Source organism: Pseudoblastomonas aquimaris (assembly GCF_035481675.1).
Classification (GTDB): Bacteria; Pseudomonadota; Alphaproteobacteria; order Sphingomonadales; family Sphingomonadaceae; genus Alteriqipengyuania_B.
Map to the genome: position 1 here is coordinate 1,904,066 of NZ_JAYJJW010000001.1, position 55,345 is coordinate 1,959,410.

Genomic DNA, 55,345 nt, shown 5'->3' on the forward strand with positions numbered 1-55,345 from the left:
GCACGTGCAGTCGTCCGGCAAGGACACCGTCACCGGCGCCAACGTGCTGGTCGCGCTGTTTTCCGAACGCGATAGCTACGCCGTCTATTTCCTTCAGCAGCAGGACATGAGCCGGCTGGATGCCGTCAGCTTCATCAGCCACGGCATCGGCAAGGGCGGCAAGCAGCTGGAAAGCCGCACGCCCGAAGGCGCCGACGAGGACGCGATGGACGAGGCGGATGCCAAAGCCGGCAAGAAGGAAACCGCGCTCGACCAGTTCACCGTCAACCTCAACAAGAAGGCGGAAGACGGCAAGGTCGACCCGCTGATCGGCCGCGGGCCGGAAGTGGACCGCACGGTCCAGATCCTCTGCCGCCGCAGCAAGAACAACCCGCTCTACGTCGGCGATCCCGGCGTCGGGAAAACCGCCATTGCCGAAGGTCTTGCCCGCAAGATCGTGGAAGGCGACGTGCCCGAAGTGCTGCAGGACGCGGTGATCTATTCGCTCGACATGGGCGCGCTGCTCGCCGGCACGCGGTATCGCGGCGATTTCGAGGAGCGGCTGAAGCAGGTCGTGAACGAGCTCGAGAGCATGCCCGAAGCGGTGCTGTTCATCGACGAGATCCACACGGTGATCGGGGCCGGCGCGACCAGCGGCGGGGCGATGGACGCCTCCAACCTGCTCAAGCCCGCGCTGTCGAGCGGCAGCATCCGCTGCATCGGTTCGACCACCTACAAGGAATTCCGCAACCACTTCGAAAAGGATCGCGCCCTGCTGCGCCGGTTCCAGAAGATCGACGTCAACGAACCGACGATCGAGGATACGGTGGAAATCCTGAAGGGCCTGCGCAGCGCGTTCGAAGACCACCACAAGGTCAAGTACACGCCCGACGCGATCAAGACCGCGGTGGAGCTGTCGGCCCGCTACATCAACGACCGCAAGCTGCCCGACAAGGCGATCGACGTGATCGACGAAGTGGGCGCGATGCAGATGCTGGTGCCGCCCAGCCGCCGCAAGAAGAAGATCACCGCACGCGAGATCGAGGCCGTGATCGCGACGATGGCGCGCATCCCGCCGAAATCGGTCAGCACCGACGACAAGAAGGCGCTCGAAGGGCTGGAAAAGGACCTCAAGCGGCTCGTCTTCGGGCAGGACAAGGCGATCGAGGTGCTGTCCAGCGCGATGAAACTGTCGCGCGCGGGCCTGCGAGATCCGGACAAGCCGATCGGCAGCTTCCTGTTCAGCGGCCCGACCGGCGTCGGCAAGACCGAAGTCGCCCGTTCGCTCGCCAGCATCATGGGGATCGAGCTCAAGCGCTTCGATATGTCGGAATATATGGAGCGCCACAGCGTTTCCCGCCTGATCGGCGCGCCTCCGGGCTATGTCGGTTACGACCAGGGCGGCCTGCTGACCGATGCCATCGACCAGAACCCGCACTGCGTCCTGCTGCTCGACGAGATCGAGAAGGCGCATCCGGATCTGTTCAACATCCTGCTGCAGGTGATGGATAACGGCCGCCTGACCGACCACCACGGCAAGACGGTGGACTTCCGCAACGTCGTGCTGATCATGACGACCAACGCCGGTGCGGCGATGATGGAAACGCGCGGGATCGGCTTCGGTGACGTGTCGAAGGCCGATGCGGGCGAGGAAGCGGTGAAGAAGCTCTTCACGCCGGAATTCCGCAACCGCCTGGATGCCATCGTGCCTTTCGCCTATCTGGGCACCGAGACGATCAGCCGGGTCGTCGACAAGTTCATCCTCCAGCTGGAGCTCCAGCTGGCCGAACAGAATGTCGAGATCACTTTCGATGCCGATGCGCGCGGCTGGCTGGCGAAGCGCGGCTTCGACAAGCTGTTCGGCGCCCGGCCGATGGCCCGCCTGATCCAGGAAAAGGTCAAGCAGCCGCTGGCGGAAGAACTGCTGTTCGGCAAGTTGTCCGACGGCGGCGAGGTCGCGGTGAGCGTGAAGGACGACAAACTCGCCTTCGAACTGACCCCGTCTGCTCCCAAGCCCAAGCGCAAGCCGGCGGCGAAGAAGAAGGCGGCAGCGAAGAAGACGCCCGCCGCCGATGCGACCGGCGAGGATATTGGCGGCGAAGACGGCGGCAGTGACACGCAGGACTGACGCTGCGCCGGCGCAGAGCGACGCTCGTCGAGCGCGGTTTGCGCCGGATCGGCAGCAGCATTAAGGTCTCCCCCGAATTCGTTTTCGGGGGAGATTTTTCTTGCGCCACGTCCTTTTGCCGGCCCTCCTGGCCGCCGCCGCCTTGCCGGCCACGATCCTGCCTGCCGCAGCGCAGGATGCGCCCGCCGAATTGCAGGCACCCCCGCTGGCGGAGCGGACCTCGGCCAGCGGTTTCGCGCTCACCGCAGCGCAGGCCGCAACCGAGCTGCCGCATCTCGACCTGACGCTGAAAGTCGACCCGGCAACCCGCACCATCGACGGGACTGCCGATTACACGGTCAAGGCGACCGCGCCGTTGCAGCGCGCCGAATTCGACCTCGACCCCCGTTTCGCCATCACCTCGGTCACGGTGAACGGCCGCCCGGCGCGCTGGACCAACGATGGCGGGTTCCTGTCCATCGACCTCGGCCGCACCCTGCGCGCCGGCCAGACCGCGAAAGTCGCCATCGCCTGGAACGGCGCGCCGCATGTCGCGCGCCGCGCACCGTGGGACGGCGGCTTCGTTTGGAGCGAAACCCCCGAAGGCGCTCCGTGGATCGCCACGGCGGTGCAGATGAACGGCTGCGACCTCTTCTGGCCGTGCATCGACCACCCGATCAAGGAAATAGGCCGGCTCGACAGCACCATCGTGGTGCCCGAAGGCCTGACCGCGGCGGGCAACGGCAAGCTGGTGGGCAGCTCGACCGAGGACGGCTGGACGAGCTGGAACTGGTCCACCCGCAGCCCGAACACCTATGCCGTCGCGCTCAATATCGGGCCTTACGAACTGGCCAGCACCGAATATGCCAGCCGCTTCGGCAACACGATCCCGCTCAAGTTCTGGCACCTGCCCGGCCACAGCGAGGATGCTGCGGAATTGCTGGAGGAAATGAAGAGCTACCTCGATTTCTTCGAGGAGATGATCGGCCCCTACCCCTTTGCCGACGAGAAGGTGGGCCTGGCCGAAACGCCGCATCTCGGCATGGAGCACCAGACGATCAACGCCTACGGCAACGAGTTCAAGCCGTCTCCGCAGGGGTACGACTGGCTGGCGCAGCACGAATTCAGCCACGAATGGTTCGCCAACCAGCTGACCAACACCGCGCCCAACCATATGTGGCTGCACGAAGGGCTGGGCACCTACATGCAGCCCCTGTTCCTGCAGTGGCGCGATGGCGAGGCAGCCTACCACGCGGCGCTCGTCACCCAGCGGCAGGGCCTGCTCAACCGCTCGCCGGTCGTGCCGGCAGAGCCGATTACCAGCGCACATTACCTCGACGAGGAAGCCGGCTGGGGCCGCGACATCTATGGCAAGGGCAGCCAGATGGCGCATACGCTGCGCCAGCTCATCGGCGACGAGGCGTTCTTCACCACCATCCGCCGCATCGTCTATGGCCGCCCCGACCCGCGCCCGGGCAATTTCGTGCCGCAGTTCGCCGACACGGACGATTTCCAGCGGATCGCGGAAGAGGAAAGCGGACGAGATCTCGACTGGTTCTTCGATGCCTATTTGCGCGAAGCCGCCCTTCCCGTACTCACCGCGACGCGCAACGGCAGCTTGCTGGAATTGGCGTGGGAGCGGGAAAGCGGCGAGCCCTTCCCGATGCCGGTCGAAGTGCGCTTCGACGGCCGGCTGGAAACCGTCCCTATGACGGGCGGCACCGGCAGCATTTCGCTCGGCTCCGACACGATGCATTACGTGCTCGATCCGATGAACAAGGTGCTGCGCTTCAGCCCGGCCATCGACGAATGGCAGACCTGGATGATGGAGCAGCGCGGCATGCGCCGCGGCGGCTGACAGGAACCAACGCTGCCACCGCCCGCTTGTCCGGGAGATGGCAGCACCGTTCTCCTGGATCCGGCCCGAGCCGTGGGGCATCCACGTGGTCCCGGCGGACACGTGGATCGACCCGTCGAAGGCGGTACCGCACGCGCTGGTCACCCACGGCCATGCCGACCACGCGCGCGGCGGGCATGGCGAGACCGTCGCCACGCCCGAAACGCTAGCGATCATGGAATTGCGCTATCGCACCGGGGCACAAGACGATGCGGGGGAAATCCCGCACCGGGCCGTGCCGGTCGAATACGGCGAGACGATCCGGCTGAAAGGCGGGGTCGATGCGACCTACATCCCCGCCGGCCACGTCCTCGGTAGCGCGCAGATCCTGCTCGAGCATGCGGGCGAACGCGTGATCTGCACCGGCGACTACAAGCGCCGCGCCGACCCCACTTGCCCGCCTTTCGAAGTCACCCCGTGCGACATCCTTATCACCGAGGCGACTTTCGGTCTGCCGCTGTTCACCCATCCGCCGGTGGAGCAGGAAATCGGCAAGATCCTGGCGGCGCTGGAGGAAAATACCGATCGCTGCGTGCTCGTGGGCGCCTATGCGCTGGGCAAGGCGCAGCGCGTGATCGCCGAACTGCGCGCCGCGGGCCATGACCGGACCATCTACCTCCACGGCGCGATGGAACGGATGTGCCGCCTTTACGAGGAGCACGGGGTCGCACTCGGCGACCTGAAGCTGGTGAGCGATGCGGACAAGGACGCGATGCGCGGCCACGTGATCGTGTGCCCGCCATCCGCGCTCAACGACCGCTGGAGCCGCCGCCTGCCCGATCCCGTTACCGCCATGGCGAGCGGCTGGATGATGGTCCGCCAGCGGGCGCGCCAGCGCAACGTGGAGCTGCCGCTGGTCATCTCCGACCATGCCGACTGGAACGAACTCACCCGCACGATCCAGGAAGTCGATCCGGTCGAAAGCTGGATCACCCACGGGCGCGAGGAAGCGCTGCTGCGCTGGCACCAGCTGCACCAGCGCCGCGCCCGGGCCCTGGCGCTGGTCGGCTACGAAGATGAAGACGATTGAGGGAGGCGCCTGACCGGTGGAAGAGTTCGCCGCCCTGATCGATCGGCTGGTCTATACCCGCAGCCGTAACGAGAAGTTGCGCCTGATCGCGGAATATTTACGCGCCACGCCCGATCCCGATCGCGGCTGGGCACTGACCGCGCTGACCGACGGGCTGGACTTCCCCGCGGTCAAATCGAGCACCATCCGCAACGTGATGAAGGAGCGGGTCGATCCGGTCCTGTGGACGCTCAGCCGCGATTTCGTGGGCGATACGGCAGAGACGGCGAGCCTGCTGTGGCCCGCGCCGGCGCATGACGGCACGAAGCCACCGTCGGTAGGCGAAACCGTTGATTTGCTTGGCAAGATGACGCGCGCCAACGTGATGGCCGAGCTGCCCAAGCTGCTCGACCGGCTCGATATCTCGGGCCGCTATGCCCTGCTCAAGCTTGCCACGGGGGCAATGCGGATCGGCGTGTCCTCGCGTCTCGGCAAGGTCGCCTTCGCGCAGGCGTTCGACGTATCAGTGGAGGATGTCGAGGAGTACTGGCACGGGCTGCAGCCGCCCTATGCGGAGCTGTTCGCCTGGGCCGCCGATGGCGCGGATCCGCCCGACATCGCCAACCTGCCGACCTTCCGACCCTTCATGCTCGCCCATCCGCTGGAAGAGACGGTCGTCGACCTGGCCGACTATGCCGCGGAGTGGAAATGGGACGGCATTCGCGTGCAACTGGTCCACGCGGGCGGCGAAACGCGGGTCTATTCGCGCAGCGGCGACGATATTTCCGCGACTTTCCCGGAAATGGTCGATGCCCTGGCGATCCCGGCCGTGCTCGACGGGGAATTGCTGGTGCGGGGAGACACGCAAGGCGGTGCGGAAGGCGGCGCGGCTAGCTTCAACGCGCTCCAGCAGCGTCTGGGGCGCAAGACGGTCAGCAAGAAGATGCTGCGCGAAAGCCCCGCCTTCGTGCGCTTGTACGACGCGCTGATCCTGGATGGCGAGGACTTGCGCAAAAAGGGTTGGGAGCAGCGCCGCGCCCGGCTCGAGAGTTTCATGGCGCGCCTGCCCGGCACGCATTTCGATATCTCCCGCATCGTCGAAGCGGAGAATTTCGACGCGCTGGCAAAAATCCGCGAGGGCACGCGCGACGATGCGATCGAAGGGCTGATGCTGAAGCGCCGCGACAGCCCCTACGTCGCCGGGCGCCGCACCGGCCTGTGGTACAAGTGGAAGCGCGACCCGCTGCTGATCGATTGCGTGCTGATGTACGCCCAGCGCGGCAGCGGCAAACGATCGAGCTTCTTTTCCGATTACACGTTCGGCTGCTGGGACGGCGATCCCGATGCGGGCGCGGAGTTGTTGCCGGTGGGCAAGGCCTATTCCGGCTTCACCGACGACGAGCTGAAGAAGCTCGACCGGCATGTAAGGCAGAACACCACCAACCGTTTCGGCCCGGTGCGCGAAACCAACAAGAGCCTGGTGTTCGAAGTCGCCTTCGACAGCGTGCACGAGAGCAAGCGCCACAAGTCCGGCCTCGCCATGCGCTTCCCGCGCATCCATCGCATCCGCTGGGACAAGCCGGTGCACGAAGCTGACCGGATCGAGGCCTTGCGCGCGCTCGTCCGCGACTGAGCGGGCAGCAAAGTCGCCTTGCGCAACTTATCCGGCGGCGTCGATCGCCTTGCGGTGCGCCTTTGCATTCTCGGCATAATGCGCAACGCCGATGCGCATGCCGGCTATGGCCGCATCGTCCAGGTCGCGCATCTTGCGGGCCGGGCGGCCGCCCCACAGTTCGCGCGCGCCCATGACTTTGCCTTCGGTCAGCATCGCGCCAGCGGCCAGCATGGCATCGCTGCCGATCACCGCCTTGTTCATGGCGATGGCGCCCAGCCCCACGAAACCGCGATCCTCGATCCGGCATCCGTGAATCATCGCCATATGGCCGATCAGAACGTCGTCGCCGATCAGCAGCGGCGAACCATCAGGATCGCCCGGACGTTCCGGGTCGCAATGCAGCACGCTGCCGTCCTGCACATTGGTGCGCGCGCCGATCACGATGCGGCTGACATCGGCGCGCAGCACGCAATTGTACCAGACCGAACTGTCCACCCCGATCTCGACATCGCCGATGATCGTGGTGCCGGGCGCGATGAACGCGCTGTCGTGGATGCGCGGGCTCTTGCCGTGAATGGGGATGATGCGGGTGCCGGGCTGGGGTGCTGTCATCCTACCTACCGAGCACATTCCGCCACATGATGAAAGGCAGGATGGAGGCGTGATCGTCCGTCCACGGGCGGCTGGCCGGCTTGGGCAGGCTGACCCACTGCTTCTGCGGATGGGCCTGGAGCATCCTCGCCATCGGTTCGGGCGTGCGGGCCGCGGCGATCCAGAACGACGATGTCGTGCCGTCGCTGCCGGAGCCGCGCCCGTCGCGCAGCAGCGCGCCCCAGCCCTGTTCCTCGGCATGGGCGGCGAAAACCGGCTGCAGGTCGATATAGCGGTTGGAGATGTGGAACAGCACGATCCCGCCGGGCTTCAGCGCGCGTTCGTAGATTTCCAGCGCCTCGGTGGTCAGCAGGTGGAGCGGGATGGCGTCCGAACTAAAGGCGTCGATCACCAGCACGTCGAAGCTGGCCGGCGGCAGGTCTTCCAGCACCAGCCGCGCATCGCCGATGCGGATCGAGGCATCCGGCGTGCAATCGCGCAGGAAAGTGAACGTCCCGTCGCGCGAGTATTCGGCGACCACCGGATCGATCTCGAAGAAGGTCCAGTCCTGCCCCGGCCGCGCGTAGCAGGCGAGTGTCCCGGTGCCGAGCCCGACAACCCCCACCGCCGCATCCCCGCCGACGATCTGCGGCGCCGCCGACAGCACGAGGCCGACGCCCGATGACGGGCCGTAGTAGCTGGTCGGCTTATTACGCCGTTCCGGATCGGTATATTGCAGCCCGTGGATGGTCGTGCCGTGGAGGAGCGATCGCGTGCCCTCCGCCGGATTATCCTTGAGCGTGTAGATGCCGAAATAGCTGCGTTCGCGCAGACCCGCGACGCTGGTCTCGATCGTGTCGAACCCGCCGCGCGCGATCATCAGCCCGGCGAAGACCAGCAGCAGCGCCCAGCGCCGCTCCATCACCAGGATGCCGCAGAGTGCCATGCCCACCGTGCCGAGAAGCACTAGGTTGTCGTGCCCGCGCTGCAGTGCCAGGATCATGCACACGCCGACGATCGCCGCTACCAGGATCACCGCGAGAATGGCCGTGCGGCGGCGGTCCTGAGCAATGCGCAGCCGCCCCATCCAGTCGAAGAAAGGCACGATGGGCAGCAGCGCCGCGGCGGCGAGGAGCAGGATCGGATGCTCCCACACCCAGTCGAAGGCGACCGGTGCGATAAGGGCGGTAAACAGCCCGCCCAGCGCGCCGCCCGCGCTCATCACGAGATAGAACAGCGTCAACCGCTCCGGCGCGGGGCGAAGCCAGTAGAGCCGGCGGTGCAGCGCGATGGCGAGGATGAACATCAGTAGCAGCGTCGCGATCGCGACGGACAGCGTGCCGTGGCCGTTGCTGACCATCGCCAGCGATCCGGCAAGGAGCAGCGTCAGCGGCGCGATCCGCACGCAGGTGTTCGCAAGGCTGCTGCGCTCCGCAAAGGCGAAAGTGAAGCTGAGCAGGTAAAGCCCGAGCGGCAGGACCCACAGCAGCGGCATGGCGACGATGTCGGTCGTCAGGTGCGTGGTGGTCGAAAGCATCAGGCCCGACGGCACGGCGGCAAGCGCGAGCCACAGCAGGATCGTCTTCGCACCCGGCGCTTCGCCCGCCCCTTCTTCCGGAGCCACTGCGCCTTGCGCCGTTGCGGGAGCCGCGTTCCAGCGAGAGCGGGCGACCAGCACCACCAGCACCGCCAGCAGGCCGTAGCCCGCCGCCCACAGCATCGAATGCTGCGCGATGGGGAACCAGGGCTCCAGCAGGATCGGATAGGCAAGGAGACCGGTAAAGCTGCCGATATTCGATGCGGCATACAGCCAGTACGGATCGCCCGCCTCCGCATCGGCAGCATACCAGCGCTGCATCAGCGGCGCCTGTGCGGAGACCACGAAGAACAGCGGGCCGATAGTGGCGAGGAACAAGCCCGGCACCCACACCGGCTCCCAGCCCGGCGCGGGCGGCGGCAGGTCGGCAAGCGCGATCGGCAGGGTCAGCGCCGCGAGGCCGAGAAGCGCGACATGCACCATCGCCTGCTTGCGCAGCGCCAGCCGCGACAGGGCATGGGCATAGGCATATCCGCCCAGCAGCAGGGCCTGGTAAACCAGCATCGCGCTGTTCCAGACGGCCGGCGCCCCGCCCAGCAGGGGCAGCGCCATGCGCGCGACCAGCGGCTGGACGAGGAACAGCAGGAAGCTGCCCGTCAGGATCGTGACCACGAAGAGGAGCCGCGCCCTTCCGGTCATCGCGTTTGGCCCTGCCAAGCGTCGCGCGTGATGGAATAGACGATCGACGGGTTGAGGTGCGGTCCCCAGCGCGGATCCTCGAAATCGAGATCCTCGCGCCGGGTCATGCCCAATCGCCTCATCAGGCCCCAGCTGGCGGTGTTGCCGTCCACGGTCAGGGCGACGATCTCTTCCGCGCCGAAGCGATGGAAGCCGAGGTCGAGCGATGCGATCGCGGCCTCCTTGGCGTAGCCGTGGCCCCACGCATCCTCGCGCAGCCGCCAGCCGACCTCCATCATGCCGAAAACCGCCTCCCCTTCGACATTCGAGCGCTTGAGGCCGCAAAAGCCGAGCATTTCTCCGGACAGGTGGCCGCCGTCGTCCTTGCGCTCGAGCACCCAGAACGTGTGGCCGTGGTCGCGCCGGTAGCCTTCCAGCCGCTCCCGCGCGCCTGCTTTCGTGGCCTCGTCCGCTTCGTCGCCGAGCCAGCGCATGACTGCGGGCGTGTTGGTCAGCTGCCAGAAACGCGGCCAGTCACCCTCGCGCCAGTCACGCAGCACCAGCCGTTCGGTCTCGTGCCGGAAAGCATCGCTCGCCGGTTCAGCCATTGAAAATGCGCGCCGCGACCGGGGCGTGATAGGTCAGGACGCCGCTCGCCCCGGCGCGCTTGAAGCTGAGCAGCTTTTCCATCAGCAGCGCGTCGCGGTCGCCCGCTCCGGCCGCCGCGCCGGCTTCGATCAGCGCATATTCACCGCTCACCTGGTAAGCGAACACCGGCACTTCGAAGCGCTGCTTCACCCGCCAGACGATGTCGAGATAGGCGAGGCCGGGCTTCACCATCACGCTGTCCGCGCCTTCGGCAATGTCGAGCGCGACTTCGTGCATCGCCTCGTCGCCGTTGGCCGGGTCCATCTGGTAGCTTTTCTTGTCGCCTTTCAGCAGCCCGCCGCTGCCAACGGCATCGCGGAACGGCCCGTAGAATGCGCTCGCGTACTTGGCGGCGTAGCTCATGATCTGGACATTGTGGTGCCCCGCCATTTCCAGCGCCACGCGGATGGCGCCAATGCGTCCGTCCATCATGTCGGACGGGGCGACGATGTCCGCCCCCGCTTCCGCCTGCACGATCGCCTGGTCGACGAGGATGGCGACCGTATCGTCGTTTGCGACGTAGCCCGACGGGTCGAGCACTCCGTCCTGCCCGTGGATGGTATAGGGATCGAGCGCGACGTCGGTCAGGATGCCGATATCGCCGCCGCAGGCGTCACGCACGGTCTTGATTGCGCGGCACATCAGGTTGTCGGGGTTGTAGGCCTCCGCCCCGTCCTCGCTGCGCGTCTCCGATGCCGTGTTCGGGAACAGGGCGATGCACGGAATGCCGAGCTCCACCGCCTCTTTCGCGCGCCTGGAAAGCTCGGCCAGCGGCCAGCGCGAGACGCCGGGCAGGCTGGCGACGGGCTGCTCCTCGCCCCCTTCGGTGGCGAACAGCGGCCAGATGAGGTCGGCGCTGGTCATGGTCGTCTCGCGCACCATCGCGCGGCTCCAGCCATGGGCGCGCGTGCGGCGGAGGCGGGTGTTGGGAAAGCTGCGGGTCATCCTGGCGGGTTCCTGCCGCAATCGGCACAGGCGCACAAGCGCGCGTCAGCCGATCTCGCGGGCTTTCTGCACCCGGTCGATTTCGCGCACCGGCACAGCATCGGCGGGCTTGGCGGGTGCGAGGCTTTCGAGCGCGGAGCCCGGCTCGATCCGCATCAGCCCCGTCAGCTTGCTGCGGAACGCCTCGAGCTCGCTGCCGCTCAACTGCGCGCGGGTGACGAAGCGGACGCTGGCCGGGTTGATGGCGCGGCCGCCGCTGTACATTTCGTAATGGAGGTGCGGACCGGTGGAGAGGCCGGTCGAGCCGACATAGCCGATCACCTGCCCGCGCCGGACCCGCTGCCCGCGACTGACGGCCATCCGGCTCATGTGGCAATATCGGGTCGACAGGCCGTTGCCGTGGTCGAGCCGCACCGCATTGCCGCAGCCCCCGGCGCGCCCGGCCGACGTCACGGTGGCATCGGTCACGGCGACGATGGGCGTGCCATAACTCGCCTTGAAGTCCATGCCCGCATGCATGCGGCGATAGCCGAGCACCGGGTGGCGGCGCATGCCGTAATTGGAACTGATCGGGCCCGATACAGGGGCGACGAGACCTTCGCGCTGCTCGCCGACGCCCGAAGCTTCGAAGAAACGGCCCTCGCTGCCCCAGCGCATCAGCCGCGCGCGCGGCTTGCCGTCGGCGCCGAAGAGCCCGGCGAAGAGGAGCTCGCCGGTCTGGGTCTCGCCCGTTTCGGCGCGCTTGTAATCGATTACCATGTCGAACGTGTCGCCCGAACCGATGCGGCCGGCGTCGATCTGGGTCTGCAGCGTACGCAGGTAGGCCTGCACCGCCGGGCCGGGCGCGCCGGCCGCGCGGGCGGAGCGGAAGAGACTGTCGCCGACCGTGCCGCGAATGCGCAGCGGGGTCGAATCGACCCGGATCGGCACCGGTCGCACGCTGAGCTGCCCGTCCTTGCGCGCAAGCACCAGCCGCAGGTCGAACCGCGCGCGGAATTCCAGCGCGTCGAGCGGGCGCGGCTGGCCGGCGCTGGTGCGGCGGCCGAGAGTGATATCGACTTTCGTGCCGGATTCGATCTCGTCGAGGCCGACCGAGCTGCCGACCAGTGCCGCGACCTGCTGCGCTTCCTCCCGCCCCACGCCTGCGCGGCGCAGCATGCGTTCGAAACTGTCGCCTTGCGCCAGCGTCGCCACCACGTCGATCGAGGGGCGTTCCGGCGCGGCTTCGAGCGAGGCGACGGCGGTCGAGGCGCCCATCCGGCGGCCGCTGTCGGCGCCCAGCGCCAGCGGCATGATGACCTGGCTGCGGAATTCGTCGCGCGCTTCGTCAGTCAGATCCATCGGCGGTGCGGCGTAAAGCGGCGCGAAATCGGGCCAGCCTGCCAGCGCCAGCGCGCCTAGGCCGACCATCGTGGCGACGCCGCGCCACCACTTCGCTCCGCCGATATCGCGGGCGAGGTCGGGTGCCAGATCCAAGTCCCGGAGTTTGGCAGACACGCCTTCGCGCCAGTGATCGTAGCGTTCGGCCAGCGACGGGCGGCGGACAAGCACGAGCGCACTGCCCGCAGCAGCAGCGCCGCTGCCGCCGGCGATATCGATTGCCTCGTCCCGCTTTCCCGGCCTGAAGAACACCGTAATCCCGCCCCTTCCGAGATATCGCCTCGATCGATCCGCGACCCCAATTGCACAGATTTGGTGCGTTTAAAGTTAATTCCGCGCTAACAAAAGGCCAGCCGACGCATGGCTGCGGCGAAATGCGCGCCGGTTGCAGCACCCCGCGCATCGCGCCTACAAGCGGGGCGTGGCGCATTTCCCTCCCGACACCATGGCACGCGGCGGACCCTCCACGGTCAAGGCGGTGCTCGGCCCGACCAACACCGGCAAGACGCATCTCGCCATCGAGCGATTGTGCGCCCATTCGAGCGGGGCGATCGGATTTCCCCTCCGGCTGCTGGCGCGCGAGGTCTACGACCGGGTCCGCGCGATCAAGGGCGACAGGGAAGTCGCGCTGATCACGGGCGAGGAGCGGATCGAGCCGCCCGGGGCGCGGTGGTTCCTGTGCACGGCCGAGGCGATGCCGGTCGTCTCCGGCCCCCATGCCCCCGCTTTCATCGCGCTGGACGAGGCGCAAATCGGTGCCGATCGCGAGCGCGGGCATATCTTTACCGATCGCTTCCTGCATGCGCGCGGGCGGGAGGAGACGATGCTGCTCGGGTCCGCCACGCTGGAGCCGATGGTCCGCGCGCTGGTGCCCAAGGCCGAGATTTCGGAGCGGCCGCGTTTTTCCACCCTGTCGCACATCGGCCCGCGCAAGCTGTCCCGCCTGCCGCCGCGCAGCGCCATCGTCGCGTTCTCCGTGGAGCAGGTTTACGCCATGGCCGAGGCGCTGCGGCGGCACCGCGGCGGCGCGGCGGTGGTGATGGGCGCGCTCAGCCCGGAGACCCGCAACCGCCAGGTCGAATTGTTCCAGTCTGGCGAGGTTGACTACATCGTCGCCACCGACGCCATCGGAATGGGGCTGAACCTCGACGTCAACCATGTCGCCTTCGCCTCGCTCGGCAAGTTCGACGGCGTGCGGCAGCGGCGGCTTTCCCCGGCGGAAATGGCGCAGATCGCGGGCCGGGCGGGCCGCCATCACAAGGACGGCACGTTCGGTACGCTGTCGGGCGGCCATGCAAGCGAGTTCACCGAGGACGAGATCTTCGCCATCGAGGAACACCGCTTCGCCCCGCTGACCCACATGTACTGGCGCAACCCGGAACCGCGCTTCGACAGCATCGCCCGGCTTATCGCCGACCTGTCGATGAAGCCGGATCGGCCCGAATTGAAAGCCGCCCCCGAAGCGATCGACCTTGCCGTCCTGCGCAAGCTGGCGGACGATCCGCTTGCCGATGGCGTCAAGGGGGCAGGCGCGGTGCAGCGCTTCTGGGAGACGTGCCAGCTGCCGGATTTCCGCCAGCTGGGCGCCGACCAGCACGCCCGCTTCGTCGCGCGGCTGTGGCAGGATTTGCGCGGTGGCTACATCGGCGCCGACTTCGTGGCGGCACGCATCGCAGACCTCGACCGGCCGCAGGGCGATATCGACACGCTGCAGGGACGCATCGCCGCCATTCGCAGCTGGGCCTATATCTGCCAGCGACCCGACTGGGTTCTGGCCCGCGACGAGATGGCCGCCCGCGCCCGCGCGGTGGAGGCAAGGCTGTCGGATGCGCTGCACGCCCGCTTGACCGAACGCTTCGTCAACCGCAGGACATCGGTGCTGATGAAAGCGATCGGCAAGGACACGGCGCTGCTGAAAGTCGAGCTGGCGCAATCCGGCGACGTGCTGGTCGAAGGCGAGGCGATCGGCCGGCTCGACGGTTTTCGCTTCCGGGTCGATCGCAATGCGCGCGCGGAAGATCGCAAGCTGCTATTGGCGGCTGCCGAAAGACACATGCCGCGCCTGCTGGCGCTGAAAGCGGAGAAACTGGTGAACGAGGAATTGGGCGACCTGGTGCTGGAAGGCGGCGAAGTGCGCCGCGGCGGACAGGCGATCGCCGTGCTGGAACCCGGCAAGTACCGCAGCGCGCCGCGACTGGTGCTGACGAAAGAGCTCGCCCCGCTGGATGAGGCGAAGCGTGCTGAGTTGGCAGAGGCGCTGCAGATGTGGCTCGACACGCAGTTGCAGGCGCTCGCGCCCCTGCGCCTGCTGGAAGAAGCCGCCGAGAGCGCTGAAACCGGGAGCGAGGCGCGCGCGCTGCTGCTCACGTTGATCGACCGCAACGGCACGATCCGGCGCGAGGATGGCGGGCTCGCCCATTTGCCCGCAGACCGTCGCAAGGTCCTGCGCAAGCTGGGCGTGCATATCGGCGCGCTCGACATCTTCGTGCCCGCCTTGCTCAAGCCTGCCGCGCGCGCGATGCTGAGCCTGCTCGGCCTCGATAGCAGGCCGCTCAATCCCGGCATGGAATCCGTCGTCACGCTCGATGGCAAGGCGCCCGCGGGCTACCGGCCCTGCGGCAAGCAGGCGATCCGCATCGATATGGGCGAGCGGATCCTGCGCAGCGCGCACGATGCGCGGACCAAGTCGAAGGCGCGCAAGTTCGCGGTCGATCACGCGCTCGGCATTTCGATCGGCCTGACCGAGGCCAGCCTGGTGCGCCTGCTCTCCCAAGGCGGCTTCAAGGCCCAGCCGCGCACCGACCTCGTCGAAGGCGCTTTCGGGCCGCCTGCCCCGCACCTCTACCAGTGGCGCCCGCTCGGCAAGGATCGCCAGGATGGACCGCGGCAGCAAGCGCACGACAAGCGACCGCCGCGGGGCAAGAAGGGCCAGGGCCGAGGCAAGCCGCGCACGAATGACCGCGGCGCAGAGCGCAAGCCCGATCACGGCCCCGCCCGCAGCAGCGGCGCGTTCGATAGCCTGGCGGACCTGCTGCGTTGAGCGACGGGCGGGCGAGCGGGCTGCGGCTCGACCGGCTGCTCTATTTCCTCCGCCTCGCCCCGTCGCGCACCCGTGCGCACGACTGGGTGTGCGAAGGGCACATCCGCCGCAACGGGGAGCGGGTGAACGATCCCTCGCGGCATGCATGCCCCGGCGACGTCCTCACCCTGCCCCTTCCCGGCAAGGTGATGGTAGTGGAGCTCCTCGCCCTGCCTGCGCGGCGCGGGCCGAAGGACGAGGCTGCTGCATGTTACCGCGTGCTTGACGCTGGCCGCCCGCTTCGCCAATCAGGCGGCGAAGGCCCCGCACGGGGGCCGGATAGGGGACCAGACGCACAATGACCTATGTCGTCACCGACGCCTGCATCAAATGCAAATACACCGATTGCGTGGAAGTCTGCCCGGTGGACTGCTTCTACGAAGGCGAGAACATGCTGGTGATCAATCCCAGCGAATGCATCGACTGCGGCGTGTGCGAACCCGAATGCCCGGCCGAAGCGATCTTGCCCGACACCGAAGACAATCTCGAAAAGTGGCTGGAGCTCAACACGAAGCTCTCCGCCGAGTGGCCGAACATCACCACCAAGAAGGATCCGCCCGAGGATGCCGACGAGCATAAGGGCGAAGAGGGCAAGTTCGAGAAATACTTCACCGAAGAGCCCGGCGAAGGCGACTGAGCCTGCCCTGATCGCGGTCGGCGAAGGCGCGCGGGAACAACCCCGCACGCCATCCGCTTCTGCGGCCATGCAGTTTTCCCGTTTCAAGGCCGCTTTCGATCGTGCCGGTCGCCACGATGCCAGCATCATCGCCGCCGGCATCGCCTATTACGCGTTCCTCGCGCTCGTGCCGATGCTCGCAGCCTGCGTGCTCGCCTATGGCGTTTTCGCCGATCCGGACACGGTGGCGAACCACATCAGGGCGCTGGCGGATAACCTCCCGCAATCCGCAGCCGATCTGATTGCGGGGCAATTGCGTTCGGTCACGCAGAGCAACGATGCCAAGGCCGGACTGGGCCTGCTGGCAGCGCTGGCGCTCGCCCTGTTCGGCACGCGGAACGCCGGCGGCGCCGTGGCGCGGGGCCTGACTATCGCCTTCGAGACCGGCGAACGGCGGGGGTTCCTGAGAAGCCAGCTGGTCGCCATCGGCATCACTATCGCCGGCGTGTCCGGCATCGTGCTGGTGGCCGTGACGATTGCGGCCGTGGTCGCGATCGAGAACGGTATCGGCCAGTATCTCGGCTATGCCGTGCTGCTCGGCGGGGCGATCCTGGGCAGCGGGGCGCTTTATCGCCTGGTGCCGCACGGGGTCACGCCGACGTGGCGCGAAGTGATGCCGGGCGCGGTCTTTTTTGCCATCGGGTGGCTTGTGCTCACCGCGGCGTTCGGCGCCTATGTCGCCAATTTCGGCAATTACAACGCCACGTTCGGCGCGCTGGGCGGCGTAATCGTGCTGCTGACGTGGTTCTACCTGTCCGCCTACCTGCTCCTGATCGGGGCGGAACTGGTCGCTGCGGACCGCGCCGCAGAGTAACCGGATAGCCAGCCGGACCGCAGCTATTTCAGCGACTCGCAATTTTGTTGCGAATCTGTTATATAATAGGCCGACGCCGCTCGGTTTTCCGCCGCGCGGCCGCGTGAGTACGGAAAGGCAGCCCCCACAGTCAGGACAATTCGCTGGTGAAGTCGACAGGGATCTGTCGGCCTCGGCACCGGATTTGACGCTGCAACGGGCGCCGGACACAGAAAGGTACCTTATGGCAGCCAATGCCTTCGATGTCGGCGACTACGTCGTCTATCCCAAGCACGGCGTGGGCCGTGTGATCGAACTTCAGAATGAAGAAATCGCCGGCATGCAGCTGGAACTCTACGTCCTGCGGTTCGAAAAAGAGCGCATGACCCTGCGCGTCCCCACCAACAAGGTCGAAGCGATCGGCATGCGCAAGCTGTCGAGCGACAAGACCCTGAAGGAAGCGATGGACACGCTGAAGGGCAAGCCCAAGGTCAAGCGCACGATGTGGAGCCGCCGCGCCCAGGAATACGAAGCGAAGATCAATTCGGGCGAGATCGTCCTGATCGCCGAAGTCACGCGCGACCTGTTCCGCCCGGAAGACCAGCCGGAGCAGAGCTATTCCGAACGCCAGATCTTCGAAGCGGCCTCCAGCCGCCTCGCCCGCGAACTGGCCGCGATGGAGAAGACCGACGAGCCGACCGCGCTCGCCAAGATCCTGGACGTGCTGAAAGAACACGCGCCGCAGTATTACAACAACGGCGACGAGGAGTAAGTCCTCCGCCAACCGGATCGAAGGGCCGCCCCGCAACGGGCGGCCCTTTTCGTTGGAGCCCGGTCTGCCGATGAAGGTCCGTTCGTGCGCGGCGGTCGGCCGTTGGTCGACGGATCGCTTGCAATGAAAGCCCGACCGCCTTACTGTGTTATGCAGTTAATACAGGAGAGCGGCAATGCGTATGGGAAAATTCTTCGGCAAGATCGTGCCGGTCGTCGCGATGGCCTTCGCGGCAGGCGTGTCGGGCTGCGACAATATCAAGATGAACATAAACGGCAGCGACTTCGACGGGAAGCCGCTGGCGGAAATCGACCTCTCCGGCTCGGCGCCGACCGAAGTTGCGCTGATGGGCCCCGACATCGTCACGATCACGGAGGGTGCTGAATTCGCGATCACCGTTTCGGGCACCGATGCGGCGAAGGACCGGATGCGCTTCAACCTCGATGGCGAGAATATCGCGATCGGTCGGGCCAAGGGCGACTGGAAGGATGGCGACAATGCCACGGTCAAGATCGTGCTGCCGTCGGTCAAGGAACTGGTGCTGGCGGGCTCGGGCACTATCACCAGCGAATCGCTGGACGGCGAGGCCGAGATCAACGTGCTAGGATCGGGCCGAGTCGACGTGGCCAAGGTCGCGGCCTCCAAACTGGAAATCAACATCGCCGGTTCCGGATCGCTGAAGGCGTCCGGCACGGCGGACGAGCTCGAAATGTCGATTATGGGTAGCGGCAACAGCGACCTTTCCGGCCTCGAGGTCGGCAATGCCGACGTGAATGTGATGGGATCGGGCGATGCGCAATTCGCGTCCGACGGCAAGGTCGATGCCAGCATCATGGGTTCGGGCAGCATCACCGTGCGCGGCAGCGCCACGTGCGAAGTCAGCTCGATGGGTTCGGGTACGCTGCGGTGCGAGGCGGGTGAAAGCCGCAGCGCCGCCGAAGCCGCCCCTGCTGCAACCGAAACGCCGGAAACAGGCGAGGCGTCCGACGCTCCCGAAAGCCCGAACGCTCCGGAAGCCCCCGACGCCTGATCCGGATGCCGCCGGCCCTTACGAGGGGTCGGCGGCCGCCCGGCGCAAGCGATCGTTGATCGCCGCGCCGATCCCCTTGTCCGGAATGGGCGCCACTGCCACCGCCGACTTGTCCGAGGCGGCGGCACGATGCAGCAGCGCGTACAGCCGGGCCGCGGCCTCCGCCAGGTCTCCGGAGGCCGACAGGCTCGCATCGCCCGCCACCGGCCCGAAACCGATCAGGAATTCGTCCGCCTTGCCCTGCGCCGCGTCCAGTCGGACGGGTTTCCCCGGCGAGTAGTGGCTGGCGAGCTGCCCGGGCGCTTCCACCTCGGCACTGACGACCGGTGTGGCCGGGCCAAGCAGGTCGGTCAGTGCGCGGAGCGTTATCGGACCTGGCCTAAGCAGCGACCAGCCGGAGTCGCGCAGCGCAACTATCGTCGATTCGAGGCCCGCCGACGTCGCGCCGCCATCGATCACCAGCGGCACCCTCCCCGCAAGCGTCGCCCCGACATGCGCCGCGCTCGTCGGGCTGACCGCACCGCTGCGATTGGCGGACGGCGCCGCGAGTGGCACGCCGCACTCCTCCAGCAGCTGCCGCATTGCCGGATGGGCCGGCATGCGCAGGGCGATCGTCGGCAGCCCGGCCGTGACGGCGGGCGCGATACCGGCATCCTCGCGCAGCGGCAGCACCAGCGTCAGCGGCCCCGGCCAGAATTCCTCAGCCAGCTTCGCAGCCCGCTCGCCCAAAACCGCGATCTTGCGTGCCTGCTCCATCGAGGCGACATGCACGATCAGCGGGTTGAAGCTGGGCCGGCCCTTGGCGCGATAGATGCCGGCAACCGCATCGGCACTGTCGGCCCGGGCGGCGAGGCCGTAAACCGTCTCCGTCGGGACGGCCGCGATTCCCGCGTCGAGCAGGATTTGGGCCGCCCGTGCGATGCCATCCGCGTCGGCGGGCACGGTTTCCGTAACGTCGGCAGCGGCGTGCTTGTCGGCCATGGCTCGCGCGCTATATCGGGACCACGCCGAAGCCAAGGATTTCCGCCGGAAACCGCGACTAAAGGACCGCAAAGATGGATACGTTCACCCCGCCCACCCAGGACCAGCTGCTCGCCATTCGGGTGAATGCGGGGATCGAGGAGCTGGCCGAGGCGGAGCGTTTCGCGGCGGCCGAAAGCGATCTCGTCGAAGCCATCGTCGAAGGTGTGGGCCAGTTTGCCGCCGGGGAATTCGCCCCGCTCAACCGGATCGGCGATACCGAGGGCGCGAAGCTCGAAAACGGCGTGGTCCGCCTGCCCGACGGCTATGCCGAGGCATACCGCTCCTATGTCGAGCAGGGCTGGAATGCGATTTCGGGCCCGGTGGAATATGGAGGGCAGGGCCTGCCCTTCACCCTTTCGTGCAATGTGCTGGAGAACCTCGGCACCGCGAACATGGCCTTCAACCTGCTGCCGATGCTGTCGGTCGGCGCGATCGAGGCGCTTGAAGCGCACGGGGCGGATTCGCAAAAGGCGAAATACCTCCCCGACCTCGTCAGCGGCAAGTGGTCGGGCACCATGAACCTGACCGAGCCGCAGGCCGGGAGCGATGTCGGCGCGCTGCGCACCACCGCCAGGCCGATCGAGGATGGCGAGCATGCCGGCAAGTGGTCGATCCAGGGCCAGAAGATCTACATCACCTGGGGCGATCACGAATTGGCGGAGAATATCATTCACCTCGTGCTCGCCCGCACGCCCGATGCGCCGGAAGGAAGCCGCGGGATCTCGCTGTTCCTCGTGCCCAAGTACCATGTGAAGGACGATGGCTCGCTGGGCGCGCGCAACGACCTGCGGCCGGTCAGCCTGGAGCACAAGCTGGGCATCAACGCCTCGCCGACCTGCGTCATGAGCTACGGCGACAACGGCGAATGCGTGGGCGAGCTGATCGGGGCGGAAAACCGCGGTCTTGCCGCCATGTTCACGATGATGAACAACGCGCGCATCAATGTCGGCGCGCAAGGCGTGGAAATCGCCGAGCGCGCCTTGCAGCAGGCGCAATATTACGCCCGCGACCGCATCCAGAGCGCGCGCGCCGGATCGCCCGACAAGTCGCCGGTGGCCATCATCGAGCATCCCGACGTGCGCCGCATGCTGCTGCGCATGCGCGCCCTTACCGAGGCGATGCGTGCCCTGCTCTACTACACCGCCGGCCAGACCGATCGCGGCGTGCTCGGCAACGCCGATGCAAAGGCGCGCGGCGAATTGCTGGTGCCGTTGCTCAAGGCCTGGGCGACCGATAGCGGCATTGATGTCGCCAGCCTCGGCGTGCAGGTCCATGGCGGGATGGGCTTCGTCGAGGAAACCGGCGCCGCGCAGCATTACCGCGACGCGCGCATCGCGCCGATCTACGAAGGCACGAACGGCATCCAGGCCGCGGATTTCGTCACGCGCAAGCTGGGCTTCGAGAATGGCGGCGTGCTGGAAGCACTGATGGGCGAGATCGTCCGCGATGCCACCGGGGAACCGGCGCTGGAGGCCTTGGCAGAGGATTGCACCGCGATCGGCCGCTGGATGCTGGACGACGCATCGCTTGACGACAGGCTGGCCGGCAGCGTGCCCTTCACGGCCATGGCCGCGGTCGCGGTTGCCGCGTGGCAAATGACGAAGCAGGCCGCGGCCGCGCCGGACCTTGCGCCCGGGATTGCGAAGCGCAAGGCAGTGACCACGCGCTACATCCTCGACCACGTCGTGCCAGAAGCGCGCGGCCTGAAAGCGGCAGCGATGGCCGGCGCGACGCTCCTATACGAACTCGACGCCGACGCGCTGGTGGCCTGACCGCAGGCTGCGGAGCGGGGCACCACGCCCCCGCTTCCGTCAATTGGTCCGGGCGTAGTCCTCGCCGAAACTCGCGCCGGCCGGGTTTGCACCGGTCGCGCGGCTCGGCAGGCGGCCGTAATTCAACCGCTCGATGGCGGGGGCCGGCTCCGCATCCTCCTTGATAACGCGCCAGATGATGCCCGCCGTATCGTCGCTGACGATGAGCGCACCGGTGTTGTCGAATGCGACCCAGGTCGGTCGCCCGCGCGTCGTCCCCTCGCCGGTCAGGAAGCCGCCTAGCACCGTCTGCGGTGTGCCGACCGGGCGACCGCGCTCGTCGAAGTCGACGAACACCACGTCGTAGCCCGACGGCGGCTTGCGGTTCCACGACCCGTGCCGCGCCACGAATGCGCCGCTGCCGAAGGTCTGGCCCATCCGGTGGCCTTCCGGCGTGAAGGCAAGGCCCAGCGCCGCGACGTGCGGACCCATGGCGTATACAGGCTTGCGGGCATATTCCTCAAGGAAGCGCGGCATCGGCCAGTCGACCCGCATGTCGCGCTCGAACCGCCAGTAGACCCACGGCCAGCCGTAATTCGCGCCGAAGGGCACATCGGTGAGGTAATCGGGCACGAGGTCGGAGCCGAGCATGTCGCGCTCGTTCACCGTGGTCCACAAGCGGCCCGACCACGGCGCGAAGGCGAGGCCGTTCGCATTCCGCAAGCCGACCGCCCACGGCGCCTGGCGCTTCTTGTCGAGATCGTAGGACCAGATCATCGCCCGCCCCTCTTCGGCTTCCTGTCCGTTCTCGCCGATGTTGGAGGCCGATCCGACCGCGATGTACAGCAGCGGCTCGTCCGGATCCTTGGCGATGTTGCGCATCCAGTGATTGCCCGCCGCGGGCAGGTCCATCAGCTTGCGAGGCGTGCCGGTGACTTTCGCCGCGCCCAGCGCGTAATCGAATTCGAGCAGCGCATCGTGGTTGGCGATCCACAGCTTGCCGTCTTCCCACGCGATGCCCGAAGGCGACGCCAGATCGTCACGAAGCACTGTGCGCACTTCCGCCACGCCGTCACCGTCCGCGTCGCGCAGCAGCACCAGCTGGTCGGGCGATACACCGCCTGCCCCCGCGCGACTCATCAGCTTGTCGGCGATCCAGCCCATCAAGCCGCCGCCCTCGCCCGCCGGCGCGCGGGTGAGGGTCACCAGCACATCGCCATTGGGCAGGGTGTAGAGCACGCGCGGATGCTCAAGCCCTTCGGCGAAGCGATTGACGGTGTACCCGGTCGGCGCGTCGGGCAATTCTGCCTCCGCCCAGCCCACCGGTTCCGCGATCGCGACGGTCGGGATCATCTGCGAATCGCCTTCGACCAAGGTCGGATCTGTCCCCGAAACCTCGTCCACCGAAAGCTCTGCCGGATCGCCGCGCCAGATCCACACGAACAGCGCGGCGAGGATCAGGGCGATGACGAGCAGGGTGATCAGCAGCTTTTTCTTCATGCCTGGCGGAATAGACCCGGGCGGGACTTGCGGCAATGGGCCACCGCCCTATGTCGCACCCATGTTCGATTTCCAGCCCGATCCCGACCAGCCCAAGGCGGTCCTGTACGACGACTTGCTGAGCGCGGCCGGTGCCCTGGTCGATGGCGAGCGCGACCCGGTCGCCAACATGGCCAACATTGCCGCCCTGTTGTGGCAATTTCTGCCCGACCTGAACTGGGCCGGGTTCTACCGCATGGTGGACGGCGAACTCGTGCTAGGCCCCTTTGTCGGCAAGCCGGCCTGCATCCGCATCGCCGTTGGCAGCGGGGTTTGCGGCACGGCCGTGTCCGAGCGGCGCACGCAACTGGTGGACGACGTGGAAGCATTCCCCGGCCACATCGCCTGCGATGGCGAGACGAAGTCGGAACTGGTGGTCCCGGTTGTGGCAAACGTTGAGGTCATCGCCGTGATTGACCTCGACAGCCCCATTCTCGCGCGGTTCGATGATGAAGATCGGGTAGGCGTAGAAGCGCTGGCGCAGCGCATCGCCCCGGCGATTTCGCACTGACGTCGCTCCGTCACTAGCGTTCCGAATCGGGGCACGCCCGCGCAAACCCTTGGTTGCGTGCGGATCGCGATGGTAAGTTTCGGGTTAATGGATCGGGCTGCGGCGCCGCTGTGGCTCCCCGTCCGCAATGCCTGAGAGGAGCCACGCATGACCAACCCCACGCTCGCCGCCGCGCTTGCCGCTGCCGGCCTTGCCGCTGCAGCGCCCGCCGCCGCGCAGGATTACGACCCGCTGCCGCCGCTCCCCGGTGCCGAGCAGGCCACTTACGAAGGCGAATGGCGGGGCGAGTGGGTCGAGGACGACCGCTACCAGGGCGAATGGACCGGCACCTATGACGGGCCTGCCGCCTATCGGGACGGCCCCTACTACGATTCGGCCGCGCGCGACGCCTGGCTCGATGAATGCCGCAGCCGTGGCCGCGACAGCAATATCGAAGGCGCCATCATCGGCGGCGTGATTGGCGGGATTGCCGGCAACCGGATCGCGGGCGAAGGCAACCGGCGGATCGGCACCGTCGTCGGCGGTGTCGTCGGCGCTGCGGCGGGTGCTGCCATCGATAGCGCGGAAGGCGGCTATGCCGACGAATGCGAGGCCTATCTGGACCGCTACATGGCCGGCGGTCACGGCGGCTACGGCTACCAGTCGGCTTATGGATATGGCCATTCGGGCTATTACGCAGGGTGCGGCTGCCAGGGCTACATGGCGACCCGCATGGTCCCGATCACAACCTATCGCTTCGGCCGGGTCGAATATGGCGAGGACATCATCGAGGAAGAAATCGAAGAGACGGTGATGGTGGAGGACGTGGTCTACGAAACGGTTCGCGAAGAAGTCGCGCCGGAGCCGACCAAGCGCGTCGAAATCAAGACCCAGCCGACCAAGCGGCTCCCTTACCGCAAGTAAGGCGGGGCCACTTACCGAGCGCCAGAAAATCGCGCCGCGCAACTTTTCGTGCGGCGCGGTTTTTCGTATCTCTTTGTAATTAAACGGTTTCGCCCGTCAGGCGCTGGCACACCAGGTCGAGCTGGTCGAGCGTGCGGTAGCGGATCGTCACCGCACCCGATCGCGGATCGGCGTCGGCAGCGATCTTCACCGACAGTCCTAGGAAATCCTCGAGATGCTGCTGCACGGCGAGAATGTCGGCGTTGGCCTCGCTTGCCCCGGCCGCTGCCGCAGACTTGCGCGATTTCGCCGGTCGACCGCCGCGAACGAGCTTTTCCAGCTCGCGGACGTTGAGCGACTTCGCGATGGCCGTCTCGGCCAGTTCGGTCGCGTCGTCATGGCCCACGAGCGCGCGGGCGTGGCCCATCGATAGCCGCCCTTCCGCGACGTGATCGATCACTTCCTGCGGCAGCGACAGCAGGCGCTGGAGGTTCGCGACATGGCTGCGCGACTTGTCGACCAACTTGGCGATATCCGCCTGGGTCATGTCCTCATATTCGGCAAGCCTTTGATAAGCTTGCGCTTCTTCGATTGGATTGAGGTCTTCACGCTGGATATTCTCGATCAGCGCGAGGGCCATCACATCGCGCTCTTCCAAATCGCGTACGATTGCAGGGATCTGGTGCAACCGCGCCTTTTGTGCCGCGCGCCAGCGCCGCTCGCCGGCCACCAGCTGGAAGCGACCGCCACTCAGGGGCCGGACAATGACCGGCTGGATAACGCCGCGCGCCGCGATGGAAGCGGCAAGCTCGGCCAGCGCGTCTTCGTCGAAATAGCGGCGCGGCTGTTCGGGATGCGGCTCGATGGAAGCCACGGCGATGGTCTTGAGGTCGCTTTCGCCTTCACCGCTCGATCTGTCGGCCGACACCACCAGCGGTTCTTCGCGCCGGGCTTCGCCCATCAGGGCGCCGAGGCCCCGGCCGAGCTTGCGACGCTGCGCCGGCTTGGTCTTGTCGGTGTCCTCGCTCATGCGGCTTTCCTTTCCTTCGGCAGGCGCCCGATCAACTCGCGCGCCAGCGCCATGTAGGCGCGGCTTCCCCGGCAGTTATGGTCGTAGATGAGCGCGGGCAACCCGTGGCTCGGCGCTTCCGACAGGCGCACATTGCGCGGAATCACCGTCTCGAACACCAGATTGCCGAGACAATCGCGCACATCGTCGGCGACTTGGTCGGTCAGGCGATTGCGGCGGTCGAACATGGTCAGCGCAACCCCGATAATGCCGAGATTGGGGTTGAGCGACTGCTGCACCTGCTCGACCGTCTGCAACAGCTGGCTCAGCCCCTCGAGCGCAAAAAATTCGCATTGTAGCGGGATCAGGAGGGTGTCAGCGGCGGTCAGCGCATTCAGCGTCAGCGTGCCGAGCGATGGCGGGCAATCGATCAGGCACACATCGTGGCCGCGATGCCCGGCCAGCGCATCCCGCAGGCGATAGGAACGGTCCTGGATACCGACGAGCTCGACTTCCGCCGCACTCAGGTCGACCGTAGCGGGGACGACCTGCATGCCGGGGATCGTGGTGTCGAAAATACATTCGCCGAGCGGCGCCTGATCGACAATCAACTCGTAGCTCGAGGAAGTACGCCGGTCGCTGGAAATCCCGACGCCGGTCGAAGCGTTGCCCTGCGGATCGAGATCTACCAGCAGTGTCTTCCAGCCCGTCGCCGCCATGGCCGTCGCGATATTGATGGCGGTGGTGGTCTTGCCCACCCCGCCTTTCTGGTTGGCGACCGCAATGGTGATCATGGTGCGACTCTTCCCTTCCCGACGAGGATTTTCGCCTCTTCATCCGTCAAAGATTGTTCCACGTGGAACAATTTGCGGCGCTTCGGCTTCAGCGCAGCCCATTCTTGCTCGGCAGAGCGGCCTTTCGGCAAGACCCACTCCGTGCGTGCTGTGGAGAAACGGGCGGATAAATCGAGCAGCTTGGGCAGCGGGGCGAAGGCGCGCGCGGAGATTACCGCAGTTTCGAAGGAATCCACGAGCTCGAGGCGCTTCCCCTCCACCCGGCAATTTTTGAGGCCCAGTCCCGTAATGCAACGCTCCAGCCAGTCGATCCGGCGGCGGCGTGACTCGACGAGGATGACTTCTCGTGCGGGGCAGAGAATGGCCACGACGAGGCCGGGAAGACCCGCGCCGGTGCCCAGATCGAGCCACGGGGATGTTTCACGTGAAACATGAACAACGAGCTGGGCGCTATCGGCGATATGGCGAACCCAAACGCTATCGAGGCTCGCTTGGGCGACTAGGTTCTGTTCCTCGTTCTCCGCCCGCAGCATGGCGGAAAATTGGTCAAGCTTCGCCATGGCGCCGTCGCCACCGATATCCGCCACGTAGGCACGGGCCTGCTCTTCACTGCCAATCATGCGGCGCGGGCCTGCGCCCGGCGTGCGTGAACGAGAAGCGCTGCAAGCGCGGCCGGAGTCACTCCGGGAACGCGACCTGCCGCAGCAAGCGTGGACGGCGCGGCAGCGGATAGCCGCTCGACCATTTCAGACGACAAGCCGGCAACGGACGCATAAGGGAAATTCGGCGCAAGAGGTACGTGTTCATTCGCACGAAGATCGCGAAGTTCGGCCTCCTGGCGGGCCAGATACGGCGCATAGAGCGCGTCTTCCGCCAATTCCTCGCCTACAGCGTCGTCAGGTTGCAAACCTTCAGGCAGAAATGCTGCTAGGTCGCCCAAGCTTATATCCGCATGGCCCAGCCATTCGCGCAACGTCTTGCTACCGCCATCCGCCCGGACATTAAGACCCGATTTGGAGAGCGCGTTGGCGGAGACCGGAGCGTCCAAGGCATTGTTCCACGTGGAACAGCGGGCCTCACGCCCCTCCAGCCACGCGCGCCGTTCGGCGCCAAGACATCCGAATTGCCCGGCCATCCCCGACAGCCTCGTCACCGCATTATTCGCCCGCAGACGCAGGCGGTACTCGGCGCGCGATGTGAGCATCCGGTACGGCTCGCTCACCCCCTGCAGCGTCAGATCGTCGATCATCACCGCCATGTAGCTGTTTGCCCTGTCGAGCGCGGGCGCGTCCTTATCGAGCACCGCGGCCGCCGCATGCATCCCCGCCACCAGGCCTTGCGCTGCCGCTTCCTCGTAACCCGTCGTGCCATTGATCTGACCAGCACAATAGAGGCCCGGCAGGGCTTTGACCTCGAGCGAGCGATCGAGAGCGCGCGGATCGATATGATCGTATTCGACCGCATAGCCCGGCACCACCATCTCCACCGCCTGCAGGCCGTCCATCGCCCGCAGCATGCCGAGCTGCACGTCGACCGGCAGCGAGGTGCTGATCCCGTTGGGATAAACGAGATGGGTGCGAAGCCCCTCGGGTTCGAGGAACACCCGGTGTCCGTCGCGGTCCCCGAAGCGGTGGATCTTGTCCTCGATCGAAGGGCAGTAGCGCGGCCCCTGCCCGGCAATGTCTCCGCCGAACAGGGGCGAACGGTCGAGATTGGCACGAATAATGTCGTGCGCGCGCTCGTTCGTGCGCGTGATGGCGCAAAAGACTTCCGGATTGATCCGTGCCTCGGTCGCGGCGGACATGGTCCACTGCTCGCTGTCGGACGGCTGCACTTCGAGAGCGGCCCAGTCGATCGTTCGCCCGTCGAGGCGTGGCGGCGTGCCGGTTTTCAAGCGCGCCAGCGGCAATTCGGCATCGCGAAGCTGCGCGGCAAGACGATGCGCGGCGCCCTCGCCGATGCGTCCGCCTTCCAGACGCTCTTCCCCGCGGAAGAGCTTGCCGCCGAGGAATGTGCCGGTGCACAGGATCACCGACCGGGATCCCACCCTGGTCCCATCGGCCAAGGTGACGCCGGTCACTCGCCCGCCAGCGAGGATCAACGATGCCGCCTCTCCCTCCACCAGCTCGAGGTTGCCAAGCGACGCGAGTTCCCGTTGGACCGCAGCCCGGAAAAGCTCGCGGTCGGCCTGGACGCGCGGCCCCTGCACGGCCGTGCCCTTGGATCGATTGAGCATGCGGTAATGGATCGCCGCGGCGTCTGCCGCCCTTGCGATGAGGCCGTCGAATGCGTCGACTTCCCGGACCAGGTGCCCCTTGCCGAGCCCGCCTATCGCAGGATTGCAGCTCATCGCGCCGATCTTTCCGAGATCGAAGCTGACGAGGGCAACGCGCGCGCCCATCCTCGCGGCCACAGCAGCCGCCTCACAGCCGGCGTGACCGCCGCCTACGACAAGGACATCGAAAGTTTGCATGGCGACGCAATAGGCGCGTCGGGAAGGGCGGTCAAAGACTTGTGTGTTCCACGTGGAACATCATTTCCCGATGCAAAAGCGCGCGAACAGCGTGTCGAGCATATCCTCGGTCGAGGCGCGCCCAAGCAAGCGATCGAACGCCGCCCGGACAGTCCGCAATTCTTCGCCGAGCAAGATCCAGTCGGCTTGCCCCGCTGCCCGTCCGAGCGCCTCTGCAGCCGCCGCCAGATGCGTCCGCTGCCTCGCGTTGAGGGCGGCCTCCCCCGGCTTCGGCAACGCATCCCGCGCCCGTTCGATCAGGATGGCTTTCAGCTCGCCGATACCCTGCCCCGTGATGGCCGATACGGCATGACCGTCCGCCTTGCCCTCACCCGCCAGATCCGCGCGTGGCGAAATCTCGACGGCACCGGCGGGCCCCCCGCCTTCTTCGCCGAGCCACAGAACGCAGTCGGCGCGCGCCAGTTCGGCGTCCGCGCGATCGATGCCGATGCGCTCGATCGCGTCGTCGGTCTCGCCCCGCAGTCCGGCGGTATCAACGAAAGTGAACGGCACTCCGCCGAGCGCCACCGGGGCCTCGATCACATCGCGGGTCGTCCCGGCGATGTCGGAGACGATCGCTGCTTCCCGCTCGATCAAGGCGTTGAAAAGCGTAGATTTCCCGGCATTGGGCGGACCTGCTAGCGCAACACGGTATCCCTCGCGCAACTTTTCGGCCGCGGGCCGTTCCAGCCACGTGTCCAGTTCGCTGCGAAGTGCGTCCACCCGCCGCCGAAATTCGGCGTCCGGCTCCGGCACATCGTCCTCATCGGAAAAATCGAGCGCGCTTTCCACTTCCGCCGACAGGCGAAGAACCTGCTCGTTCCATGCCGCGATCTGCCGCGAGAACCCTCCCCCGGCGAAATCCATCGCGGCGCGGCGTTGCAGCTCGGTTTCTGCGGCCAACAGGTCGCCCAGCCCTTCCGCCTCGGCCAAGTCGAGCCGGCCATTGGCAAAGGCGCGCCGGGTAAACTCGCCCGGCTCGGCCGGACGCAGGCCCTCCATCGCGGACAGCGCCGACATGACCGCCGCGACCACCGCCCGCCCGCCATGGCAATGGAGTTCCGCCGTATCCTCGCCTGTCGCATTCTCCGGTCCCGGCAGCCACAGCACGAGCGCTTCGTCGAGCGTCGCACCCGCGCCATCGCGCAGGCGAGCGAGAGCGGTGCGGCGCGGTTCGAAAAAACGACCCGTCAGGCTGGCCAAAGCCTCGCCAGCGGCAGGGCCGGAAATCCTGATGGCCGCGATAGCAGCGGGCGGCGCGCCGCTCGACAGGGCGAAGATCGTGTCGGTCACTGACAGGAATTCGAACTTAGTCGTCGGCCTTGTCGGTCTTGCCGCCCGCCGTGCGGGAGCTCGCCTGGACGAAATCCTGGAACAGCTTCAGGCCCATCTGGCCCATCGGCGCCATCTGCCGGGCATAGTCCTGCAGCTGGTCGAGGTTGGAGACGCCCTTCATCGCTTTCGTGAACTGCTCGACATAGACCGCGTTGGCCTTGTCGACATCGGGAAGCCCCATGAACTGGCGCGCTTCCTCCGGTGTGCAGTCGATCTCGATATTGACTTTCATGGGAACCCCCTTTGCAACATGACGCTTAGATGGTGGAAACACGCGCCCCTGCCAAGGGCGGGCAGCGATAATCGATCAGCGGGAAGGACCAGCCGAGATGACCACCAACGTTACCATCAATTCCTTCGATGGCGGCCATACGTTCGAAGCCTACGTCGCCCGGCCGGCCGACACTCCGACTGCGGCCATCGTAGTGATCCAGGAAATCTTCGGCGTGAATGCGGGTATCCGGCGCAAGTGCGACGTGTTGGCCGAGCAAGGCTATCTCGCCGTCGCGCCCGACCTGTTCCACCAGTTCGAACCCGGCATCGAGCTCGACCCCGATATCGAGCCGGAAATGAACAAGGCCTTGGATTACTTCGGCAAATTAGACCAGGATCATGGCGTCCGCGATATCGAGGCGACGATCAAGCATATCCGCGAGAACGAGGGATGCGGCAAGGTCGGCGCGGTCGGCTACTGCCTCGGCGGAAGGCTCGCCTACATGACCGCGGCGCGGACCGACAGCGACGCGACGGTCGGTTACTACGCGGTCGGGGTGGACAACCTGCTGGGCGAGAAAGCCTCCATCGCGAATCCGCTGATGCTGCATATCCCGGAAGAAGACGGCTTCGTCGACAAGGACACGCAAAAGGCGATGCACGAAGGGCTGGACGACCACCCCAAGGTCACGCTTTACGATTATCCCGGCCTCGACCACGGCTTTGCCACCCAGTTCGGGGAGCGGCGTGACGAGGAAGGTGCGCAGCTTGCCGACAGCCGCACCGATGCCTTCTTCAAGGAGCACTTGGGATAAGGCGGGCAGGCGATGCCCTGGCGCTACGCAATCCCGCTGATCCTGCTGGGGTTATGTGCCTTGGGCGTGTGGCTGTGGTGGCCGTCGCTGTTCCTTCTCGGCCCTGCCCTGGCGCTGGCGGTGTGGGACTTTTTCCAGTCCGACCATACACTTAGGCGGAATTACCCGCTCCTGGCTCGCATCCGCTGGATCATGGAAGACCTGCGGCCGTTTGCGCAGGCCTATATCGTAGAGGACGATCTCGACGGGCGGCCTTTCAGTCACCAGGAACGCGCGCTCATCTATGCCCGTGCCAAGGGCGATCTCGACGCCCATCCCATGGGTACCGAGCTCGACGTCTATTCCGACGAATACGAGTGGCTGAGCCATTCGATCGTGCCCAAGGCCGACGTTCCCGATACGTGGCGGCTCGATATTGGGCGGGGGACTTGCGCCCAGCCCTATTCCAGCTCCTTGCTCAATATTTCCGCCATGAGCTACGGCTCGCTGTCCGCCCGCGCGATCGAGGCGCTCAATTTGGGCGCGAAACAGGGTGGTTTCCTGCACAACACGGGCGAAGGCAGCATCAGCCGCTACCACCGCAAGCACGGCGGCGACCTGACCTGGGAAATCGGTAGCGGCTATTTCGGTTGCCGCGCGGACGACGGCAGTTTCGATGCCGCAAAATTCGCCGACAATGCAGCCGATCCTCAGGTCAAGATGATAGAGGTCAAGCTGAGCCAGGGCGCAAAGCCGGGCCACGGCGGCGTTCTCCCCGGCGACAAGGTCACGCAAGAGATTGCCGAGGCACGCGGCGTTCCCGTGGGCCAGACGGTAACCTCCCCGGCGGCACACTCGACCTTTTCAACCCCGATCGAACTGCTGGAATGGCTGGCACGGCTGCGGGAGCTTTCGGGCGGCAAGCCGGTCGGCATCAAGCTGTGCGTGGGCAAGCCGCACGAGGTGATGGCGCTGGCCAAGGCGATGCGGAAGACCGGCCTCACGCCCGATTTCATTACCGTGGACGGGGCCGAAGGCGGCACCGGCGCGGCGCCGCTGGAGCTGTCGAATTCGGTCGGCATGCCGCTGCGCGAAGGGATGATCTGGGTCCGCAACGCCCTCGTCGGGACCGGGCAGCGCGATGCGGTGAAGATCGCGGCTTCGGGCAAGATCCATTCCGGCGCGCAGATGGCCAAGATGTTCGCGCTGGGTGCCGATTGGTGCAATGCCGCGCGGCCTTTCATGTTCTCGCTCGGCTGCGTCCAGTCGATGCAATGCCATACCGGCAACTGCCCGACGGGCGTCGCAACGCAGAAGGCGTGGCGGCAGCAAGGCCTGGTGATCGAGGACAAGGCACCGCGCGTCGCCCGCTTCCAGCGCCAGACCCTGCATTCCCTGCGCGAAATCGTGGTGGCGATGGGGTTACCAGATCCCTGGTCAATCACCCCGGCAGACATGCGCGAGCGATTGAATGGCGCAAAGTCCTCTGCCGTCGACCGGATATACACCTTCGTGGAGCCCGGCCAGCTGTTGGACGATGCCGATTCCACCCCGCTCGCCTATGCATGGAACGCGGCGAGCGCGGAGACTTTCGACTGCCAGCGCGCGGACTGATCAGAGCCGTTCGAGAACGAAAGCGGCCCTGTCCGCCGGGTCCGTTTCGGGCAACGGGATCAGCTTATAGCCATAGTCGCGCCACGCGGCAGCGACCGCACGATCGCTGGCGACGGCTTGCTCCCATGACTGGATCCGCTGTGCATCCTGGCGGTAGATCTCCCGCCACGCGGCGGCATGGAAGACCGGCCCGGCATAGCGATATTCGCGGCACACGCGATCGATCTCGCCCAGCACCGCCAGGCCTTCGACCCGCAGGAAACCCACGATGTCTGGAAAACCGCGGTCGAACAGGACGGGTCCATCGCTATCCGAGAACCGCGCCCAGCTTTCGAGTTGCGCGTCCAGCATCGCATGCGCGAAGCCCACGGGATCGGACGCGCGTAGCTCCATCCCGCCGGGTGCCTGCAGGATGGTCCGCGCGACTTCGGGTCCGATCGCGACTCCGCGGGCCTCAACTGCATCCAGCAAAGTCGACTTGCCCCCGCCCGGCGCGCCGGTGACCACGGCGAAGTTCGGGCGGGACGTGGTCATGGCGGGGAGGAACCGTCGATACGGCGTCCGCCGCCCTCGCTCCATTCGGCCTCGTCCGGCGGCTCCCACAGGCCTTCCATGAAGTCGAACATGTCGCGGGTGACTTCCATCGCGTAAGTCTCGCCGCGCTCCTTGTTGCGGCGATTGACGCGGTACCAGCGCTCATCAGCCGGAACATCGACGAAATGCACCACGGCCGAGAGTCCCGCGTCTTCTGCAAGCGCGCGGAACTTGTCGCGGTGGTCCCTCTTCGTGAAACCCAGATCGAGCACGGCGGGCACCCCGCGGCTCGCCAGTTGCTGCACTTGCGCGAAAATCTGAGCTTCGCAGCGGTTTACCCGCTCCATCGTCCAGGCGAACTGGATCGGCTGCGGGCTGTCGGCCCAGAACAGCGTCATCATCCATTCGTCGATGGAAAAACGGACCCCGCCGATCTCGTCGGCCAGGGTCCGCGCATAGGTCGTCTTGCCCGCGCCGGTGCAGCCGACCACCATGAAGATGTCCGCTGCCACCGCGCGCTTTCCTTACTGGTTCATCGTGGCGAAGAAATCTTCGTTGGTCTTGGAATCCTTCATCTTGTCGAGGAGGAATTCCATCGAATCGATCGTACCCATCTGCATCAGGATGCGGCGCAGGACCCACATCTTGGACAGGTTGTCCTTGTCCACCAGCAGCTCTTCCTTGCGGGTGCCGGACTTGCCGACGTCCAGTGCCGGGAAGATGCGCTTGTCGGCCACCTTGCGGTCGAGCACGATTTCGCTGTTGCCGGTGCCCTTGAACTCTTCGAAGATCACTTCGTCCATTCGGCTGCCGGTATCGATCAGCGCGGTGGCGATGATGGAAAGCGAGCCGCCTTCCTCGATGTTGCGCGCCGCACCGAAGAAGCGCTTCGGGCGCTGCAAGGCGTTGGCATCCACACCGCCGGTCAGCACCTTGCCCGAGCTCGGCACCACGGTGTTGTAGGCGCGGCCGAGGCGGGTGATGGAATCGAGCAGGATGACAACGTCCTTCTTGTGCTCGACCAGGCGCTTGGCTTTCTCGATCACCATTTCGGCAACCTGCACGTGGCGCGTGGCAGGCTCGTCGAAGGTGGAGGAGATCACCTCGCCCTTCACGCTGCGCTGCATGTCGGTGACTTCCTCCGGCCGTTCGTCGACCAGCAGGACCAGCAGGAACACTTCGGGATGGTTGTCGGTGATCGCCTTGGCGATGTTCTGCAGCAGCACCGTCTTACCGGTCCGCGGCGGGGCGACGATCAGCGCGCGCTGGCCCTTGCCCTGCGGGCTGATGATATCGATCACGCGGGCCGACTTGTCCTTCACCGTCGGGTCGAGCGTGTCGAGATTCAACTTCTCTTCCGGGTACAGCGGCGTGAGGTTGTCGAAATTGGTCCGGGTGCGGACCTGGTCGGGATCCTCGTAATTGACCGTTTGCAGCTTGGTCAGCGCGAAATAGCGTTCGCCGTCCTTCGGCCCGCGGATTTCGCCTTCCACCGTATCGCCGGTGCGCAGGCCCCATTTGCGGACCTGGTTGGGGGAGACGTAGATATCGTCCGGCCCGGCGAGGTAGTTCGCCTCGGGGCTGCGCAGGAAGCCGAAACCGTCGTTGAGCACTTCGATCGTGCCCATCCCGATGATTTCCTCGCCGTCGTCCGCAACCTCTTTCAGGATCGCGAACATCAGGTCCTGGCGGCGCATGGTGCTGGCGCCCTCGACGCCCATTTCCTCGGCCATCGCGACCAGCTCTGCGGGCGCTTTCTGCTTGAGTTCTTTAAGATGCATGTGTCGTGTTTTCCGTATTCGAAAGTCGTGAGAGCCGGCGGGCCGTAAGGGCTTGGAGAAAGCAGGCCGGACGTCGCGAATGAAAGCTGCGAGTCCACCGGTCGGGTTCGAGATAGGCCTCGCTGGCTGGCCCGTCAATTCACCGCAGCATCGCGCGGCGGTATTCGCGGCACGACCTGCCGTTTTACCGGCTCAGAAGGGCTTCACGATCACCAGGATGACGATCAGCGCCACCAGCACGGCCGGCACCTCGCCCCACAGGCGCAGCTGGCGTTCGGTGAGCGGCCGCTCGCCCCGCGCCATCGCCTTGGCCCGGCTGACGATCCAGCCGTGATAGGCCGACATGGCCAGGACCAGCAGCAGCTTGGCATGGAACCAGCCCTGGTCGAACGCGCCGATGGTGACCGCCAGCAGCAGGCCGAGGACCCATACGACCACCAGCGACGGCGTCAGGATCACGCGCCGCAGCGTCGCCCCGCGCTCCGCCCACAGCGCTTCCTCGTCGGATCCCGCGGGTGCGGCGTGCATGTAGACGAGCTGGCGCGGCGCTATGAACAGGCCCGCCATCCAGAAGATGACGAAAATGATATGCGCGGCCTTGAGCCAGAAATAGAGGGTGTTCAGCAGGTCCATGACGCGTGCCTATAGGCGCTCTAGGCGCGGTTGCGAACCCGCTCCAGCACGCATTCGACATGGGCGATGGGTGTCGTCCGGTCGATGCCGTGGCCGAGATTGAAGATATGCGGCCGGCCCGCGAATGTCTCAAGGATGGCGTCCACCCCGCGATCGAGCGCGTCTCCGCCGGCAAGCAGCAACAGAGGATCGAGATTGCCCTGCAGCGGCAGGCCGGTGGGCAGGACCCGCACGGCCCATTCGGGATCGACCGTCTCGTCCAGCCCTAAACCGTCCACACCGGTCCCCGCGGCATAATCGGGAAGCTTCGCGCCGGAACCCTTGGGAAAGCCGATGATGGGCGCTTCGGGATGGCGCTTGCGCACGGCGCTGACGATGGCCGCGTTGGGCTCGATCACCCAGCGGTCGAATTCGCGCGGGGCGAGGCTGCCCGCCCAGCTGTCGAACAATTGCACGGCCTCTGCCCCGGCTTCGATCTGGCCGCACAGATATTCCACGGTGACGTCCGCGATCCGGTCGATCAGCGCGGCGAAGCGATCGCGGTCGGCATAGGCCATCCTGCGCGCTGCCATCTGGTCCTTCGACCCCTCGCCGTTCACCATGTAGGTCGCGACCGTCCACGGGGAGCCGGCAAAGCCCAGCATGGTGCACTCCGGCGCGATCATGCTGCGGACCTGCCGCACCGTGTCATAGATGGGCGCCAAGCGCTCCATCGCCGGCGACAGGTCCTCCAGCGCAGCATCGGCAAGCCGGGGCGACAGGTGCGGCCCCTCGCCGGCCAGGAACTGCAGGTCCTGCCCCATGGCGTAGGGCACGATCAGGATGTCGGAAAACAGGATCGCCCCGTCGAAAGCGAAGCGGCGCAGCGGCTGGACGGTCACTTCGGCCGCGGCAGCGGTGTCGTAGACCAGTTCCAGGAACCCGCCCTTCTCTGCCCGCAATTCGCGGTATTCCGGCAGGTAGCGTCCTGCCTGCCGCATGAACCAGACCGGGGGCGTGGACGCGATATTTCCGCGCAATGTGTCGAGGAGAGGACCAGGCATCGAGGTGATCAATCCAATTAAAAATGATTTTATGAAAGGTAGATGGAGTCTGTTGGCCCTGTGGAAAGCGGGGATTGCAGCGCCCTGCCCGATTTCTCCCGCGATGAACAGGGGGCGGAGGCGATGCGACTCTGGCTGACTCGGGAGTCAAACAAAACCTGTCCCCGTTGCCCACAGCCTGTCCAAAAGCCCGCCCACATGGGTGCAACCCTGCTCGCCCGTAAGCGGGAAACGGGCAGCAAATCCGTCCCGAACTTGTCGGCAGGCATGTCCCGTGGTTTATGCCCATGTCTGTGCACAGGGGCTCTGCGCCCCGCTGAAGACCGGGATTTCGCTTGAGCAAGACCCACCTCCACCTCCTGTCCGATTCCACCGGCGAAACGCTGGAAATGATCGCCAAGGCCAGCCTCGCCCAGTTCGAGGATACCGATGTCGTCCGGCATTTCTGGCCGATGGTGCGCAGCCAGGCCCAGCTCGACCGGATCATCGAGGATGTGGCGGCGAAGCCCGGCCTCGTCATCTATACCCTCGTCAATCCCGACGTACGCCGCGCGCTGGACGAGAAGTGCCGGACGCTCGGCCTGCCCGCGGTCGATGCGCTCGACAAGGTGACGGACGCGATTTCCAGCCACCTTGGCCAGGAAGCGAAAGGCCGGCCGGGCCGCCAGCACGCGATGGACGCGGCCTATTTCCGCCGGGTCGAGGCAATCCAGTTCACCATCGCCCATGACGACGGGATCGGCTGGGACAACTGGGAGGAAGCGGACATATTGCTCGCTGGCGTGTCGCGCAGCTCGAAGACGCCGACCAGCATCTATCTCGCCAATCGCGGCTACAAGACCGCGAATATCCCGCTAGTCGTGGAAAGCCCGCCGCCAAACAAGCTTTTCAGCCTGAAGCGCCCGTTGATCGTCGGCCTGACGACGGCGCCGGAACGGCTGGTGCAGATCCGCCGCAACCGCCTGCTGTCGCTGAACGAGCAGGAACAGACCGATTATATCGATGCGCAGCGCGTGCAGGAGGAGGTGCGTTTCGCCCGCCGCCTGTTCGCCGACAACGGCTGGCCAGTGATCGACGTCACGCGCCGTTCGATCGAGGAAACCGCCGCGGCGATCATCCGCCTGATCAGCGAGCGCGATGCGCAGACCGCAGGCGACAGGGTGGGGATTTCGGGATGATCGTGCTTGCCTCCAAGAGCGCGTCGCGCCGCGCGATGCTCGACGCCGCAGGGGTCGATTTCACGCCCGTGCCTGCCGCACTGGACGAGCGCGCGCTGGAAGCGTCGCTGGGCGAAGTTCCCCCGGCCAGCGTGGCGCTCGCCCTGGCAGAGGCCAAGGCGCTGTCGGTCGACGGCGGGATGCGGCCGGTGCTCGGCAGCGATTCTGTGGTGTCGGTGGACGGACGCCGCTTCGACAAGCCGGCCAGCCGGGCGCAGGCTGCGGAGCATTTGCGCTTTTTCTCCGGCAAGACGATGCACCTCCATTCGGGCGCGGCCTTGGCGCTCGGCGGGCACTTGCGCTGGAGCCACGTGGAAGAGGCGCGGCTCGTCGTGCGCCCGCTGAGCGAGGATTTCATCACCCGCTACCTCGCTGCCGAATGGCCGGAGGTCGGCCAGTGCGTCGGCGTATTCAGGATCGAGGCGATGGGCGTGCAGCTGTTCGAACGGATCGAAGGCGACCACTTCACTGTCCTCGGCATGCCGCTGCTGCCGGTCCTCGGCGCGCTGCGGGCGCTGGAAGAGCTGCCGGCATGAGCAAACCCTACGCCGAGGTGATCGGCGATCCGATCGCCCAGTCGAAATCGCCCGCCATCCACAATTTCTGGCTGGGGAAGCTGGATATCGATGCGGACTACCGCGCGCATCGCGTCGCGCCGGCCGATCTTGAGGCATATGTCGCCGCGCGGCATTCCGACCCGGATTGGCGCGGTTGCAACGTCACCATGCCGCACAAGCAGGCGATCCTGCCGCATCTCGACCGGATCGACGATATCGCGCGGCGCATCGGTGCGGTGAACACGGTCTATCGCGAGGGCGAGGCACTGGTCGGCAGCAACACCGATGCGGCGGGCTTCCTCGAGCCCTTGCGGGAAACCCTGGCCGGCCGGCATTATTTCCGCATGGCGCGCATCCTGGGGGCAGGCGGCGCGGCACGGGCCATCGTCGCCGCACTGGCCGATGCGGGGTTCACGCTCGTGGTCGCCGCGCGCGATCCGGCAAAGGCTGACCTGCTGCTCGCCGAGCTTGCCCCGCAGGGCGAGCATCACGCGGCCCCGCTCGCCCATTTCGCCGGGCCGACCGACTTCGCCTTCGATGATCGCGAGGGGTGCTGCGACCTTGTCGTCAATGCAACTCCGCTCGGGATGCGGGGCCAGCCCGCCCTCCCCTTCGACTGGAGCCATGCCCCGCCCGGCAGCATCGCCTACGACATCGTCACCGACCCGGTCGAAACCGTCTTTCTGGCCGGTGCCCGCGCGGCCGGCTTCCAAACCATTGACGGGTTATCGATGCTGGTCGGCCAGGCGGCCGCCGCATTCGAACGCTTCTTCGGCCAGCCCGCCCCGCGCGAATGCGATGCCGAACTGCGCCAGAGGCTGATCGCATGAGCCGTCCTCGTATCGTCGGCCTCACCGGATCGATCGGCATGGGCAAGTCGACCGTTGCCGCCATGTTCGCCGCAGAAGGCGTGCGGGTGTTCGATGCGGATGCCGAAGTGCGGCGGATGCAGGGTCCCGGCAGCGCGCTCCTCCCCGCGATCGAAGCCGCATTCCCCGGCTCGACGGGCGGCGATGGCGTGGACCGCGACGCGCTCGGCGGGCAGGTCTTCGGCGACCCTGAGGCGCTCGTCCGGCTGGAAGCCATCGTCCATCCCGCGGTGGCGGAGGCGCGGGCCGAGTTCCTGCTGGAACACGCCGGCGCGCCGCTGGTGGTGTTCGACATCCCATTATTATTCGAAAAAGGCGGCCATGCGGCGGTCGACACGGTCGTGGTCGTCTCCGCGCCCGACGACGTGCAGCGCGCCCGCGTGCTCGCCCGCCCCGGCATGACGGCGGAGAAGTTCGCCCATATCCTCTCGATCCAGACGCCCGATGCGGAAAAGCGCGCGCGAGCAGACTATGTCGTCGACACCGGCACCAGCCTTGCCGAAACACGGCAGGCGGTGCGCGAATTGGTCGCGAAATTGCGCGCGGGCTGATTCGGCACCTTGCAAGCGGCCCATGCAGCGCCGATATCGGAAGGACCGATGCGAGAAATCATCTTCGATACCGAAACGACCGGCCTCGACCCCAAGACGGGCGACCGCATGGTCGAAATCGGATGTATCGAGATGGTAAACCGGGTTGCGACCGGTAATTCCTACCACGCCTATTTCAATCCCGAGCGGACCATGCCGTCCGAGGCCGAGGCGGTGCACGGGCTCGGCGATGCGTTCCTGGCCGACAAGCCGCTGTTCGCCGCAAAGGCGCGCGAATTGCTCGATTTCATCGGCGATTCCCCGCTTGTCGCGCACAACGCCGGGTTCGATTTCGGCTTCCTCAACAACGAACTGCGCCTCTGCAATACCGAGGAAGTCTCGCTCGACCGGATGGTCGATACGGTGGCGCTGGCGCGCAAGAAGCACCCCGGCGCGAAACTCTCGCTCGATGCGCTGTGCACCCGCTACGGGATCGACCGCAGCCACCGGACGAAGCACGGCGCGCTGCTCGATGCCGAACTGCTGGCGCAGGTCTATGTCGAGCTGACCGGCGGCCGGCAGATCGGGCTGGAGCTTGCTGCGGAAGAGAGCGGCGCTGCCACCCCCGAGCGCCATGTCTACACCCCGCGCGCGGACCGCGAGGTGCGCCCTGCCCGCCCACATTCCGCCAGCGCCGAGGAACTTGCCCGCCACGCGGAGTTTATCGGCCGGATGGACAAGCCCGCCTGGCAAAGCTGACGGCGGACGCAATCACCGGCCCGTCCCCATCGGGCCATCGAAGAAGGAGAACCGACAATGGAAATTCGCGTGTCAGGCCACCAGGTCGAAACCGGCGAAGCGCTGCAGGAACATGCCGAGGAGCGGCTGTCCTCCATTGTCGAGAAGTACTTCAGCAAGGCCATTTCGGCGCAGGTCACGTTTTCCAAGGCGCCCGCCGGTGCTTTCGCCTGCGATATCGTGACCCATGTGATCCAGGGACTGGTGCTGAAAGCCCATGCCGAAGCGCATGATGCGCACCAGGCGCTCGACCAGGCGGCGGCCAAGATCGACAAGCAGGTCCGCCGCTACAAACGCCGCCTGACCGATAATCACGAACGCGCCCAGTTCAGCGCGCGCGAGGAGGAGGCGGCCTACACCGTTTTCGCCGCGCGCGACGACAGCGACGAGGACGAGGTGGAGGAAGTTGCCGACGCCCCCGCCATCGTCGCGGAAACGCGCTGCGACATTCCCGAAGCGAGCGTGTCGGATGCCGTGATGATGCTCGACCTGCGCGATACGGACGCGCTGTTCTTCAAAAATGCTGGCACCGGCTCGCACAATATGGTCTATCGCCGACGCGACGGATCGATCGGCTGGGTCGAACCGTCCTGACGCCGGCGGCTTTGCTGGGAGAGCGAGGCCGGACCCCACCGAAAGGTGCAGCGCTTGCGGGCCCGCTTCGTGGCCCGCCCCTCGCTGCGGAACGATCGAATACGACGAAGTTTACGCGATGCCTGCCAATTTCCTGCTCGACCCCAAGGCGATCCTGACGGCCGCCGACGGGTCGATTGCGACCAAATCCGATATCCTGGGCCTGCTCTCGACATGTTTTGCCGAGGTTTACGAGTTCGATCCCGCTGCCGTGCTTGCAGGGCTGGAAGAGCGGGAGAAGCTTGGCAGCACCGGCTTCGGGCGCGGGATCGCGATGCCGCACGCGCGCTATGCCGGGCTGAAGCGCCCGGTCGCCGCACTGATCCGCCTGCCGGAGCCGATCGACTTTGCCGCCGCCGATGCGATGAAGGTGGAACTGGTCTTCGCCCTGCTTTCGCCTACCGATGCCGGCGCCACCCACCTGCATGCGCTCGCCGCCATGTCACGCATGCTCAGGGACGATGCGCTGCTGGAGCGCTTGCTGGCGGCCGAAACCAGCGATACGCTGCGCGGCGTGATGACCGATGCCGGGGAGCGCGATGCCGCCTGAAGGCGATCCCGCCCTTGCCGCAGGCGCGGCGAGCCACTGGCGCGCGCTCGAAGGCCTTTACGCATCGGCCGCGATCAACGAACTCTTCGCCTCCCGGCTGGAAATCGAACGGCAGGGCGAGGCGCGGATCACTTTCGAAGTGACCGGCAAGGTCTACCATGCCGCCGGCGCGGCCCACGGGACGATCTATTTCAAGATGCTCGACGATGCGGCTTTCTATGCCGCGAACACGCTGGTGAGCGACCGCTTCCTGCTGACCACCGGCTTCAACCTCCATTTCACCAAGCCGGTGCGCGAAGGGCTGGTGACCGCAGAAGGGCGCTGGGTGAGCGGCAAGCGGCGCGTGCTGGTGGCCGAATCGCGGCTGGTCGATGCCGAGGGCGAGGAAATCGGGCGCGGAACAGGCACTTTCATGCGCAGCCGGATCCCGCTGTCGGGCCTGCCCGGCTATGGCCCCGCCCGTTGAGGCGAATCGGATGAGCGAGGGCGAAGCGCGCCTGCCCGCCCACGTCGAAATTTCGGGATTGATCCGCGCGGTCCAGGCCGAAGGCGGTTTTGCAACCGTGCTTTCCAAAGGTGAACGCGACGCCGGTACAATCCTTGTCATTTGTTGCGAGAACGGCCGCAACGGCAGACTTTATGAACGGATGCCAGATCTGGACGGCGGCCGAAAATGGACCCTGACAAAATCGGAAGACTTTGAAAAGCCTCTGGAATTTTCCGAATATTGGCAGCGCAGGGCGAATTCCGATCCCGATTGCTGGGTTCTGGAACTGGATATCGACAATGGTGAACGGTTCGTCGGAATTAAGGGAACCGAAAGTTGACGTTCGGGGAAAGGCCGCTACTTGGCCACCCGCAACTTGGATGCGCAGGCGGTGCGCGCTCACAATTCGGTGAGCAGCATTAGCACGCAGACGGGGGCCGGCCGGCAGGCCGAAGAAGGACGGAACCAATAATATAAGCCGCGAATGGGATGCGGCCGGTAACCGTCAGCCTGCGCAGGTCCGACCACCGCCCTAAGTGTTCTGGAAAATGAAGTTCATGAAGCGCGCCGTCACCCTTGGGGTGGCGACCACGATTTTTGCCACGCTTGCAGGGGCCGAAGGCCCCGGCGCCCTCGCCCAGGATGCGGCGACCGAAGCAAGCGAAACCACTGTTTCCACGGCGGCCCCTGTCGAAGGTGCAGTCGCCGATCCGGCCACCGAGGCGCAGACGGACGAAAGCGACATCGTTTTCGTGTCCGAGCCGGTGGTCCAGCCCCTCGATCCCGAGCAGGTCGCTGCCGATGCGGCCGCCAACGCGACGCCGGCGCAAGCCGCCTCGCTGCGTGAGCTGGTGGCAAGCATGGACACCTCGGGCGAGCTTTCGCGCGACATGCACTGCCTTGCCGGCGCGATTTATTTCGAATCCAAGGGCGAACCGCTCGCCGGCCAGTTGGCCGTGGGCCGCGTCATCGTCAACCGCACCGAATCCAGCCGCTGGCCCGACAGCTATTGCGGCGTGGTGCTTCAGCGTTCGCAGTTCTCCTTCGTGCGCGGCGGTGCGATCCCCGCGATCAACACGTCGAGCAAGGCCTGGCGCGACGCCAAGGCAATCGCCCGCATCGCGCACCAGGACTTGTGGGACAGCCCGGCCAAGGGCGCGACGTTCTTCCACGCGGTCTACGTCAATCCGCGCTGGCGCCTGACCCGCGTGGCGCAGGTTAACAACCACATTTTCTACCGCTGAGCGGCAGCATAACTGCAACGCAGCCCCTGTCCGGTCCGTCCGGGCGGGGGTTTTTCGTGCATCAGTCGGTCAGTTCGACCCAGACCGGTGTGTGATCGCTCGCTTTCTCGCGCCCGCGATGTTCCTTGTCGACCCCGGCGGCGACCATCCGGTCGGCGGCTTCGGGCGAAAGGAGAAGGTGGTCGATGCGGAAGCCGTGATCACGTTGCCACGCGCCGGCCTGGTAATCCCAGTAGGTCCACACGCCGCCGCGCGGGTTCAGGCTGCCGATGGCGTCGGTCCACCCGTCGCCGAGCATGCGGAAATAGGCATCGCGCGACTCGGGCTGCATCAGCGCATCGTCCTGCATGGCCTTGACCGACCAGACATCGCTGTCGCGCGGAATGACGTTGAAATCGCCGAGCACCACGGTCGGCTTCTCGCGCGCGGAAAGCTCCGCCATGCGGGCGCGCAGCCGCTCCATCCATGCAAGCTTGTAGTCGAATTTCGGCCCGGGCTGCGGATTGCCGTTGGGCAGGTAGAGGTTGCAGATGCGAATGCCGTTCACATCCGCTTCGAGATAGCGGGCCTGTTCGCCCTCGCCTTCCTTCGGGCCGTCGATGCCGAGGCCGCGCTGCGTTTCCACCGGCGCTGTTCCGTCGGCGAGGATGGCGACGCCGTTGAAACTCTTCTGCCCGTGCCAGATCGCCTTGTAGCCGATCTCCTCGAACTCGGACGCGGGAAAGCCCTCGTCCATCGTCTTGATTTCCTGCAGGCAGGCGACGGCGGGGCGCGTTTCTTCCAGCCATTCCTTCAACCGCGGCAGGCGCGCCTTAATGCCGTTGATGTTGAAGCTGGCGATGCGCACGAGGGGCGTCAGATACCGAAGCTGGAGCCGCAGCCGCAGCCGGCCGCCGCTTGCGGGTTCTCGACCCGGAACGCCGCGCCGCCGAGCGATTCGACGAAATCGACCTGGCTCCCGGAAACGAGATCGAGGCTGACAGGGTCGACGACCAGTTTCACCCCGGCGGTTTCGCTGACAAGGTCGCCGTCTTCCTGTCCCTCGGCGAGGTCGAACTTGTACTGGAAGCCCGAACAGCCGCCGCCTTCGACCGAAAGACGAAGGATCGCGGGCTTGTTCTGCCGCTCGGCGATCCACGCCACGCGCTTGGCGGCGGAGTCCGTCAGGGTCGGGGCTTGGGTATCGGCCATGGGACCGATGTAGGGGGGGAAGGGCGCGCGCTCAAGCCGTGGCGATATATTCGCGCATCGCGTCGGCCTCGCCCGCGATCTCGTCCATGCGGTTCTTGACGAGGTCGCCGATCGACAGGAAGCCGATCATCTCCGTGCCCCGCATCACCGGCAAATGGCGGATGCGGCGCCGCGTCATCAGGCCGAGGGCTTCGTTGATGCTTGCTTCGGGATCGACCGTGATGGGCGGCGACGTCATGCATTCGCCGACCGATTTCTGCAGGATCGCCTCGCCGTCGTTGGCGATGCCGTAGAGGATGTCGCGTTCGGACACGATGCCGACCACCTGCCCCGAATCGAACACGGGCATGGCCCCGATCCGCTTGTCGGCAAGGATCATTGCGGCTTCGGCCATGGTCTCCCCGGTCGAGCAACCGATGACTTCGCGCTCCATCTGGCCGAGCAATTGCGAAATCTTCATGGGCTGCCTCCTCACTTCCGGGTATCGGGAGCATGCCAGAAATTCGTGCGCGTTGCCAGATTGGCCGCGGCTTCGAGTAACGGCGGGGCTAGGAAACCGTGCGCAGAACCGCCATCTGTGCAGCCATGCCCGACAAGCCCCCCAGCCGACCGCAGCGCAAGTCGCCGCTCGAGAACCCCGAAAATGCCGCCTTCGCCTGGGCGCGGTTCCGCCGCCTGATGCGGCTGATGCTGGCAATCACCATAGGCGTCGTCATTATCGCACTCGTGCTGCTTTACCGCAGCAACGGGCTGGTTTCGGTGCATTTCTACATCGCGACCGCGCTCGGCATCGGCTTTGCCATGCTGGCGACATCGGCGCTGATGGGACTGGTGTTCCTTTCCAGCGGCACCGGTCACGACGAATCGGTCGAAGACCCGCTGGAAGACGAATTCGACGGCGACTGGGGCAAGAAGGACTGAGCGCCTATTCCTTCACGGCCGGGCGGAGCCGGTAATCCTCCACCGGCACGCCGCCGATGAAATGTTCCTGCAGGATCCGCTCGAGCGCGGTCTCGTCGCAGCTGTGGTACCAGATGCCGTCCGGCCAGACGACCGCGATGGGTCCCTGCTCGCACACCTGCAGGCAATCGGCCTTGGTTCGCTGGAAGCCGCCCGGCCCCTTGCCGAGCGCGGCATCGCGGCGCGGCCCGGCGAGGCCCAGCTGCTTCATCCGCTTCTTCAGGAACTTCCACGCCGCTTCGCCTTCCGCGCGCTTGCAGCATTTCTGCTTGTCGGAAATGGCGCAGATGAAGATGTGACGCTCGATCTGGCCGCCACCGATCTTCGCCAGCGCCTTTTCCGCCTTGGCGATACCCTTGCTCAAGACCGCTGGCTCACTGCGACAGGTGCTTGTCGAGCCAGTCGAAGACCGTGTTGTGCCACTGCAGCGAGTTCTTCGGCTTCAGCACCCAGTGGTTCTCATCCGGGAAGACCAGCAGCTGGCTGTCGATGCCGCGCTCCTGCAGCGCGGTGAAGCTGGCCAGGCCCTGCGTATAGGGCACGCGGAAATCCATCTCGCCGGTAATGACCAGCATCGGCGTCTGCCAATTGTCGACATAGTTCACCGGGTTCCAGCGTTCGTAGAGCGCCTTCTGCTCCGAATAGCTGCCGCCGAAGTCCCATTTGGGAAACCACAGTTCTTCCGTGGTGTAATAGAAGCTGCGCATGTCGAACAGGCCGTCATGCTGGACCAGGCAGTCGAACCGGTCGGCCCAGTTCCCCGCAATCCAGTTCATCATGTAGCCGCCGTAGGACGCGCCCATGGCGCAGGCGCGGCTGCCATCGAGCTGGCTGTCGCCCGCCAGCGCGGCGGCAAGGCCGAGCTGCAGGTCTTCCAGCGGCTTGCCGCCCCAGTCGCGGTTGATGCTGTCGGTAAAGGCCTGGCCGTACCCGGTGGAGCCGTGGAAATCGATCGAGACCACGGCATAGCCCTGGCTCGCCACCACGCGCGGGTTCCAGCGGCTGGACCAGCCGTCGTTGAAAGAGCCCTGCGGCCCGCCGTGCACGTAGAGCACGACCGGCAGCGGCCCTTCGACCCATGCCGGCTTGTGGATCATGCCCCAGACGTTATCGCCGCCGGCGCCTGCGAAGTTGAAGCGGGTGGTTTCCACCTGCGCCAGCGCCTCGAAATCGGACGCGGTCACGTCGGTCAGGCGACGGGAGCCCTGCCAGCCGTCGGAAAGATAAATCTCGCTCGGCGCGGCGACCGAATTGCGGGTGAAGACGATGCGGTTGCCGGTCAGGATGGCGGCCACGCCGATGCGCGCCTCGTTGCCTTCCACAAGGTCGAGCCGGGTGACTTCGCCGCTGCGCGGATCGATGCGGAAGGCCGGATCGTCCAGCACGTCGCCTGCCGTCGCCACGATCCAGCGCGAGTCGGGCGTCCAGTTGAGCGAGTGGAAGCTGCGGTCGAAATCCTGCGTGAGCGCGCGGGTCTCGCCCGTCGCCAGATCGTGCAGCTGCACCACCAGCCGGTCCGATTCGTAACCGGGCCGCGCCATCGCGAGATAGGCGAGGTAGCGCCCGTCGGGCGACGGCGCCGGCATCGTGTCGGTGGCATCGTTTGCGTCGGTCAGGTTGCGGACCGCGCCGGTGGCCAGGTCCGTGCGGTAGATATCGACGTTTGTGGAAGTGGGCTCCTCGCCGTCGGATACGCGGCCGGCGAAGAACACGCTGCCGCCGTCGGCAGCCCAGGCGATATCCTCGCCCCCGCCGAAAGGCATGGTCGGCGTGTTCGCCACGAGCGCGCCGTCGCCCGCCGGCCCGTCGAGCGGAGTACCCGCGCCGGTCACGACGTTGTCGATGGGGAAGGCAAAGGCGCGGTTGTAGATGCCGGATTGCTCCCAGCCGTCCCAGTGGCGGTAGAACCCGCCGTCGCCGTCATAGAGGCGGCCGGTCCCGGGGCCGGGCAGGCTGGTTGCCGGTGTGCTGCAGCCGAAAGTGGCGCATTCGCGCGAGAACGTGCCCATCAGCACGACCTTGCTGCCATCGCCCGACAGGTCGAAGCCCGCCACATTGCCATCGACGCGGGAGACCTGGTGGATGGCGGACACGCCTTCGCTGCCCAGCACCGCGTGGAACAGCTGGCTGCGCCCTTCCATGCGCGAGGAAAGGAAATAGACCGAGCCGTCAGGCGCGAATTCGAAGCTGGAGGCGTCGCCCGCGAAATTGAGTGTGATCGGCGCATCGGTGTCGCCGCCGGCGGGGACGTAATGAATAGCGGTGCTGCGGGCGAAGCTTTCCGGATCGGTGGCGGTGACGGTCCAGAGCATCGCCCCGTCGGCGGAGACGACCGGGGAGCCGAGCCGGGGCGCAGTAACGAGGTCCAGAGCCGTCATCGGGCGCGGATCGTCGTCATGGTCGTCGGCGAGAGCGGGGGAAGCGGCGAGGGCGGCGGTGAGGGCGAGCGCAACGGCGGCGCTGGACAGGAGCGTTTTCATGCGCGCCTGACTAGCACCGCGGCGCGCGCTGGCAAATGAACAGATTGGGGGAGGGCGCCTTTGCGGGCGTGGTTCAGCCGCGCTTGCCCGCGATACGCGCGATTTCGGCCTGCACCATCCGCTCCACCATCGGCGGCAGGTTCTGGTCGAGCCACTGGGCCAGCATCGGGCGCAGCATCTCGCGCACCAGCCCTTCCAGCGAGGTTTCGCCGGAGCGCACGATCTGCGGCTTCGCGCCCGGTTCGGCGAGCATGGAGAGCGCTGCGAAACTGTCGCGCATGCCGCGTTCGACTTGCTCGTCGATCAGGCCGCCTGCCGGGGGGATGTCGTCATCGTGAGACACCATCTCACCGGCATCGGAAAGGTCGAGAATATCTTCGGCCTCGTCCGCATCGACGGGTTCGGGCACGGCGTCCATCCGGTCGCCCAGCCGTTCCTTGCGCGCCTGCGCCGCGTCGCGGTTGTCGCGCGCGATCACCTGTTTGATGGAGGCGAGGATTTCCTCGACCGACGGTTCGCTTTCGTGCGGCATGGCTTGTCCCCGGTTGGCCCCGACACTGCCCCGATGGCGGTTAACCATGAATCAGGGCTGGTCGGAGATTTCGCCGTCCTGCGCTTCGGTGTCAACGGTCCTTGTGGCGCTGGCGACCGGATCGGGTTCGTTCGACCAGTCCCACACCTGCCCGCGAACCCGCTCGAGATTGAGCGCCGGATCGTAAAGCGGGCCGTATTCCTCCAGCCCCAAGTCGCGCGCCTCGGCGCGGCCCATCGCGGCCAGCAGCGAGAAGCCAGCGACATAGGCGTTGCGCCGCGCGGTCACCAGCTGGACGCGGCTGCGGAGCAATTCCTGTTCTGCGTTCAGAACGTCGAGCACCGTTCGGTTGCCGACGCTGTTTTCCGCGCGCACGCCTTCCAGGCTGAGCTCCGCCGCGTCGACCGCGACCTGCGTCGACGCGATGATCGCATTGGCCGCTTCCCAGCTGGCATAGGCGCCGCGAACCTGCGCGATGATGTCGCGCTCCACGGCGATGACTTGCTCCAGCGCGGCTTCGCGTCGGGCCTGCGACTGGCGGATGAAGGCGCCCGTGCGCCCCCCGGTGAAGATCGGGATGGAGGCGCGCACGCCCGCGGTCACGGCGGTCGAGCCGTCGGTCACGACCACGCCCACCGGCAGGCCGTCCGTGTCGACCGAGCCGAGCGTGTTGTCGTAGCCCGCGTTCACGAAGCCTTCGACCCGCGGCAGGCGGCCCGCACGCGCGATATCGACGTCCAGCCCGGCAGCCCGCGCGCGTTCCACGGCGGCGATCAGGTCCGGGTTGTTGTCGAGCGCGATGGCGACCGCTTCCTCGGGGGAGGCGGGCAGGCCGGGCAGGGGCGGCGGCGGCTGCAGGTCGTCGGGTTCGGAGCCGACAAGCTGGATATAGCGCTCGCGCGCGTTGATAAGGTTCGACTGGGCGGAACGCAGGTCGCTGCGCGAAAGGGCAAGGCGCGATTCGGACTGCGCCACGTCGGTCAGCGTCAGGTCGCCGATTTCGAACCGGTCGCCCGTGGCTTCGAAATTGACCTGCAGGACGTTCACGTTGGCCTGCGACAGACCGACGATCGCCTCGTTCTGGATTACGTCCATGTAGGCGCCGACAACCTGGGTGAAGAGGAAGCTTTCGGTGCCGCGCAGGTCCGCGCGCCCGGCCTCGACCCGCGTTTCGGCCGCCTGCACCGACCGGCGGACCGCGCCGCCGGTATACAGCGGCACGCCGAGATCGATGCCGGCACCCGCGCTACGGGCGGCGTTGCCCTGGCCTTCGAGGAATTCGAAATAGCTCGCATTGCCGGAGACCGAAGGGAGCCCGTCGGCGCGCTCGATCGGCACGTTCTCGTCCAGCGCGCGCTGCTGGGCCCGCGCACTCTCCAGCGTGGGGTTGTTTCGGTAAGCCTCGGCCAGCGCTTCCTTCAGCGTGTCGGCAGAGGCCGGCACGGCAAGGACTGCAGCCAGCGCCGCGCCGCACAAAAGAGCGAAACCCCCCTTGGCCATGTCAGAACGTCCAGCTTTTCTCGGCCGCAAAGGCAGCGATCACCGGCATCCCGACATCGCCGATCGGGAGGAGGGCGACCGACTTGCCGGCCAGCTTTCCGCGCGCCAGCCGGGTGACGCCCTTCTCGACGATCCCGGTCACGATGCGCCCATCCGGGCCGAGCCGTTTGGCGATGGCAGGCGGAAGCTGTTCGGCCGCGCCGTCCACCAGGACGAGGTCGAAATCGCCCTTCTTCTTCGAAGTCGCGGCCGATGCGGCCGCCTCGCTCGTCACCTCGCCGCCCATTTCGGCGACCAGCGCGGCAAGATAGCCGCTGCCGTTTTCGAGCACGAGCACCTTTTCACCCGCCTGCGGCATCGCCTCTTCCAGCATCTTGCCCTGCACCACGGGGGCCGCCAGCGCGCCGCCATCGGCCAGCGGGATGGCGCGGTCGATATAGGCATGGCCGCGCTTCTCGGCAGGCAGGTAATCCTCGCGCGGGACCGCTTCCATCGCGCGCACGACACGCGGGGTGGTGACCCCGCTGGTGCGCAGCTGGCTGTCGATCATGGCGCGGCGGGCAGTCCGTGTCCCGGCGTCTTCGGCGACGGTTGTCATTCGCATTCCTTTTCATGGCCGTCCATCGGACCATCGGCGCACTGTATTATCACCATAATACGCCTAGGCAATAGGTCTTGCAATAGAGACAAGGCCGGTTGCTTCCAAGCGCTTTGACCAGAGGGGTACACAAGGACTAGGGGAACCCTCTTTCTGCGCAAAGCCAAGGTGGACCGATGAACGACGCGACCGAATTCCCGGCAGGGATGGTGACCATCCGCGAGGACGACCTGATCGACAGCATCGCCGATGCGCTGCAGTTCATCAGCTACTACCACCCGATGGACTACATCCGCGCGCTGGGCGAGGCGTACGAGGCGGAGCAGGGTCCAGCGGCCAAGGATGCGATCGCGCAGATCCTCACCAACAGCCGCATGTGTGCCGAAGGCCACCGGCCGATCTGCCAGGACACCGGCATCGTCAACGTGATGGTGAAGTGGGGGCAGGACTGCCGCCTCGACGCCTCCCGCAGCCTGCAGGAGGTAGCGGACGAAGGCGTGCGCCGGGCCTACAACCACCCGGACAACAAGCTGCGCGCCAGCATCCTCGCCGATCCGGCCTTCACCCGCCGCAACACGCGCGACAACACCCCTTGCGTGCTGTCGGTCGAAATGGTGCCGGGCAACACCGTCAGCATCGATGTCGCCGCCAAGGGCGGGGGCAGCGAGAACAAGTCCAAGTTCAAGATGATGAACCCCAGCGACAATATCGTAGACTGGGTGGTCGAGCAGCTCCCCAGCATGGGCGCCGGCTGGTGCCCCCCGGGCATGCTCGGCATCGGCATCGGCGGCACCGCGGAACACTGCATGAAGCTCGCCAAGCAGAGCCTGATGGAGCCGATCGACATGGGGCAGCTGAAGGCGCGCGGGGCGAAAAGCGATATCGAGCAGCTGCGGATCGACATTTTCGATGCGGTTAACGCGCAAGGTATCGGGGCGCAGGGGCTGGGCGGGCTTTCGACCGTGCTCGACGTGAAAATCCTCGACTGGCCGTGCCATGCCGCGGGCAAGCCGGTGGCGATGATCCCCAATTGCGCCGCCACTCGCCACGCGCATTTCACGCTCGACGGCAGCGGGCCGAGCTATCTCGAAAAGCCCGATCTCGACGCTTGGCCCAAGGTGAACTGGCAGCCGGATGCCGCCGCCAGGCGGGTCGATCTCGATAACCTTACCCCGGCGGAAGTTGAAAGCTGGGAAAACGGCGACCGCCTGCTGCTGTCCGGCAAGATGCTGACCGGGCGCGATGCGGCGCACAAGCGCATCCAGGACATGATCGACAAGGGCGAGGAGCTGCCTGTCGATTTCCGGGGCCGCGCGATCTACTACGTCGGCCCGGTCGATCCGGTGATGGGCGAAGTCGTGGGCCCCGCCGGCCCGACCACGGCCACCCGGATGGACAAGTTCACCGAAATGATGCTCGACCTCGGCCTGCTCGCCATGATCGGCAAGGCGGAGCGCGGGCACAACGCGGTCGAAGTAATCAGCCGTTTCAGGGTCGCGTACCTGATGGCGACCGGCGGCGCGGCCTATCTCGTCAGCCGGGCGATCAAGGAGGCGCGGGTGGTCGCTTTCGAGGAACTCGGCATGGAAGCGATTTACGAATTCACGGTCGAGAACATGCCCGTGACGGTCGCCGTCGATAGCCGCGGCAACAATGTCCACACGCTTGCCCCGGCGCACTGGAAGGACCGGATTGCCAAGGAAAAGCTGCTCGAGAAGGGCTGAGCCGGCTTTCGATCAACGCCTTTGCCCGCTCGACGGCGGGACTGGCGCGCTTTCCGCCGATTTGGCACATGAGCGCGAGATGAACGTGCTGACACAGATCCGCGCCGAGGAGGCCGCGCCTCCCGCGAGCGACCAGCCGCCGAGCGTGCCCTTCCGGGTGGTGATCGGCTCGATCGCGATCCTGTGGTTCCTCAATTTCGCCTTCATCACGATCCGCGCGATCCTGCTCGATTTCGAATACCAGGGCGAACTTGTCTTCCTGCGGCTGCAGCTGTTCGCCATCGCGGTGGCGCTGACGCTGGGCCTGTGGGTCATCATCCGCCTGTTCGACCGCTTCCGCCTGCCGGTGCGCGTTGGCGTGGCGGTGGTGGTCGCCCTGCCGGTCGCGCTGTGCCTCGCGCAGGCGAGCGTCACGCTGTTCACCCCGATCAACGAGCGCATCATTACCGAGCGGGCCGAGGCCGAGAACGTGCCGCTGCGCCGGAACGAGGAAGGCCAGCTCGAACTCGACACGGCGGCCATTCGCGCCAGCGCGGGCAGCGACCAGGCCGACAACACCGCTCCCCCTGCGAAATCCCGCTTTGCGGGCAGCCGCTGGCAGCAGCTGATCGACACCGGGCTCGGCCATTATTTCGTGATGCTCGCCTGGTGCGCGCTCTATTTCGCGATGCTGGCGGGCGAGCGGGCCCGTATGGCGGAGCGGCGCGAGGCGGAATTCCGCGCCGCCGCCCGCGCGGCAGAACTGCGGTCGCTGCGCTACCAGGTAAACCCGCATTTCCTGTTCAACACCTTGAATTCGCTCTCCAGCCTGATCCTGACGGGCAAGAACGACCGGGCCGAGGCGATGCTGCAGACGCTCGCAGAATTCTACCGCCAGAGCCTGAACGATGCGCCTACTGCGGACGTCACGCTCGAAGAGGAGATCGCGCTGCAGAGGCTCTATCTCGAGATCGAGGAAATGCGCTTTCCCAAGCGCCTGCGCACGGCGATCGACGTGCCGGAAGAATTGCTCGACCTGCGCGTGCCCGGCATGATCCTGCAGCCGCTGGTCGAAAACTCGGTCAAATACGGCGTGGCGCGAAGCACGGGGGCGGTCACGATCACCATTTCGGCGCGGCAGGAATACGGCCGGCTGGTCGTCAGCGTCACCGACAACGGCCCTGGCTTGAAGGACGGTGCGGGCGAAACGCACGGCACCGGCATCGGCCTCGCCAACGTCCGTCAGCGCCTCCACGCCCGTTTCGGGGAGGAAGCGCACATCGTCTCCGGCGTGACGGGCGATGGCTATGCGACCCACTTGCGGATCCCGGTGAATACCGATGTCTGACGATACGACCATCCGGACCCTGACCACGCTGATCGTCGACGACGAGCCGTTGGCGGTGGAGCGGCTGCAGGTCATCTGCGCCGGAATCGACCATATCGAGGTCAAGGGCACCGCAAGCGACGGCGCGTCCGCCCTGCGGCTGGTCGAGGCGCTGAAACCCGATCTCGTCCTGCTCGACATGACGATGCCCGAAATGGACGGACTGACGGTCGCCGCCGCGCTCGGCAAGCTCGACAATTCGCCGGCAGTTATCTTCGTTACCGCGCATGACAATTTCGCGGTCGAGGCCTTCGACCTGGAAGCCATCGACTATGTCCTGAAGCCGGTCACGGCGGAGCGGCTGCAACGCGCCATCGGCCGCGCGCTGGACCGGCGGCAGAGCGAGGCGGGGGGCGGCGGCGACAGCTGGCTGCGCGAATTCTGGGTGCCGCATCGATCGGAACTCAAACGCATCCCCACTGCCGATGTGTGGCGGATCGACGCGGAGCGCGATTACGTCCGCCTGCATGTCGGCGACCACAGTTTCCTGATGCTGCAGACCATCGCCGGGCTGGAAGCGAAGCTCGATCCCGACGAATTCATCCGCGTCCACCGCTCCACCATCCTCAAGCGCGGCGAAATCACCGGGCTGCGGCACGAGGGCATGGGCGTGTGGTGCGCGGAAATGGATCACTGCGAGCCGGTCCGCATCGGGCGGACCTATCTTGCGAGGGTCAAGTCGATGGCCGGTCGCTGACGCTTCTCCTGCTTGCTGCACAACAAAAAGGCGCCGGTGCGGGGCGCCTTTTTGCTTGGGACAGGATAGGGCCGGACTGGTTCAACCGCCCTTGGCAAGCTCCTGCTCGATCGCGGCGATGCGCAGCTGCGCCTTCGCCTTGGCCTCGTCGTAGCAGGCGCGCGCCGCGGCCTGGTCGATCGAACGGGCGCTCGTCTGGCCGAAGCCGCAGACGTTGCGCGCCGCGATGTCGACGCGCCGCTCCAGCTTCGCGCGATCCTTCGCCTGCGACAGGTCGAGATCCGACGTGTCCACATGCACGGTGCGTTCGATGGAGCGGGTGCCCGCGGTCGCGGGGGCTGCCATGGAGAGGGTGATGCCGGCTGCTGCGGCAAAGAGGGCGATAGTTTTCATTGGTCGTCTCCTCGTTTCAGGGTGCGCCGCGGCAAGAAGGGCCTGGGAGAGCCGCGGCGCAGGAATGTTTCTAGACCATGGCACCCCACTTGGCTTTTGTTGCTCGATCACCGCGTGCGCCGCATCGACCAAGGACCCGCGCTCCCGCCGAACGCCCCGATCCGCTCCACCAGCGACCCATGACAGGCGACGAAAAATATGCATGATGGCGGCATGATCGTGGCCATCATCTTCGCGCTGGGCATCGCCAACTTCGCGCTCAACCGCGCCGTGCTGGACAGCGGGCACGAGCTGGTGGCGCAGTTCCCCGGCCTG

57 protein-coding genes (2 of these 57 cut by a window edge) are annotated in these 55,345 nt (G+C 66.2%); 30 read left to right on the forward strand and 27 right to left on the reverse strand.

All coding sequences use genetic code 11. The features are described from left to right. The 4 genes from clpA to VCJ71_RS09525 form a co-directional block, all read left to right on the forward strand. Window positions 1-2,107: the 3' portion of an ATP-dependent Clp protease ATP-binding subunit ClpA gene (clpA, locus tag VCJ71_RS09510; protein ID WP_324640723.1), read on the forward strand. The gene continues 281 nt to the left of window position 1, outside the view; only the last 2,107 of its 2,388 coding nucleotides appear in the window; its start codon lies beyond the left edge, outside the window; the stop codon is at window positions 2,105-2,107. Between the two features lie 100 nt (window positions 2,108-2,207). Next, window positions 2,208-3,944 (forward strand): M1 family metallopeptidase, encoded by a 1,737-nt coding sequence (locus VCJ71_RS09515; protein WP_324640724.1) that lies wholly within the window; start codon window positions 2,208-2,210, stop codon window positions 3,942-3,944. A 37-nt stretch (window positions 3,945-3,981) separates the two neighbouring features. Next, window positions 3,982-5,013 (forward strand): ligase-associated DNA damage response exonuclease, encoded by a 1,032-nt coding sequence (locus tag VCJ71_RS09520; RefSeq protein WP_324640725.1) that lies wholly within the window; start codon window positions 3,982-3,984, stop codon window positions 5,011-5,013. 16 nt (window positions 5,014-5,029) lie between these two features. Next, the gene (locus VCJ71_RS09525; RefSeq protein ID WP_324640726.1) at window positions 5,030-6,625 is read left to right on the forward strand and encodes a cisplatin damage response ATP-dependent DNA ligase; all 1,596 of its coding nucleotides are present in this window, start codon (window positions 5,030-5,032) and stop codon (window positions 6,623-6,625) included. A 27-nt stretch (window positions 6,626-6,652) separates the two neighbouring features. On the opposite strand, the gene VCJ71_RS09530 is transcribed toward VCJ71_RS09525, so the two are convergent. From VCJ71_RS09530 to VCJ71_RS09550, 5 genes are read right to left on the reverse strand one after another with little or no spacing between them, the layout of a single operon-like run. Further along, window positions 6,653-7,219, reverse strand: a complete 567-nt coding sequence (locus VCJ71_RS09530; protein ID WP_324640727.1) for a gamma carbonic anhydrase family protein — start codon at window positions 7,217-7,219, stop codon at window positions 6,653-6,655. Window position 7,220: 1 nt separating this feature from the next. Next, on the reverse strand, window positions 7,221-9,434 hold the full coding sequence (locus VCJ71_RS09535; protein ID WP_324640728.1) for a spermidine synthase: 2,214 nt from the start codon (window positions 9,432-9,434) through the stop codon (window positions 7,221-7,223). After that, a complete protein-coding gene (locus VCJ71_RS09540; protein WP_324640729.1) occupies window positions 9,431-10,021 on the reverse strand; it encodes a GNAT family N-acetyltransferase in 591 nt (196 codons plus the stop codon). The genes VCJ71_RS09535 and VCJ71_RS09540 overlap by 4 nt, the downstream gene beginning before the upstream one ends. Next, a complete protein-coding gene (gene hemB, locus VCJ71_RS09545; RefSeq protein ID WP_324640730.1) occupies window positions 10,014-11,006 on the reverse strand; it encodes a porphobilinogen synthase in 993 nt (330 codons plus the stop codon). The genes VCJ71_RS09540 and hemB overlap by 8 nt, the downstream gene beginning before the upstream one ends. Window positions 11,007-11,051: 45 nt before the next feature. After that, window positions 11,052-12,638: a M23 family metallopeptidase gene (locus VCJ71_RS09550; RefSeq protein ID WP_324640731.1), complete on the reverse strand. Its 1,587-nt coding sequence runs from the start codon at window positions 12,636-12,638 to the stop codon at window positions 11,052-11,054. A 193-nt stretch (window positions 12,639-12,831) separates the two neighbouring features. Between VCJ71_RS09550 and VCJ71_RS09555 the strand changes: the two genes are divergently transcribed. The 6 genes from VCJ71_RS09555 (at window position 12,832) to VCJ71_RS09580 (ending at window position 18,736) form a co-directional block, all read left to right on the forward strand. Further along, window positions 12,832-15,426: a helicase-related protein gene (locus tag VCJ71_RS09555; RefSeq protein ID WP_324640924.1), complete on the forward strand. Its 2,595-nt coding sequence runs from the start codon at window positions 12,832-12,834 to the stop codon at window positions 15,424-15,426. Then, complete coding sequence (locus tag VCJ71_RS09560; RefSeq protein ID WP_324640732.1) at window positions 15,423-15,767, forward strand: S4 domain-containing protein; 345 nt, start codon at window positions 15,423-15,425, stop codon at window positions 15,765-15,767. The genes VCJ71_RS09555 and VCJ71_RS09560 overlap by 4 nt, the downstream gene beginning before the upstream one ends. Beyond that, window positions 15,764-16,102 carry a ferredoxin FdxA gene (gene fdxA / locus VCJ71_RS09565; RefSeq protein ID WP_324640733.1) on the forward strand — a complete coding sequence of 113 codons (339 nt, stop codon included), beginning with the start codon at window positions 15,764-15,766 and terminating at the stop codon, window positions 16,100-16,102. Before VCJ71_RS09560 ends, fdxA begins: the two co-directional genes overlap by 4 nt. A gap of 67 nt (window positions 16,103-16,169) precedes the next feature. After that, window positions 16,170-16,955 (forward strand): YihY/virulence factor BrkB family protein, encoded by a 786-nt coding sequence (locus VCJ71_RS09570; protein WP_324640734.1) that lies wholly within the window; start codon window positions 16,170-16,172, stop codon window positions 16,953-16,955. Window positions 16,956-17,178: 223 nt separating this feature from the next. Next, window positions 17,179-17,706 carry a CarD family transcriptional regulator gene (locus VCJ71_RS09575; protein ID WP_324640735.1) on the forward strand — a complete coding sequence of 176 codons (528 nt, stop codon included), beginning with the start codon at window positions 17,179-17,181 and terminating at the stop codon, window positions 17,704-17,706. 175 nt (window positions 17,707-17,881) lie between these two features. Next, on the forward strand, window positions 17,882-18,736 hold the full coding sequence (locus VCJ71_RS09580) for a head GIN domain-containing protein (protein ID WP_324640736.1): 855 nt from the start codon (window positions 17,882-17,884) through the stop codon (window positions 18,734-18,736). Between the two features lie 18 nt (window positions 18,737-18,754). Here the strand turns inward: VCJ71_RS09580 and VCJ71_RS09585 are convergent, their stop codons facing one another. After that, entirely contained in the window at window positions 18,755-19,717 is a 963-nt protein-coding gene (locus tag VCJ71_RS09585) for an L-threonylcarbamoyladenylate synthase (protein WP_324640737.1), read from the reverse strand. A gap of 74 nt (window positions 19,718-19,791) precedes the next feature. Between VCJ71_RS09585 and VCJ71_RS09590 the strand changes: the two genes are divergently transcribed. Beyond that, the gene (locus VCJ71_RS09590) at window positions 19,792-21,531 is read left to right on the forward strand and encodes an acyl-CoA dehydrogenase (protein ID WP_324640738.1); all 1,740 of its coding nucleotides are present in this window, start codon (window positions 19,792-19,794) and stop codon (window positions 21,529-21,531) included. Between the two features lie 39 nt (window positions 21,532-21,570). On the opposite strand, the gene VCJ71_RS09595 is transcribed toward VCJ71_RS09590, so the two are convergent. Next, a complete protein-coding gene (locus VCJ71_RS09595) occupies window positions 21,571-23,010 on the reverse strand; it encodes a PQQ-dependent sugar dehydrogenase (protein ID WP_324640739.1) in 1,440 nt (479 codons plus the stop codon). A 61-nt stretch (window positions 23,011-23,071) separates the two neighbouring features. Here VCJ71_RS09595 and VCJ71_RS09600 point away from each other — a divergent pair, with 61 nt between their 5' ends. Both VCJ71_RS09600 and VCJ71_RS09605 read left to right on the forward strand, forming a co-directional pair. Continuing rightward, complete coding sequence (locus VCJ71_RS09600; protein ID WP_324640740.1) at window positions 23,072-23,560, forward strand: GAF domain-containing protein; 489 nt, start codon at window positions 23,072-23,074, stop codon at window positions 23,558-23,560. Between the two features lie 147 nt (window positions 23,561-23,707). Further along, on the forward strand, window positions 23,708-24,463 hold the full coding sequence (locus tag VCJ71_RS09605) for a glycine zipper 2TM domain-containing protein (RefSeq protein ID WP_324640741.1): 756 nt from the start codon (window positions 23,708-23,710) through the stop codon (window positions 24,461-24,463). 79 nt (window positions 24,464-24,542) lie between these two features. On the opposite strand, the gene VCJ71_RS09610 is transcribed toward VCJ71_RS09605, so the two are convergent. The 6 genes from VCJ71_RS09610 to VCJ71_RS09635 are packed head-to-tail and all read right to left on the reverse strand — an operon-like array spanning window position 24,543 to window position 30,324. Then, window positions 24,543-25,472, reverse strand: coding sequence for a ParB/RepB/Spo0J family partition protein (locus tag VCJ71_RS09610; protein WP_324640742.1), 930 nt, complete (start codon window positions 25,470-25,472; stop codon window positions 24,543-24,545). After that, window positions 25,469-26,245 carry a ParA family protein gene (locus VCJ71_RS09615; RefSeq protein WP_290136438.1) on the reverse strand — a complete coding sequence of 259 codons (777 nt, stop codon included), beginning with the start codon at window positions 26,243-26,245 and terminating at the stop codon, window positions 25,469-25,471. The genes VCJ71_RS09610 and VCJ71_RS09615 overlap by 4 nt, the downstream gene beginning before the upstream one ends. After that, window positions 26,242-26,865 (reverse strand): 16S rRNA (guanine(527)-N(7))-methyltransferase RsmG, encoded by a 624-nt coding sequence (gene rsmG, locus VCJ71_RS09620; RefSeq protein ID WP_324640743.1) that lies wholly within the window; start codon window positions 26,863-26,865, stop codon window positions 26,242-26,244. The genes VCJ71_RS09615 and rsmG overlap by 4 nt, the downstream gene beginning before the upstream one ends. Then, window positions 26,862-28,718, reverse strand: coding sequence for a tRNA uridine-5-carboxymethylaminomethyl(34) synthesis enzyme MnmG (mnmG, locus tag VCJ71_RS09625; RefSeq protein WP_324640744.1), 1,857 nt, complete (start codon window positions 28,716-28,718; stop codon window positions 26,862-26,864). Before mnmG ends, rsmG begins: the two co-directional genes overlap by 4 nt. A 60-nt stretch (window positions 28,719-28,778) precedes the next feature. Further along, window positions 28,779-30,050, reverse strand: a complete 1,272-nt coding sequence (gene mnmE / locus VCJ71_RS09630) for a tRNA uridine-5-carboxymethylaminomethyl(34) synthesis GTPase MnmE (RefSeq protein WP_324640745.1) — start codon at window positions 30,048-30,050, stop codon at window positions 28,779-28,781. A 16-nt stretch (window positions 30,051-30,066) separates the two neighbouring features. Then, the gene (locus VCJ71_RS09635; protein ID WP_324640746.1) at window positions 30,067-30,324 is read right to left on the reverse strand and encodes a DUF6489 family protein; all 258 of its coding nucleotides are present in this window, start codon (window positions 30,322-30,324) and stop codon (window positions 30,067-30,069) included. Window positions 30,325-30,421: 97 nt separating this feature from the next. On the opposite strand from VCJ71_RS09635, the gene VCJ71_RS09640 reads away from it, so the two are divergent. Next, on the forward strand, window positions 30,422-31,120 hold the full coding sequence (locus VCJ71_RS09640; RefSeq protein WP_324640747.1) for a dienelactone hydrolase family protein: 699 nt from the start codon (window positions 30,422-30,424) through the stop codon (window positions 31,118-31,120). Window positions 31,121-31,132: 12 nt separating this feature from the next. Next, window positions 31,133-32,713, forward strand: a complete 1,581-nt coding sequence (locus VCJ71_RS09645; RefSeq protein ID WP_324640748.1) for an FMN-binding glutamate synthase family protein — start codon at window positions 31,133-31,135, stop codon at window positions 32,711-32,713. Here the strand turns inward: VCJ71_RS09645 and VCJ71_RS09650 are convergent, their stop codons facing one another. The 5 genes from VCJ71_RS09650 to hemE all read right to left on the reverse strand — a co-directional run bounded on the left by VCJ71_RS09650 (window position 32,714) and on the right by hemE (window position 36,704). Then, window positions 32,714-33,247, reverse strand: coding sequence for an AAA family ATPase (locus VCJ71_RS09650; RefSeq protein ID WP_324640749.1), 534 nt, complete (start codon window positions 33,245-33,247; stop codon window positions 32,714-32,716). After that, entirely contained in the window at window positions 33,244-33,759 is a 516-nt protein-coding gene (locus tag VCJ71_RS09655) for a P-loop nucleotide/nucleoside kinase family protein (protein ID WP_324640750.1), read from the reverse strand. Before VCJ71_RS09655 ends, VCJ71_RS09650 begins: the two co-directional genes overlap by 4 nt. A gap of 12 nt (window positions 33,760-33,771) precedes the next feature. Continuing rightward, window positions 33,772-35,028, reverse strand: coding sequence for a transcription termination factor Rho (gene rho, locus VCJ71_RS09660; RefSeq protein WP_290136447.1), 1,257 nt, complete (start codon window positions 35,026-35,028; stop codon window positions 33,772-33,774). A gap of 192 nt (window positions 35,029-35,220) precedes the next feature. Then, complete coding sequence (locus VCJ71_RS09665) at window positions 35,221-35,661, reverse strand: CopD family protein (protein WP_324640751.1); 441 nt, start codon at window positions 35,659-35,661, stop codon at window positions 35,221-35,223. Between the two features lie 20 nt (window positions 35,662-35,681). Beyond that, window positions 35,682-36,704, reverse strand: a complete 1,023-nt coding sequence (hemE, locus tag VCJ71_RS09670; protein ID WP_324640752.1) for a uroporphyrinogen decarboxylase — start codon at window positions 36,702-36,704, stop codon at window positions 35,682-35,684. A 335-nt stretch (window positions 36,705-37,039) separates the two neighbouring features. On the opposite strand from hemE, the gene VCJ71_RS09675 reads away from it, so the two are divergent. The 10 genes from VCJ71_RS09675 to VCJ71_RS09720 all read left to right on the forward strand — a co-directional run bounded on the left by VCJ71_RS09675 (window position 37,040) and on the right by VCJ71_RS09720 (window position 43,589). After that, window positions 37,040-37,882: a pyruvate, water dikinase regulatory protein gene (locus VCJ71_RS09675; protein WP_324640753.1), complete on the forward strand. Its 843-nt coding sequence runs from the start codon at window positions 37,040-37,042 to the stop codon at window positions 37,880-37,882. After that, window positions 37,879-38,457 carry a Maf family protein gene (locus VCJ71_RS09680; protein ID WP_324640754.1) on the forward strand — a complete coding sequence of 193 codons (579 nt, stop codon included), beginning with the start codon at window positions 37,879-37,881 and terminating at the stop codon, window positions 38,455-38,457. The genes VCJ71_RS09675 and VCJ71_RS09680 overlap by 4 nt, the downstream gene beginning before the upstream one ends. Continuing rightward, a complete protein-coding gene (gene aroE / locus VCJ71_RS09685; protein ID WP_324640755.1) occupies window positions 38,454-39,308 on the forward strand; it encodes a shikimate dehydrogenase in 855 nt (284 codons plus the stop codon). The genes VCJ71_RS09680 and aroE overlap by 4 nt, the downstream gene beginning before the upstream one ends. Continuing rightward, on the forward strand, window positions 39,305-39,898 hold the full coding sequence (gene coaE, locus VCJ71_RS09690; protein WP_324640756.1) for a dephospho-CoA kinase: 594 nt from the start codon (window positions 39,305-39,307) through the stop codon (window positions 39,896-39,898). The genes aroE and coaE overlap by 4 nt, the downstream gene beginning before the upstream one ends. Window positions 39,899-39,946: 48 nt before the next feature. Continuing rightward, complete coding sequence (dnaQ, locus tag VCJ71_RS09695; protein WP_324640757.1) at window positions 39,947-40,636, forward strand: DNA polymerase III subunit epsilon; 690 nt, start codon at window positions 39,947-39,949, stop codon at window positions 40,634-40,636. Window positions 40,637-40,693: 57 nt separating this feature from the next. After that, window positions 40,694-41,269 (forward strand): ribosome hibernation-promoting factor, HPF/YfiA family, encoded by a 576-nt coding sequence (gene hpf / locus VCJ71_RS09700; protein WP_324640758.1) that lies wholly within the window; start codon window positions 40,694-40,696, stop codon window positions 41,267-41,269. Window positions 41,270-41,387: 118 nt separating this feature from the next. After that, on the forward strand, window positions 41,388-41,858 hold the full coding sequence (locus VCJ71_RS09705; protein ID WP_324640759.1) for a PTS sugar transporter subunit IIA: 471 nt from the start codon (window positions 41,388-41,390) through the stop codon (window positions 41,856-41,858). Continuing rightward, window positions 41,848-42,324: a PaaI family thioesterase gene (locus VCJ71_RS09710; RefSeq protein ID WP_324640761.1), complete on the forward strand. Its 477-nt coding sequence runs from the start codon at window positions 41,848-41,850 to the stop codon at window positions 42,322-42,324. Before VCJ71_RS09705 ends, VCJ71_RS09710 begins: the two co-directional genes overlap by 11 nt. A gap of 10 nt (window positions 42,325-42,334) precedes the next feature. Further along, window positions 42,335-42,685 (forward strand): DUF1491 family protein, encoded by a 351-nt coding sequence (locus tag VCJ71_RS09715; RefSeq protein WP_324640762.1) that lies wholly within the window; start codon window positions 42,335-42,337, stop codon window positions 42,683-42,685. Window positions 42,686-42,893: 208 nt separating this feature from the next. Next, window positions 42,894-43,589 carry a cell wall hydrolase gene (locus tag VCJ71_RS09720; protein WP_324640763.1) on the forward strand — a complete coding sequence of 232 codons (696 nt, stop codon included), beginning with the start codon at window positions 42,894-42,896 and terminating at the stop codon, window positions 43,587-43,589. Window positions 43,590-43,650: 61 nt separating this feature from the next. Here VCJ71_RS09720 and xth read toward each other — a convergent pair whose 3' ends face one another. From xth to VCJ71_RS09735, 3 genes are read right to left on the reverse strand one after another with little or no spacing between them, the layout of a single operon-like run. Further along, window positions 43,651-44,436 carry an exodeoxyribonuclease III gene (gene xth / locus VCJ71_RS09725; protein WP_324640765.1) on the reverse strand — a complete coding sequence of 262 codons (786 nt, stop codon included), beginning with the start codon at window positions 44,434-44,436 and terminating at the stop codon, window positions 43,651-43,653. A gap of 8 nt (window positions 44,437-44,444) precedes the next feature. After that, the gene (gene erpA / locus VCJ71_RS09730; protein ID WP_324640767.1) at window positions 44,445-44,780 is read right to left on the reverse strand and encodes an iron-sulfur cluster insertion protein ErpA; all 336 of its coding nucleotides are present in this window, start codon (window positions 44,778-44,780) and stop codon (window positions 44,445-44,447) included. A gap of 31 nt (window positions 44,781-44,811) precedes the next feature. Then, entirely contained in the window at window positions 44,812-45,240 is a 429-nt protein-coding gene (locus tag VCJ71_RS09735; protein ID WP_324640768.1) for a CBS domain-containing protein, read from the reverse strand. Between the two features lie 125 nt (window positions 45,241-45,365). On the opposite strand from VCJ71_RS09735, the gene VCJ71_RS09740 reads away from it, so the two are divergent. After that, window positions 45,366-45,701, forward strand: coding sequence for a hypothetical protein (locus VCJ71_RS09740; RefSeq protein WP_324640769.1), 336 nt, complete (start codon window positions 45,366-45,368; stop codon window positions 45,699-45,701). 4 nt (window positions 45,702-45,705) lie between these two features. On the opposite strand, the gene VCJ71_RS09745 is transcribed toward VCJ71_RS09740, so the two are convergent. From VCJ71_RS09745 to VCJ71_RS09765, 5 genes are all read right to left on the reverse strand, one after another. Further along, window positions 45,706-46,104 (reverse strand): (2Fe-2S) ferredoxin domain-containing protein, encoded by a 399-nt coding sequence (locus VCJ71_RS09745; protein WP_324640770.1) that lies wholly within the window; start codon window positions 46,102-46,104, stop codon window positions 45,706-45,708. A 10-nt stretch (window positions 46,105-46,114) separates the two neighbouring features. After that, window positions 46,115-48,220 (reverse strand): S9 family peptidase, encoded by a 2,106-nt coding sequence (locus VCJ71_RS09750; protein ID WP_324640771.1) that lies wholly within the window; start codon window positions 48,218-48,220, stop codon window positions 46,115-46,117. A 73-nt stretch (window positions 48,221-48,293) separates the two neighbouring features. Next, window positions 48,294-48,752: a DUF2497 domain-containing protein gene (locus VCJ71_RS09755; RefSeq protein ID WP_324640772.1), complete on the reverse strand. Its 459-nt coding sequence runs from the start codon at window positions 48,750-48,752 to the stop codon at window positions 48,294-48,296. A 51-nt stretch (window positions 48,753-48,803) separates the two neighbouring features. After that, window positions 48,804-50,252: a TolC family outer membrane protein gene (locus VCJ71_RS09760; protein WP_324640774.1), complete on the reverse strand. Its 1,449-nt coding sequence runs from the start codon at window positions 50,250-50,252 to the stop codon at window positions 48,804-48,806. Window position 50,253: 1 nt separating this feature from the next. Beyond that, complete coding sequence (locus tag VCJ71_RS09765) at window positions 50,254-50,850, reverse strand: protein-L-isoaspartate O-methyltransferase family protein (RefSeq protein WP_324640775.1); 597 nt, start codon at window positions 50,848-50,850, stop codon at window positions 50,254-50,256. A 206-nt stretch (window positions 50,851-51,056) separates the two neighbouring features. Between VCJ71_RS09765 and VCJ71_RS09770 the strand changes: the two genes are divergently transcribed. The 3 genes from VCJ71_RS09770 (at window position 51,057) to VCJ71_RS09780 (ending at window position 54,637) form a co-directional block, all read left to right on the forward strand. Continuing rightward, complete coding sequence (locus VCJ71_RS09770) at window positions 51,057-52,574, forward strand: fumarate hydratase (RefSeq protein ID WP_324640925.1); 1,518 nt, start codon at window positions 51,057-51,059, stop codon at window positions 52,572-52,574. Window positions 52,575-52,653: 79 nt separating this feature from the next. Then, on the forward strand, window positions 52,654-53,901 hold the full coding sequence (locus VCJ71_RS09775; protein ID WP_324640777.1) for a sensor histidine kinase: 1,248 nt from the start codon (window positions 52,654-52,656) through the stop codon (window positions 53,899-53,901). Next, the gene (locus VCJ71_RS09780) at window positions 53,894-54,637 is read left to right on the forward strand and encodes a LytR/AlgR family response regulator transcription factor (protein ID WP_324640778.1); all 744 of its coding nucleotides are present in this window, start codon (window positions 53,894-53,896) and stop codon (window positions 54,635-54,637) included. Before VCJ71_RS09775 ends, VCJ71_RS09780 begins: the two co-directional genes overlap by 8 nt. Before the next feature lie 81 nt (window positions 54,638-54,718). Here VCJ71_RS09780 and VCJ71_RS09785 read toward each other — a convergent pair whose 3' ends face one another. Next, on the reverse strand, window positions 54,719-55,030 hold the full coding sequence (locus VCJ71_RS09785; RefSeq protein ID WP_324640779.1) for a UrcA family protein: 312 nt from the start codon (window positions 55,028-55,030) through the stop codon (window positions 54,719-54,721). Window positions 55,031-55,243: 213 nt separating this feature from the next. Between VCJ71_RS09785 and VCJ71_RS09790 the strand changes: the two genes are divergently transcribed. Further along, window positions 55,244-55,345, forward strand: partial view of a hypothetical protein gene (locus tag VCJ71_RS09790; protein ID WP_324640781.1) — the 5' portion only. It continues 162 nt past the right edge of the window; 102 of the gene's 264 nt are visible here — the first part of the coding sequence; its start codon is at window positions 55,244-55,246; its stop codon lies off the right edge, out of view.

Coding starts and splice junctions, on each gene's coding strand:
- erpA (WP_324640767.1), bottom strand. CDS start 44,780: ATGGCCGATACCCAAGCCCCGACCCTGACGGACTCCGCCGCCAAGCGC.
- VCJ71_RS09570 (WP_324640734.1), top strand. CDS start 16,170: ATGCAGTTTTCCCGTTTCAAGGCCGCTTTCGATCGTGCCGGTCGCCAC.
- rsmG (WP_324640743.1), bottom strand. CDS start 26,865: ATGATTGGCAGTGAAGAGCAGGCCCGTGCCTACGTGGCGGATATCGGT.
- VCJ71_RS09610 (WP_324640742.1), bottom strand. CDS start 25,472: ATGAGCGAGGACACCGACAAGACCAAGCCGGCGCAGCGTCGCAAGCTC.
- mnmG (WP_324640744.1), bottom strand. CDS start 28,718: ATGCAAACTTTCGATGTCCTTGTCGTAGGCGGCGGTCACGCCGGCTGT.
- rho (WP_290136447.1), bottom strand. CDS start 35,028: ATGCATCTTAAAGAACTCAAGCAGAAAGCGCCCGCAGAGCTGGTCGCG.
- VCJ71_RS09600 (WP_324640740.1), top strand. CDS start 23,072: ATGTTCGATTTCCAGCCCGATCCCGACCAGCCCAAGGCGGTCCTGTAC.
- hemE (WP_324640752.1), bottom strand. CDS start 36,704: ATGCCTGGTCCTCTCCTCGACACATTGCGCGGAAATATCGCGTCCACG.
- VCJ71_RS09575 (WP_324640735.1), top strand. CDS start 17,179: ATGGCAGCCAATGCCTTCGATGTCGGCGACTACGTCGTCTATCCCAAG.
- VCJ71_RS09635 (WP_324640746.1), bottom strand. CDS start 30,324: ATGAAAGTCAATATCGAGATCGACTGCACACCGGAGGAAGCGCGCCAG.
- VCJ71_RS09760 (WP_324640774.1), bottom strand. CDS start 50,252: ATGGCCAAGGGGGGTTTCGCTCTTTTGTGCGGCGCGGCGCTGGCTGCA.
- VCJ71_RS09755 (WP_324640772.1), bottom strand. CDS start 48,752: ATGCCGCACGAAAGCGAACCGTCGGTCGAGGAAATCCTCGCCTCCATC.
- VCJ71_RS09785 (WP_324640779.1), bottom strand. CDS start 55,030: ATGAAAACTATCGCCCTCTTTGCCGCAGCAGCCGGCATCACCCTCTCC.
- VCJ71_RS09775 (WP_324640777.1), top strand. CDS start 52,654: ATGAACGTGCTGACACAGATCCGCGCCGAGGAGGCCGCGCCTCCCGCG.
- VCJ71_RS09535 (WP_324640728.1), bottom strand. CDS start 9,434: ATGACCGGAAGGGCGCGGCTCCTCTTCGTGGTCACGATCCTGACGGGC.
- VCJ71_RS09680 (WP_324640754.1), top strand. CDS start 37,879: ATGATCGTGCTTGCCTCCAAGAGCGCGTCGCGCCGCGCGATGCTCGAC.
- VCJ71_RS09665 (WP_324640751.1), bottom strand. CDS start 35,661: ATGGACCTGCTGAACACCCTCTATTTCTGGCTCAAGGCCGCGCATATC.
- VCJ71_RS09615 (WP_290136438.1), bottom strand. CDS start 26,245: ATGATCACCATTGCGGTCGCCAACCAGAAAGGCGGGGTGGGCAAGACC.
- VCJ71_RS09740 (WP_324640769.1), top strand. CDS start 45,366: ATGCCCGACAAGCCCCCCAGCCGACCGCAGCGCAAGTCGCCGCTCGAG.
- fdxA (WP_324640733.1), top strand. CDS start 15,764: ATGACCTATGTCGTCACCGACGCCTGCATCAAATGCAAATACACCGAT.
- VCJ71_RS09540 (WP_324640729.1), bottom strand. CDS start 10,021: ATGGCTGAACCGGCGAGCGATGCTTTCCGGCACGAGACCGAACGGCTG.
- VCJ71_RS09750 (WP_324640771.1), bottom strand. CDS start 48,220: ATGAAAACGCTCCTGTCCAGCGCCGCCGTTGCGCTCGCCCTCACCGCC.
- VCJ71_RS09770 (WP_324640925.1), top strand. CDS start 51,057: ATGGTGACCATCCGCGAGGACGACCTGATCGACAGCATCGCCGATGCG.
- VCJ71_RS09645 (WP_324640748.1), top strand. CDS start 31,133: ATGCCCTGGCGCTACGCAATCCCGCTGATCCTGCTGGGGTTATGTGCC.
- VCJ71_RS09710 (WP_324640761.1), top strand. CDS start 41,848: ATGCCGCCTGAAGGCGATCCCGCCCTTGCCGCAGGCGCGGCGAGCCAC.
- VCJ71_RS09640 (WP_324640747.1), top strand. CDS start 30,422: ATGACCACCAACGTTACCATCAATTCCTTCGATGGCGGCCATACGTTC.
- VCJ71_RS09520 (WP_324640725.1), top strand. CDS start 3,982: ATGGCAGCACCGTTCTCCTGGATCCGGCCCGAGCCGTGGGGCATCCAC.
- VCJ71_RS09720 (WP_324640763.1), top strand. CDS start 42,894: ATGAAGTTCATGAAGCGCGCCGTCACCCTTGGGGTGGCGACCACGATT.
- coaE (WP_324640756.1), top strand. CDS start 39,305: ATGAGCCGTCCTCGTATCGTCGGCCTCACCGGATCGATCGGCATGGGC.
- VCJ71_RS09735 (WP_324640768.1), bottom strand. CDS start 45,240: ATGAAGATTTCGCAATTGCTCGGCCAGATGGAGCGCGAAGTCATCGGT.
- VCJ71_RS09705 (WP_324640759.1), top strand. CDS start 41,388: ATGCCTGCCAATTTCCTGCTCGACCCCAAGGCGATCCTGACGGCCGCC.
- VCJ71_RS09585 (WP_324640737.1), bottom strand. CDS start 19,717: ATGGCCGACAAGCACGCCGCTGCCGACGTTACGGAAACCGTGCCCGCC.
- VCJ71_RS09650 (WP_324640749.1), bottom strand. CDS start 33,247: ATGACCACGTCCCGCCCGAACTTCGCCGTGGTCACCGGCGCGCCGGGC.
- VCJ71_RS09580 (WP_324640736.1), top strand. CDS start 17,882: ATGCGTATGGGAAAATTCTTCGGCAAGATCGTGCCGGTCGTCGCGATG.
- VCJ71_RS09590 (WP_324640738.1), top strand. CDS start 19,792: ATGGATACGTTCACCCCGCCCACCCAGGACCAGCTGCTCGCCATTCGG.
- VCJ71_RS09555 (WP_324640924.1), top strand. CDS start 12,832: ATGGCACGCGGCGGACCCTCCACGGTCAAGGCGGTGCTCGGCCCGACC.
- dnaQ (WP_324640757.1), top strand. CDS start 39,947: ATGCGAGAAATCATCTTCGATACCGAAACGACCGGCCTCGACCCCAAG.
- aroE (WP_324640755.1), top strand. CDS start 38,454: ATGAGCAAACCCTACGCCGAGGTGATCGGCGATCCGATCGCCCAGTCG.
- hpf (WP_324640758.1), top strand. CDS start 40,694: ATGGAAATTCGCGTGTCAGGCCACCAGGTCGAAACCGGCGAAGCGCTG.
- VCJ71_RS09530 (WP_324640727.1), bottom strand. CDS start 7,219: ATGACAGCACCCCAGCCCGGCACCCGCATCATCCCCATTCACGGCAAG.
- VCJ71_RS09715 (WP_324640762.1), top strand. CDS start 42,335: ATGAGCGAGGGCGAAGCGCGCCTGCCCGCCCACGTCGAAATTTCGGGA.
- VCJ71_RS09765 (WP_324640775.1), bottom strand. CDS start 50,850: ATGACAACCGTCGCCGAAGACGCCGGGACACGGACTGCCCGCCGCGCC.
- VCJ71_RS09595 (WP_324640739.1), bottom strand. CDS start 23,010: ATGAAGAAAAAGCTGCTGATCACCCTGCTCGTCATCGCCCTGATCCTC.
- hemB (WP_324640730.1), bottom strand. CDS start 11,006: ATGACCCGCAGCTTTCCCAACACCCGCCTCCGCCGCACGCGCGCCCAT.
- VCJ71_RS09780 (WP_324640778.1), top strand. CDS start 53,894: ATGTCTGACGATACGACCATCCGGACCCTGACCACGCTGATCGTCGAC.
- VCJ71_RS09605 (WP_324640741.1), top strand. CDS start 23,708: ATGACCAACCCCACGCTCGCCGCCGCGCTTGCCGCTGCCGGCCTTGCC.